Genomic DNA, 57,671 nt, shown 5'->3' with positions numbered 1-57,671 from the left:
GCCGCGACCGTGCGCTTCGGCGGGCGCGCCGTGCTCGACGCGGTGGACCTGGACGTCGCCGAGCACGAGGTGGTGTGCGTGCTCGGGCCCAGCGGCAGCGGCAAGTCCACGCTGCTCAGGACGGTGGCGGGCCTGCAGCCCCTGGACGCCGGGCGGGTGTCGCTCGACGGCCGCGACCAGCGGGGCGTGCCCGCGCACAAGCGGGGCGTCGGGCTGATGTTCCAGGACCACCAGCTGTTCCCGCAGCGGGACGTCGGCGCGAACGTGGCCTTCGGACTGCGCATGCACGGCGTCGCAGCGCGCGAACGGGACACCGAGGTCGGCCGGTTGCTGGAACTGGTCGGGCTGCCGGGGGCCGCCCGGCGGGCCGTGGCCTCCCTGTCCGGCGGCGAGCAGCAGCGCGTGGCCCTCGCCCGGGCACTCGCGCCGCGGCCCCGGCTGCTCATGCTGGACGAGCCGCTCGGCCAGCTCGACCGCTCGCTGCGGGAGCGGCTGGTGGTCGAACTGCGGGAGCTGTTCGGCCGGTTGGGTACGACCGTGCTCGCCGTCACCCACGACCAGGGCGAGGCGTTCGCGCTGGCCGACCGGGTGGTGGTGATGCGGGACGGGCGGATCGCGCAGTCCGGCACCCCGCTCGACGTGTGGCAGCGGCCCGCCGACGCGTTCGTGGCCCGCTTCCTCGGCTTCCAGAACGTGGTGCCGGCGACCGTCGCCGGGACGGCCGCCGACAGCCCGTGGGGCAAGCTGCCGGTGCCGGACGGTTCCGCGCAGGGCGACCGCACGCTCCTCGTCCGGCCCGCCGGGGTCCGGCTGGTGCCGGCCGACCGGGGCCTGCCCTGCACGGTGTCCGCCCGTACCTTCAAGGGCACCCACGTGGCGGTCCACCTCCAGCCGGCCGGCGGCCCACGGCTGGAGGCGGCCTGCGCGCTGCGGGACGCGCCGGAGGCCGGCGCCTCGGTCGGTGTGGAGTTCGACGTGGCCGAAACGGTCGTGCTCGACTGACCGCCGCGCCCTGGTCACCGTGCACCGGCCCGACGCCGGCGCCCTGGTCACCGTGCACCGGCCCGACGCCGGCGCCCTGATCACCGTGCACCGGCCCGACGCGCTCGCCACCGGGCCGACGCCGGCGCCCCGCGGTCAGTTCTTCCCGCTCGCACCCCGGCGGCGCATGCCGAAGTAGACGGCGCCGCCGCCGACGACGACCAGGGCCGCCGCGACGCCGGCGATCAGGCCGGTGTTCGAGTCGGCACCGGTGTCGGCGAGGTTGGAGTCGCCGACCGCCGGGGACGGCGCGTTCTCCGCGGTGCCCGCCGGGGCCGAGCTGGACGCGGAGGCCGACGGGACCGGGGCCGCCGAGCCGGCCGGGGCGGACGCGGATGTGGAGGCGGACGGGGACGGGGTGGCCGACGGCGTGGTGGAGGCCGTCGGCTTCGGGGTCTCGCTCTCGGTCGTGCAGGCGGTGGACGGCGTCACCAGGTCCGGCTGGATGTCCTGGTCGACCGCCTTGTCCGCCTTGATGTGAACCCGGTAGGTGGCGTTCGGCTTCCAGTCCTCGGGGAACGTGACCTCGGTGCCCTCCTTGGATCCCTTGACCGGCTGCTCGCCGACCTTGGTCTCCACACCGCCGACGCCCTTGAGGAAGACGCTGACGGTGGCGTCCTTCGCGGAGGCGTCCGTGTCGGTCACGACGATGACGCCCTTGCCGCCGTCGCACTTGGCTTCGGCGGAGAAGTCCTTGATGGTGCAGGCGAGGGCGGAGCCGGTCAGGCCCAGTACCAGAGCCGCCGACCCGGAGGCGACACCCAGGACGCTCACGGAACGGCGCACGCTACGGCGAGTGATGGACAACGTTTGTCCTTTACAGAGTGCAATTGCGGGGGGTGACGGGGATACGGGACGACGGAAGAGGTGAGGCCCCAGCACCCCCGGGAGGCTCACAGGTTTATAAGCGCTCCGCGAGCAGTGTCAACGCGTCGGCCGTCAACGGCCGTTGACTTTGCTCGCTTATTAACCGCCCGGACGTTTGCGCGCCGGGCCGGGCGGGTGCCGGCCTCACCCGCCCCTGGCGACACGGACGTCGGAGTCCCGCGGGGTCAGCCCTGGATCGCCGCCGGGTCCATCCACATGACCTCCCAGGTGTGCCCGTCGAGGTCGTCGAAGGAACGGCCGTACATGAAGCCGTGGTCCTGGGTCCGGCCGCTCTCGGTGCCACCGGCCGCGATCGCCTTGTCGACCAGCTCGTCCACCTTCTCGCGGCTTTCGGCGCTCAGACAGACCAGCACCTCGCTGGTCGTCGTGGCGTCGGCGATCTGCTTCTTGGTGAAGGTGGCGTAGAACGGCTTGGTCAGCAGCATCGCGACGATGGTGTCGCTGATCACGACGGAAGCCGCCTTCTCGTCGCTGAACTGCGGGTTGATCGTGTAGCCCAGCTCCGTGAAGAACTTCTTCGAGGCGTCGAGGTCGTTCACGGGCAGGTTCACGAAAATCATCTGCTGGTACATGCGGGCCTCTCCCGTCGGGGTCGTGCGCGGTTGATCGCGTCCGATGGGTAGACCGGTGGCCCGCCCCGGACTCATCGGTGACCGACGGGGGTTTTCCCGGACCGGCGGTCAGCGGTCCAGGGGCAGTGCCGACAGGGCGGCGACCAGCAGCGTGAGCGGGCCGAACAGGGCCAGCAGCGCGGCCGCGCGGAGGGCGGCCGCCCCACGCAGCATGCCGGCCGGCGCACCGAGGCGGAGCAGCGCGGCGGTGGTCTCGGCGCGGCTCTGGCGGGTCTCCACGGCCGCGGTGAACAGGGTGGCGACCGTGCAGCCGGCGACGACGAGCGCGCCGAGGGCGGTGAGCGGGCCGGAGGCGGGGGCCGGGCCGTCGCGGAGGACGGTCAGGGCGTACCCGGCGGACGCCGCCGCGCAGACCACGCCGAGGGGGCGGCCGATCCGGGTGGCCTCCGTCATCAGGACCCGCCCGGCGAGCAGCCGGAGCGCTCCCGGCCGGGCGGACTGGAGGAGCCGGCCGCACAGGTGGGCGAGGCCGGGGGCGGCCACGACCAGGCCGGCGCCGGTGAGCAGCCAGCCGAGGAGTACGGCGGCGGCGGCGGCGGGGACGGAGCGGCCGGCGTAGGCCTGCGCGGCGAGGCCGGCGGTGAGGAGGGCCACGCCCCAGGGGAGACCGGCGGGCGGTCCTTCGGGAGCGGCGGGGCCCGCGCCGGCCAGGCCGGCCAGGCCGGCCAGGTCGGTCATGTCTGCCGTACCGGCTCGGTCTGCCGCACGGGCTCGGTCTGCCGCACCGGTTCCGTCGGCCGGGCCGGTGTCCGGGTCCGCGGCCGCGTCACGGACCGCGCCGCCCGGCGCCACCGGGACGCCGTCCGCCGCCGGACCGGCAGCCGCCCCGGCGGCGGGACCGCCCGTGGCACCCCGGCCGGCCGCTGCCGTCACACCGGCGGGACCGCCCGTGAGGCGCTGATCGGCTGCTGCCGTCATATGGGCGGGACCGCCCGTGAGGCGCGGCTCGGCCGCTGCCGTCACACCGGCCGGGACCCGTCCGCCGAAGCGCGATCCGAACCTCCCGTAGGCCCCGAACGTCTCCTTCGCCGGAGCGGAGTGGTACGCCCCGAAGCGGCCGAACCCGCGCGGGCCGCGGGGTGCCGGGCGGGGGTCCCGGGGGCGCAGGGCGAGGGCCACCGTGGCCGAGGCGGCCGCGGGCGTCAGGGCGAGGAGGGTCAGGGCCGCCGGGACGGGCAGGGGCTGGTCCGCGGCCAGGAAGTCGGTCGCCGCGCCGTCGAACGGCAGGCCCGTCAGATCGCCGCGCAGGTGCAGGAAGAACAGCAGCGCCAGCAGGGAGCCCAGGGCGCAGGACAGGGCCGTCGTCAGGGCGGAGACGGCCATGAGGCGGGCCGGGCCCAGGCCCACGGCGGACAGGCCGGGGCGCGGCCGGGTGCCGGGGTCGGTGCGGGCGACCGCGAGCGCGAAGTGGACCGTGGCGGCGAGCGGCACCGCGCACCAGGCCAGGCGCAGCGCGGCGGCGCCCGGCTCATCGGGGTGGTCCAGGGCGTGGCCGAGGCTGGACAGGAGCAGGAAACCGGTGCCCGCCGAGGCCACGGCCACCAGCAGGCGGCGCAGCTGGACGGCGGGCCGGGCGGCGCGGGTCAGACGGACAGCGAGCACGCGGCCCGGCCTTCCGCGTCGGGGGCGTCCGGCAGGTGCACGGTGTGCACGCGCCGCCCGTCCAGCAGGGTCACCGTGCGGTCGGCGAGGGCGGCGATCTCCGCGTCGTGCGTGGCGAGCACGACCGTGATCGCGTGCGAGCGGGCGGCCGTGGTCAGGGTGCGCAGGACATGGGCGCGGTCGGCGCGGTGCAGGGTCGCCGTGGGCTCGTCCGCGAAGAGGACCGCGGGGCCGGGAGCCAGCGCGCGGGCGATGGCGACCCGCTGGCGTTCGGCCTGCCGCAGCTCCTGCGGGCGCTTGCGGGTCCGGTCGCCGACGTCCAGCCGCTCCAGCCACTCCAGCGCGGCGGCCCTGGCCCGGCGGCGGCCGGTGCCGCGCAGCATCAGGGGGAGGGCGACGTTCTCCCACACGTTGAGCTCGGGGACCAGGACCGGCTCGGGGTCGATCCAGCCGAAGCGGTCCCGGCGCAGGCGCTCGCGGGCCATCGGGCCGAGCGTGTGGACGGGGGCGCTGTTGAACCAGACCTCGCCGGTGCGCACCGGCACCAGGCCGGACAGACAGCGCAGCAGCGTGGTCTTGCCGCTGCCGCGCGGGCCGCTGACGGCCAGGATCTCGCCTTCCCGTACGCCGAGCGAGACCCCGCCGAGGCCGGGGGAGCCGTCGCGGTGCGTGAAGTGCAGGGAGCGTGCCCAGAGCACGTCGTTGTCCGGCGGGGCCTCCATGGGCGTACACCTCGGTTCTGATCCGTTGTCCCGTGCCTGATCCCTCGTGCGGGGGAACGAAGGCTCGGCCGATCGGTCACTGGAACGCTAGGCAGCCGTCACGGGGAGGCCGGTCAGCACACGGCCCCGGGCCGTCGTTCTCACTCGAACGAACGACACCGGGGCCGGTGTTGACCACCCGGTCGGATGGTCAGAGCTTCGTCCACGCCTCCGTGAGGGTGGCGCGCAGGATCTGCTCGATCTCGTCGAAGGTCTCCTGGTTGGAGATCAGCGGCGGGGCGAGCTGGACGACCGGGTCGCCGCGGTCGTCGGCACGGCAGTACAGGCCGTTGTCGAACAGCGCCTTGGAGAGGAAGCCGTACAGGACGCGCTCGGTCTCCTCGTCGTTGAACGACTCCTTGGTCGCCTTGTCCTTCACGAGCTCGATGCCGTAGAAGAAGCCGTTGCCGCGGACGTCGCCGACGATCGGCAGGTCGTGCAGCTTCTCCAGGGTGGAGCGGAAGGCGCCCTCGTTGTCGAGCACGTGCTGGTTGAGGCCCTCGCGCTCGAACAGGTCGAGGTTGGCGAGGCCGACCGCCGCGGAGACCGGGTGGCCGCCGAAGGTGTAGCCGTGCAGGAAGGTGTTGTCGCCCTTGTAGAACGGCTCGGCCAGGCGGTCGGAGATGATGCAGGCGCCGATCGGGGAGTAACCCGAGGTCATGCCCTTGGCGCAGGTGATCATGTCCGGGACGTAGCCGAACTTGTCGCAGGCGAAGGTCGTGCCCAGGCGGCCGAAGGCGCAGATGACCTCGTCCGAGACCAGCAGGACATCGTACTGGTCGCAGATCTCGCGGACCCGCTGGAAGTAGCCGGGCGGGGGCGGGAAGCAGCCGCCCGCGTTCTGCACGGGCTCCAGGAAGACCGCGGCGACCGTGTCCGGGCCCTCGAAGAGGATCTGCTGCTCGATCTGGTCGGCGGCCCAGCGGCCGAAGGCCTCCGGGTCGTCGCCGAAGAGCGGCGCGCGGTAGATGTTGGTGTTCGGCACCTTGTGCGCGCCCGGGACCAGCGGCTCGAAGGGGGCCTTCAGCCCCGGCAGGCCGGTGATGGACAGGGCGCCCTGCGGGGTGCCGTGGTAGGCGACCGCGCGGGAGATGACCTTGTACTTGGTGGGCTTGCCGGTCAGCTTGAAGTACTGCTTGGCGAGCTTCCAGGCGGTCTCGACCGCCTCGCCGCCACCGGTGGTGAAGAAGACCTTGTTGAGGTCGCCCGGGGCCTCGTTCGCGAGGCGCTCGGCCAGCTCCACGGCCTTGGGGTGCGCGTAGGACCACACGGGGAAGAAGGCGAGCTCGCTCGCCTGCTTGGCGGCGGTCTCGGCGAGTTCCGTGCGGCCGTGTCCGGCCTGGACCACGAACAGACCCGCGAGACCGTCGAGGTAGCGCCTGCCCTTGTCGTCGTAGATGTAGGTGCCCTCACCCCGGACGATGGTCGGCACGGGGGAGTTCTCGTACGAGGACATGCGGGTGAAGTGCATCCACAGGTGGTCGTACGCGGTGCGGCTGAGGTCCTTGCTGCTCACGGTTATCGGGTCCTCACGGGTTATCGGGTTCCCCACATGTAGGTCTGCTTCTTCAGCTTCAGGTAGACGAAGCTCTCGGTGGAGCGCACCCCGGGCAGCGCCCGGATGCGTTTGTTGATGACGTCCAGCAGGTGGTCGTCGTCCTCGCAGACGATCTCGGCGAGGATGTCGAACGAGCCCGCGGTCATCACCACGTACTCGACTTCCGACATGTCGGTCAGCGCGTCCGCGATCGACTCGACATCGCCTTCGACGTTGATCCCGACCATCGCCTGCCGGCGGAAGCCCACGGTGAGCGGGTCCGTCACGGCGACGATCTGCATCACGCCCTGGTCCAGCAGCTTCTGCACGCGCTGGCGCACGGCCGCCTCGGACAGGCCCACGGCCTTGCCGATCGCGGCGTACGGCCGGCGGCCGTCCTCCTGGAGCTGCTGGATGATGGCGAGGGAAACGGCGTCCAGCTGGGGACTGTTGCCGTTCCTGGACTCGCGGGACGAGTCCCTCTGGTCTGCGCTTCGACTGGCCACGACCCCACTGTGCACGACGTCTCGATAGTTTTGCAAGGCCCGATCGATGAAATCCGTTGTTTCGGAGACCACGGCTTGCGGATTTCGCAGATGTGACGGCGTCGGGGGTGTTGAAAACGTGGGTCCGGCGACTAGGGTGGGTGTCTCAGTGATCGGACAGCACGAACCAGACCAGGAGGCCGGCAGTGAGCACCGAGCTGCGTCGTCTGCGCAACTACATCGACGGTGAGTTCCGGGACGCCGCCGACGGACGGACCACCGAGGTGGTCAACCCCGCGACGGGTGAGGCGTACGCGACCGCGCCGCTGTCCGGACAGGCGGACGTGGACGCCGCCATGGAGGCCGCCGCCCGCGCCTTCCCCGCCTGGCGGGACACCACCCCGGCGGAGCGGCAGAAGGCCCTGCTGAAGATCGCGGACGCCTTCGAGGAGCGCGCCGAGGAGCTGATCGCGGCCGAGGTGGAGAACACCGGCAAGCCGGTCGGGCTGACCCGCTCCGAGGAGATCCCGCCGATGGTCGACCAGATCCGGTTCTTCGCGGGCGCCGCGCGCCTGCTCGAAGGCCGCTCGGCCGGCGAGTACATGGACGGCATGACCTCGATCATCCGCCGCGAGCCGGTCGGCGTCTGCGCGCAGGTCGCCCCGTGGAACTACCCGATGATGATGGCCGTGTGGAAGTTCGCCCCGGCGATCGCGGCCGGCAACACGGTCGTCCTGAAGCCCTCGGACACCACCCCGGCCTCCACCGTCCTGATCGCCGACATCATCGGCTCGATCCTCCCCAAGGGCGTCTTCAACGTCATCTGCGGCGACCGTGACACCGGCCGCCTGATGGTCGAGCACGAGACTCCGGCGATGGCCTCCATCACCGGCTCCGTGCGCGCCGGCATGTCCGTCGCCGAGTCCGCCTCCAAGGACCTCAAGCGCGTCCACCTGGAGCTGGGCGGCAAGGCCCCGGTCGTGGTCTTCGAGGACACCGACATCGCCAAGGCGGTCGAGGACATCTCCGTGGCGGGCTTCTTCAACGCCGGCCAGGACTGTACGGCCGCCACCCGCGTCCTCGTCCAGGAGTCCATCCACGACGAGTTCGTCGCCGCGCTGGCGAAGGCGGCGTCGGAGACGAAGACCGGCCTGCCGGACGACGAGGACGTGCTCTTCGGCCCGCTGAACAACCCGAACCAGCTCAAGCAGGTAGCCGGCTTCATCGAGCGCCTCCCCGCCCACGCCAAGGTCGAGGCGGGCGGCCAGCAGGTCGGCGACAAGGGCTACTTCTACGCCCCGACCGTCGTCTCCGGCCTGAAGCAGGACGACGAGATCGTCCAGAACGAGGTCTTCGGCCCGGTCATCACCGTCCAGTCCTTCACCGACGAGGACCAGGCCGTGGAGTGGGCCAACGGCGTCGAGTACGCCCTGGCGTCCTCCGTGTGGACCAAGGACCACGGGCGCGCCATGCGCATGTCCAAGAAGCTCGACTTCGGCTGCGTGTGGATCAACACCCACATCCCGCTGGTCGCCGAGATGCCGCACGGCGGCTTCAAGAAGTCCGGCTACGGCAAGGACCTGTCGGCGTACGGCTTCGAGGACTACACCCGCATCAAGCACGTGATGACCTCGCTGGACGGCTGAGGTTCCGCAGGGCCGGACGCGTTTCCGGCCGCGGGCGCGCGGGGGCCGGCTGTCCGGTTCCCCGCGCCCCGGGCCGTGATCGACAGGGTGTCGGGCGGGCATGGCCCCGCTCGACACGGCGTCGATTGTCTCCTCCCGCGGCGGGACGGCAAGCTTCCGGGGTGTCCCAGACTTCTTCCCGCAAGCCTCCGCCGTCCCGCCGTACCCTGCTCGCCGCCCTCGGCGGCATCGCCGCGCTCGGTGCGCCGGCCGGGTGCGGGGTGCCCGCCGCCTACGTCGAGCCCGGTGACCGGGCCGGCACCGACCTGTCCGCGGCCGAAAAGAAGCTGACCTGGGCCAACTGGCCGCTCTACATCGACACCGCCGACGACGACCCCGGCAGGCGGCCCACGCTGGAGGGGTTCCAGAGGCGCACCGGGATCTCCGTCGACTACGTCGAGGAGATCAACGACAACGACGAGTTCTTCGGCAAGATCAGCCCGGCGCTGATGAACCGCCGGCCCACCGGCCGCGACCTGGTCGTCATCAGCGACTGGATGTGCGCCCGGTACGTCCGGCTGGGCTGGGTCCAGGAGATGGACCGCGCCCGCCAGCCGAACGTGGCGAGGTACCTCGACCCGCTGCTGCGCTCGCCCGCCTTCGACGAGGGCCGCCGCTGCACGGTCCCGTGGCAGTCGGGCATCACCGGCATCGCCTACAACCGCCGCGCACTGGGCCGCGAGATACACCGTGTCTCCGACCTCTGGGCCAAGGACCTCAAGGGCCGCGTGACGCTGCTGTCCGGTCTCGACGAGGCGTTCGCCCTGCTCATGCAGGGCGACGGCGTGGACATCACGCGGTGGACCGCCGACGACTTCCACCGGATGTGCGACCGGGTGGAACGCGAGGTCCACCGCGGCCAGATCCGCCGCTTCACCGGCAACGACTACACCAAGGACCTGGTCAGCGGCGACGTCCTCGCCTGCCAGGCGTACTCCGGCGACGTCATCCAGCTCCAGGCCGACAACCCCGACATCCGCTTCGTCGTCCCCGAGGAGGGCGCCGAGCTGTGGTCGGACTCCCTCATGATTCCCGACCGGGCCCGCCACAAGGCCAACGCCGAGCGCCTGATCGACTACTACTACGCCCCCGAGGTCGCCGCGCGGCTCGCCGCCTGGGTCAACTACGTCTGCCCGGTGCCGGCGGCCAGGGAGGTGCTGGCGTCCTCGAAGGACAAGGACACCGCGGCCCTCGCCGGCAACCCCCTGATCTTCCCGGACTCGGGCATGCGGCGCCGCCTGGCCGTCGCCCGGGACATCTCCTCCACCGAGCGGCCCGAGTTCGCCCGGCGGTGGAACAGGATCGCGGGACTCTGACACGACCGGCGCCCGACCGCCGTTCCGCGCTCCGTCGTTCCGTGCTCCGTCGTTCCGTGCTCCGTTGTTCCGTGCTCCGTCGTTCCGCGACCGGCGCCCGGCCGTCGTTCCGTGCTCCGGCCGTTGCGCGCTCCGGCGTGCCGTACCTCGACGGGTCAGCCGCTCATCGCCCGGCTCACCGCCGCCGCCGCCTGTCGTACGGCCGGCGCCAGGCGGTCGGGCCGGACGGTCGTACGGGCCGTCAGGGACACGGCGGCCAGGGCGGTGCCGTCGCGGAGGACGGGGGCCGCGAGGGAGAGTTCGCCGAGGCGGTACTCCTGGTGCGCCTCGGCCAGCCCGGTCGCCCGGATCCGGGCCAGCTGGGCACCGAGCGCGCCCCGGGCCGTGACGGTGTAGGGCGTGTGCCGCCCGCCGACGAGCCGACCACCGCCGGCGCCGCCGGTATCGGCAGTGCCGGTGTCGGCGGTATCCGCGGTGCCGGTGTCGGCGGTATCCGCGGTGCCGGTGGTGGTGGCGACGGTGCCGGTGTCCGGCGTCCCGCGGCCGTCCGCCGGGGCGGTGCCGAGACCGTGGGCCAGCAGCACCTTGCCCGCGGCCGTGGCGTGCAGGGGGAGGCGTTCGCCGGTGACCAGGCACAGGGCCGTGCCGTCCGCCGGGATCACCACGTCCGCGTGCCCGCCGGTGCGCGCGGCGAGGGCGCGCAGGGCCGGCAGGGCGGCGTCCAGCAGGCCACGGGGACAGGGCGCGGCGGCACCGAGCGTACGGAGGCGCGTGCCGAGGCGGTACGAACCGTCGGCCGCCCGCTCCAGCCCGCCCCAGGCCACCAGTTCCCGCACCATGCGCAGCGCGGTCGGCACGGGCAGCCCCGCCCGGCGGGCGATCTCCGTCAGGCGCAGCGTGCCGGGTGCGTCCGCGAACGCGTCCAGCACGGACAGGACCCGCCCGGCGACGCTCTCGGCCATCCGCTCTCCAGGTGTCTCGCGGTGGTCTTCCACCCAGTGAAAGCCGGGCGTTGGCGCCGCACGGCACCGCCCGTCAGGGTCAACGCATGACTCTCGGCCTCTCTTCCGACCAGCTCCTGTCCACCACCCGTGCCGTCCGCCACCGCCTCGACCTCACCCGCCCGGTGCCGCGCCGACTGCTGGAGGAGTGCGTGGACCTGGCCGTGCAGGCGCCCAGCGGACGCAACCGGCAGCGCTGGCACTTCGTCGTCGTCACCGACCCGGACCGGCGGGCCGCCCTGGCGGAGGTGTGGCGCGCCGGAGTCGCCACGCCCGGCGCCAGTGAGCCGCTGCCGGAGCGGGACGTGCGACGGGCGAGCGTGGCGCGGATGGACCGCGTCTACTCCGGGACCGCGCACCTGTACGCGCACCTGCACGAGGTGCCGGCGCTCGTCGTCCCGTGCGTGGAGGGCCGTACCGACGGCGCGCCCGTGCTGCGCCAGGCCGGCACCTGGGGCTCCGTCCTGCCGGCCGTGTGGAGCTTCATGCTCGCCGCCCGCGCCCGGGGGCTCGGCACCTGCTGGACCACCGGCAACCTCGTCGACGAGCGGGAGTCGGCCCGGGTGCTCGGCATCCCGTACGAGGACGTGATGCAGGCGGCGCTCATTCCCGTCGCGTACACCCTCGGCACCGATTTCCGGCCGGCGCCCCGCATCCCCCGGGAGCAGGTGCTGCACTGGAACCAGTTTTGAACATGTTCAACTCCAGGCGTACGCTCGTCCCATGAGCGACAGAGCCGCCCTGCTGAAGGGCATCCGCGTCTGGCTGGCCGTCTTCGTCGTGTGCCTCGTGCTCAGCGGGGCCACGGCGTTCCCGCTGGTGCACGAACTGCGCTGGACCGAGAGCGCGCTGCGCGCGCTGTCCGTGCCGGAGCACCTGCCGGGACTGATGGACTGGATCACGCGGGTGCGGAACGGGCTGGACACCGTCGACGCCGAATACCCCTTCGTCCTGTACGGAACCGACTGGCTGGCCTTCGCCCACCTCGTCATCGCGGTCGCCTTCTACGGCCCCTACCGCGACCCCGTCCGCAACATCTGGGTCGTCGAGTTCGGGATGATCGCGTGTGCCGGGATCATCCCGCTCGCCCTCGTCTGCGGACCCGTCCGCGGTATCCCCTTCTGGTGGAGCCTGATCGACATGTCCTTCGGGGTCTTCGGGGCCGTGCCGCTGTACGTCGTACGGCAGAAGATCAAGCGGCTGGAGGCGCTCGGCGTACCGGCCGCGCCCCCGGCCCCCGTCACGGCGGGCTGAACCGGCGGACGTCAGCGGTTGAACGCGGGGAACGCGAAGCGCTGGGCGACGGCCAGGCCGTCGCTCTTGGCGTCGGTGGACTCGACCGAGTACACCAGGGTGCGGGACAGGTCCCGGGTCGCGCCGATCACCGTCGCGTAGCCCGGGCGGGAGCCGGTCTTGCCCCAGACCACCCTGCCGTTCACCTCCAGCCGCTCCAGCGCCGCGCCGTACCGCGCCCCCGGCACGTCGGGCAGCGTGAACATCTCCCGCAGCTGCGGCTCCGGCACCACCCGGCCGCGGAACACCCCCACGAGCAGCCGCTCCAGATCGGCGGTGGTCGAGATCAGGTCACCGACCGCCCAGCGGTCCGACATGTTCCACTCGGTCACGTCGACCAGCTCGCCGTCGATCCAGTCGTAGCCGCGGTTGTGCGCCCCGTGGATCCGCGGGTCCGCGCCGGCCGGGAAGGACGAGTGCCGCATGCCCAGCGGCCGGAAGATGCGCACCGCGGCCTGGTGCGCGTACGAGTCGCCGGTCACCTTCTCGATGAGCATGCCGAGCACGGTGTAGTGGATGTTGCCGTAGGTCTGCCGCGTGCCCGGCGCGTACGCAGGGCCCCGTGCGACCGAGTCCGCCACGACCTGGCGGGGCGTCAGCGTCTCGAAGCGGTGCCGGTAGCCCTCCTCGACCGTGTCGCCGAGGGAGGCGCCCGGACGCAGGCCGCTGGTGAAGTTGAGCAGCTGCCGTACGGTGATCGGCTCGAAGTCCTCGGTGAGCAGGCCCGGAAGATACCGCTGCACGGTCCCGTCCAGGTCGATCCGGCCCTCCGCGGCCAGCTGGAGCACGATCGACGCGGTCACCACCTTCGTCACCGACCCGGCCCGGAAGCGTCCGTTCTCCAGGGCCGGTGCCCCGGTTGCGACGTCCCGCACCCCGGCCGTCCCGCGCCAGGTCCCGTCGCCGCCGACGCGGAGCAGGGCGGCGGTGGCGTCGTGGTCGGGGAGTCCGGCGATCGCGGCGGCGAGGGCCTCGGCGTCCGGGCCGGCCGTCGGCACGGCCGCCGGGGAGGCCGGCGCTCCCGCCGCCGGCCGGTCGGACGCGGCGAACGCGGGTACGGCCAGCGGGCCGGCGGCCAGCGCGGCGACGAGACCGGCGGCCACGAGGGTGGAACGGGCGCTACGGCGCATGAGGAGCTCCTCGGGAGGATCGGGTGACGCTGTGTGATCATCCTCCGTCGCCGCACAGTCCCCCGGATCATCACCGAGGAGGGCTCGCGACCCCTGTCCGTCCCTGATCGATTCCCTTGCCGGGTCAGGGAGTTGCCCCGGGGGAACCCCTACGGGCGCCGGCCCTGCTCCGAGCGCAGGGCATGCAGGACGTCGATCCGGTTGGTGGTGATCGAGTCGACGCCCGCGTCCACCAGCCTGCGCATGGAACGGCGGGTGTCCGGGGTCCACACGGACAGCAGACAGCCGTCGCGGTGGATCCGCGCGGCCAGTTCCCGGCCGACCAGCGAGAAGCGGTAGTTGAGCCAGCGCGGGCGGACGGCGGCGAGCAGCGCCGGCCGGGGCGGGGCCAGGGTGGTCCAGGTCAGGGCGATCTCGGCGGCCGGGTCGGCGGCACGCACGGCGAGCATCGCCTCGGCGCCCGCGCTCCAGTACACACGGTCCCCGGCCCCGCTCTGCCGGACCACGTCGACGGTCCGCTCGACCGTCCGGCGGTCGACCCGCCCGCACAGGTCCACCATCACCCGGCTGTCACCGGTCGCGGCCAGCGCCTGCGCCAGCGTCGGCACACCGCCCGCCGTCAGCCCGCGCAACTCATCGGCGGACAGCGCGCGCAGCGGCCGGTCGACGTCCCACAGCCGCCGCAGCGTGTCGTCGTGGAGCAGCACGGGCACGCCGTCACGGGTGAGCCGTACGTCGATCTCGACGGCGTCCGCGCCCTGGTCGAGCGCGGAACGCAGCGAGTCGAGGGTGTTCTCGCGGAAACGGTAGGGGTCGCCGCGGTGGGCCACGGCGGTCAGGGTCTGCATGGCCCCCATTGTGTCCGGGTCAGGAGGCCGTCCAGGCGGTGGTGTACGCGTCGATCTCCCGCGCGATCCGCGTCTTGCCCGCGTCGTCCAGGAAGGACGCCTCCACGGCGTTCTTCGCGAGACCGGCCAGGCCCCGCTCGTCCAGGTCGAGCAGCCGGGCGGCCACCGCGTACTCGTTGTTCAGGTCGGTGCCGAACATCGGCGGGTCGTCGGAGTTGACCGTCACCAGCACCCCGGCCCGCGCGAACTCCCTGATCGGGTGCTCGTCCAGGGTGCGCACCGCGCGGGTGGCGATGTTGGAGGTCGGGCACACTTCCAGCGGGATGCGGTGGGCGGCGAGATGGGCGAGCAGTTCGGGGTCCCGCGCGGAGCTGGTGCCGTGGCCGATGCGCTCGGCGCGCAGTTCGTTCAGCGCGTCCCACACCGTCTCGGGACCCGTGGTCTCGCCGGCGTGCGGGACGGAGCGCAGACCGGCGGCGATGGCCCGGTCGAAGTAGGGCTTGAACTGGGGCCGGGGCACGCCGATCTCCGGGCCGCCGAGCCCGAACGACACCAGGCCCTCCGGACGGATCCGGTCGTCGGTGGCCAGCCGGGTCGTCTCCTCGGCGGCTTCCGTACCCGCCTCGCCGGGGATGTCGAAGCACCAGCGCAGTACGGTCCCGAACTCGGCCTCGGCGGCCTTCCGGGCGTCCTCGATCGCGTCCATGAACGCCTTCTCCTCGATCCCGCGCCGGGTGGAGGAGAAGGGGGTGATGGTCAGCTCGGCGTACCGCACCTGCTGCCGGGCCAGGTCCCGGGCCACCTCGTAGGTGAGCAGCCGGACGTCCTCCGGGGTGCGGATGAGGTCCACGACCGACAGGTACACCTCGATGAAGTGCGCGAAGTCGGTGAAGGTGAAGTAGTCGGCCAGGGCCTCGGGGTCGGCCGGGACCTTGGAGTCGGGGTGGCGGGCGGCCAGTTCCGAGACGATGCGGGGGGAGGCGGAGCCGACGTGGTGGACGTGCAGTTCGGCCTTGGGCAGCCCGGCGATGAAGGTGCGCAGATCGCGGTCGGCGGTGCCGGTGGCGGGTACGGAGCTGTCGGTCAAGGGGGCCTCCCCGGGACGGGCGCCCGGTGTCCGGGTTCCGGGTCCGGGCGCGGTGATCGGCTGATCGGTGGCGCGGGATCATCGTAGGCCCCGGGCCGTGGTGTCCCGCCCGGCCCGTAGCATGACGGGACGTCCAGCAGGAGGGTTCTTTCACCATGTCCGACGAGGCGCCGCAGGCCACACCGGGGGAGCAGGCCGCCGGACACCGGTCCGGGACGTCCCCGGTCTCCCTGGACAAGGCAGGCGCGCCGAAGGCGGCGGACGCAGGGGACACGGTGGGCTCCGCGAACTCGGGGGACGCGAGGGACACGGTGGGCTCCGCGGGCTCGGTGGACGCAGCGGACACGGTGGGCTCCGCGGACGCGGGCGAGCGGACGGCCGGGGCGGCGCCCGGACACGAGCGGACCCAGGCCGCGATTCCGGCCCCGGCGCGGGCCGAGATACCGGCGCGGGCCGAGATACCGGCGCGGGCCGAGATGCCGGCGCAGGCCGAGATACCGGCCCCTGCACCGGCCCCTGCACCGGCCGGGGTTCCGGCCCCCGCCCCGGCCGCGGACGCGGTTCCCGCCCCGGCCTCCGTCCGCGACGTCCACGATCAGCAGACGCTGACCTCGCTTCCGGCGTCCCCGGCCGGGCCCGCCGACGCCGTACCCGCCCCCTGGGCCAGCCCGGGCCCGGCGGCCGGACCCACGCCCCCCGCTCCCGCCCCGCAGCCGAACCCGTTCGCGCCTCCGGCCGCCTCCGCCCCGCAGCCGAACCCGTTCGCGCCTCCGGCCGCCTCCGCCCCGCAGCCGAACCCCTTCGCACCCCCGGTGTCCCCCGCCCCGCAGCCGAACCCGTTCGCACCCCCCGCGTCCTTCTCCGCGCCCCACGCGAACTCCGCGAACCCCTTCGCGCCGCCGGCGAACCCGTTCGCCCCGCCCGCGGCTCCCGCCGTCCCGCACGGGGCGACCGAGCCGGTGCCCCCGCCGCCCATCGCCCCCGACGGCCCCGGCCGGCTGCCGTACGGCTACCCGGGCACGGCCCCGGCCCACGGCTACCCGGGCGAGCCGCACGCCCCGTACGGCCTCGCCCCCTACCCCGGTGGCGGCTACGGCTGGCCCGGCATGCAGCCGCCTCCGAGCAACGGCATGGGTACGGCCTCGCTGGTGCTGGGCATCATCTCCGCGGTCGGCTTCCTGCTGTGGCCGATCGCCCTGGTCCTGGGCGTGCTGGCGGTGATCTTCGGCGCCGTGGGCAAGGCGAAGGCCCGCCGGGGCGAAGCGACCAACCCGGGCGTGGCCCTGGCCGGCATCATCTGCGGGGCCGCCGGAATCGTCCTGGTGGCCGTGCTGTTCGCCTTCGCCATCGCGATGTACGGCTAATTCGCGATGTACGGCTAATTCGCGATGTACGGCTGAATCGCGATGTACGGCTGAATCGCGATGTACGGCTGAGCGCCCGAGGCGGCGGCCGGAGCGCGGCCGCGGCGGGACGGTGACCGGAGCGCGGCCGGGTGCGGGCCCGGCGGCCGAAGCGGCGTGGCGCTCAGGCCCCCGCCCCCGCCAGCCGCTCGCGCGCCTCCATCAGTGCGAACCCCAGCAGGTTCAGCCCCCGCCAGCGCTCCGGATCCCAGGCCGCCTCGTCGTCCGCCGCCAGGCCGATGCCCCACACCCGGTCCAGCGGGCTGGCCTCCACCAGCACCCGGTCTCCGGTGCCCAGCAGGAACGACCCGAGGTCGGGGTGGGCGGCGAACTTGTGCACGCTGCCCTCCACGACGATCCGGAAGCGCTCCCGCTCCCACACCCCCTCGTCGAAGCCCCGCACCAGCCGCCCCGCCTTCTTGGCCTCGGCGGGATGCGCCGCCGCCAGCACCCGGCGCTCCGCCTCGGCGTCGCCGAACAGCCGGGCCTTGCCGGCCATCATCCAGTGCTCCGCCGTCGCGTACTCCACTCCGTCGACCGCGAACGGCGCGGGCCACCACTGGCTCAGACAGCTCGCGCCGATGCGCCCGTCCGGCCGCGGCCGGTGTCCCCAGAAGTGCAGGTACCTGACCCGCGACCCCGCCCGGACCTCACTGATCAGGGCTTCCACCCCGTCGATCTTCCCCATGCACGCGAGTCTGGCACGCACCACTGACACTCCGTCCGCCCTTTTCCGCCCCGACTCGACACCTGGTCGACAGATTCCGTCGCGTAACCAAAAGGCAACAACGGAATCACTTGTTGGAGTCCTGTCCCTCTGTCAGGATCGGCACTCAAATCGAGCTGGAGCTACGCCACCCACCCCCGGAACGGGGCGTACGGCGGAGGAGAGCGACATGCACAACCCGGGCACCGCCACCCCGGAACGATTCCCCGCGCAGGACCGCTTCGCCGACGGCGCGCAGTTCATCGCCGGCCGGCCGGCCAAGGGCACCTCGGGCCGCCGCCACGCCGTGGTCGACCCGGCCACCGGCGAGGAGGTGTACACCTACGAGCTGGCCGGTACCGACGACGTCGACGCGGCCGTCGCCGCCGCGCGCGAGGCGTTCCCGGGCTGGGCCGGTGCCACGCCGGGCGAGCGCTCGGACGCCCTGCACCGGTTCGCCGCCGTGCTCTCCGACCGGGCCGAGGAGTTCGCCCGCGCGGAGTCCCTGCAGTGCGGCAAGCCGCTCAAGCTCACCCGCGAGTTCGACGTCCCGGGGACCGTCGACAACACCGCCTTCTTCGCGGGGGCGGCCCGGCATCTGCAGGGCCAGTCCGCCGGTGAGTACTCCGGCGACCACACGTCGTACGTCCGGCGCGAGCCCATCGGCGTCGTCGGATCCATCGCGCCCTGGAACTACCCCCTCCAGATGGCCGCCTGGAAGATCCTCCCGGCGATCGCCGCGGGCAACACGATCGTCCTGAAGCCGGCCGAGGCGACCCCCCTGACCTCGCTGCTGTTCGCCCGCGCCGCGACGGACGCGGGCATCCCGGACGGCGTGGTCAACATCGTCACCGGGACCGGGCGGGAGGCCGGCGAACACCTCGTCGGGCACCCCGACGTCGCCATGACCTCCTTCACCGGCTCCACCGCGGTCGGCAGGCGGGTGGCCGAGATCGCCACCTCCACCGTCAAGCGGCTGCACCTGGAACTGGGCGGCAAGGCGCCCTTCGTCGTCTTCGACGACGCAGACCTGGAGGCCGCCGTGCACGGCGCGGTCGCCGGCGCGCTCATCAACACCGGGCAGGACTGCACGGCCGCCACGCGCGCGTACGTGCAGCGCCCGCTGTACGAGGCGTTCGTGGAGCGGACGGCCGCGCTGATGGAGACCGTCCGGCTCGGGGACCCGTTCGCCCCCGGCACCGACCTCGGGCCGCTGATCTCGCACGCCCACCGCGACCGGGTCGCCGCCTTCGTGGACCGGGCGCGGGGCTACGCGCGCGTGGTCACCGGCGGCGAGGCCCCCCAGGGGGACCTCGCGCGCGGCGCCTACTACCGGCCCACCCTGATCGCGGACGCGGCGCAGGACAGCGAGGTCGTCCAGTCGGAGATCTTCGGTCCCGTACTGGTCGTCCTGCCGTTCGACGGTGATGATGAGGGCATTCGGCTGGCGAACGACACGCCCTACGGCCTCGCCGCCTCCGCGTGGACCGGCGGTGTCTACCGTGCCAACCGCGCCACCCGCGAGATCAGGGCGGGATGCGTCTGGATCAACGACCACATTCCGATCATCAGCGAGATGCCGCACGGCGGCTACCGGGCCTCCGGCTTCGGCAAGGACATGTCGTCGTACTCCTTCGAGGAATACACGCAGGTCAAGCACGTAATGTTCGACAACACGGCGGTGGCGAGGAAGGACTGGCACCGCACGATCTTCGGGGACCGCTAGAGACCGACCAGGCCATTGACCAGGCCGATCCTTCCCGAAAGGGCACCACGCGCATGGAGCAGTACGAGCCCGACCGCCTGACCCCGCCGCAAGTGGCCGCCATCCGGCGCAGCCTGCGCAACGGCCGTGCGGCGCTCACCCGCCGGTCACTGCTGCGGGCCTCCGCGGGCGGCGCGCTCGCGGCCGGCGGCCTCGGGGCGCTGAGCGGCTGCGGGATCCCCGCCGCGGGCAAGAGCCAGGGCGGCACCTCCGCCCAGGACCACTCGGCGCGGGAGAAGGTGGTGAACTTCTCCAACTGGACCGAGTACGTCGACGTCGACGACAGCGGCAAGCACCACCCCACCCTGGAGACCTTCCGCAAGCGGACCGGGATCACGGTCAAGTACACCGAGGACATCAACGACAACAACGAGTTCTTCGGCAAGATCAAGCCGCAGCTCGCCGCGGGGCAGGACACCGGCCGCGACATCATCGTCCTCACCGACTGGCTGGCCGCCCGGCTGATCCGCCTCGGATGGGTCCAGAAACTGGACCCGTCCAACCTGCCGCACGCCTACACCAACCTGTCGTCCCAGTTCCGCAACCCCGACTGGGACCCCGGGCGGGCCTACTCCTACCCCTGGCAGGGCATCTCCACCGTCATCGCCTACAACCGGAAGGCGCTGGACGGCGTCGAGGTGAAGTCGGTCTCCGACCTGCTCGACAACCCCAGGCTCAAGGGGCGCGTCGGCTTCCTGTCGGAGATGCGGGACTCCGTCGGCATGACCCTGCTCGACATGGGCAAGGACCCGGCCAACTTCACCGACGACGACTACGACGCGGCGATCGCCCGCCTGCAGAAGGCCGTCGACAAGGGCCAGATCCGCCGCTTCACCGGCAACGACTACACCTCCGACCTCACCAAGGGCGACTTCGCGGCGTGCATCGCCTGGGCGGGTGACGTCGTCCAGCTCAAGGCGGACAGCCCGGACGTCGACTTCGTCATCCCCGACAGCGGCTACATGACGTCGACCGACAACATGTGCGTCCCGAACAGGGCCCGTCACAAGACGAACGCCGAGCGGCTCATGGACTTCTACTACGAGCCCGAGCAGGCCGCCGCGCTCGCCGCGTACATCAACTACGTGACGCCGGTCGACGGGGTGAAGCCGTACCTTGCGAAGATCGACGAAGACGCGGCGGACAACCCGCTGATCGTCCCCGACAAGGCCATGCAGGCGAAGTCCCACGCCTTCCGCTCCCTGAGCCAGAAGGAAGAGACGGCCTACGAAGGTAAGTTCGCGAAGCTCACAGGGGCGTGACGACGATGAAGACGACACCAGACAACAGCGGCGACGTCCGCCTCTCCGGTATCTCCAAGACCTACGGCTCCTTCACCGCCGTACATCCGCTGGACCTCACCGTGCCCCAGGGCTCCTTCTTCGCCCTGCTCGGCGCCTCGGGCTGCGGCAAGACGACCACCCTGCGCATGATCGCCGGCTTGGAGGAACCTTCCTCCGGAACCGTGCACCTCGGCGACCAGGACGTCACGCACCTGCCGCCGTACAAGCGCCCGGTGAACACCGTGTTCCAGTCCTACGCCCTCTTCCCGCACCTGGACATCTTCGAGAACGTCGCCTTCGGCCTGCGCCGGCGCGGCGTCAAGAGCGTGAAGAAGCAGGTCGAGGAGATGCTGGAGCTGGTCCAGCTGGGTGAGCAGGCGCGCAAGAAGCCGCACCAGCTCTCCGGTGGCCAGCAGCAGCGCGTCGCCGTGGCCCGCGCCCTGATCAACCACCCGAAGGTGCTCCTGCTGGACGAGCCGCTCGGCGCCCTCGACCTCAAGCTGCGCCGCCAGATGCAGCTGGAGCTCAAGCGCATCCAGACCGAGGTCGGCATCACCTTCATCCACGTCACCCACGACCAGGAGGAGGCCATGACCATGGCCGACACGGTCGCGGTGATGAACGGCGGCCGCGTCGAGCAGCTCGGCTCGCCCGCCGACCTGTACGAGAACCCGCGCACCACCTTCGTCGCGAACTTCCTCGGCACCTCCAACCTCATCGAGGCCGAGGTCGACACCCGGCGCGGCGACGACATCGTGCTCAGGGCGGGCGGCGGCAAGCTGGTGCTGCCCGAGGCGCGATGTTCCGCCCCGACGACGGCCGGCGGGAAGGTGCTGGTCGGCATCCGCCCGGAGAAGATCTCCCTCACCCACGCCGACGAGGCCGGCACCATCCCCGAGGGCCGCAACCGCGTCACCGGCAAGATCGCCGACGCCAGCTTCATCGGCGTGTCGACGCAGTACGTGATCGACAGCGCGGTGTGCCCCGAGCTCGCGGTGTACGTCCAGAACGTCGAGCGCGACGGCCGGCTGGTCCCCGGCGCGGACGTCGTCCTGCACTGGAGCCCCGCCCACACCTTCGGCCTCGACGCGGCCCAGGACATCGACGCGGGCACCGAGGAAGAGGCGGCCGCCTGATGTCGACGCTCACCGAGGCGCCCCCGCCGCTGGCCCCCGCGGGGCCGGAGAAAAAGCCCCCGCGCAGGCGCGGCCGGTTCACGCCGTACTGGCTGCTGCTGCCCGGCCTGCTCTGGCTGATCGTCTTCTTCGCGCTGCCGATGATCTACCAGGCCTCCACCTCCGTCCAGGAGGGCTCCCTGGAGGCGGGATACAAGGTCACCTGGCACTTCGCGACCTACTGGGACGCGCTGTCCGAGTACTGGCCGCAGTTCCTGCGCTCCGGCCTCTACGCCGGCGCCGCGACCGTGCTGTGCCTGCTGCTCGGCTACCCGCTGGCGTACCTCATCGCCTTCCGTGCGGGCCGCTGGCGCAACCTGATCATGGTGCTGGTGATCGCGCCGTTCTTCACCAGCTTCCTGATCCGCACCCTGGCCTGGAAGACGATCCTCGCCGACAACGGCCCGGTCGTGCACACCCTGCACTCGCTGCACATCCTGGATCTCACCAGCTGGATCGGCTGGACGGCCGGCGACCGCGTCCTCGCCACCCCGCTCGCGGTGGTGTGCGGACTGACGTACAACTTCCTGCCGTTCATGATCCTGCCGCTGTACACCTCGCTGGAGCGGATCGACGGACGGCTGCACGAGGCGGCCGGCGACCTGTACGCCAGGCCGTGGACCACCTTCCGCAAGGTGACCTTCCCGCTGTCCATGCCGGGCGTGGTCTCCGGCACGCTGCTGACGTTCATCCCGGCGGCCGGTGACTACGTGAACGCCGAACTCCTCGGCTCCACCGAGACCCGCATGATCGGAAACGTCATCCAGACGCAGTTCCTGCGCATCCTGGACTATCCGGCGGCGGCGGCCCTCTCGTTCATCCTCATGGCCGCCATCCTGGCCATGGTCACGCTCTACATCCGCCGGTCCGGGACGGAGGACCTGGTCTAAATGCCCGTCGTCACCTGGCTCAAGCGCAATCTCGTCGTCATCGCGGGACTGCTGACGCTGGCCTATCTGCTCCTGCCGAACGTCATCGTCACGGTGTTCTCCTTCAACAGGCCGAAGGGGCGCTTCAACTACGAGTGGCAGCACTTCTCCACGGACGCCTGGAAGGACCCCTGCGGGGTCGCCGACATGTGCGGCGCCCTGTCCCTCAGCCTCCAGATCGCCGTCTGGGCGACGGTCGGCGCCACCGTCCTCGGCACGATGATCTCCTTCGCGCTGGTCCGCTACCGCTTCCGCGCGCGCGGCACCGTCAACTCGCTGATCTTCCTGCCGATGGCGATGCCCGAGGTCGTCATGGCGGCCTCGCTGCTCACCCTGTTCCTCAACATGGGTGCCCAGCTCGGCTTCTGGACCATCCTGATCGCGCACATCATGTTCTGCCTCAGCTTCGTCGTCGTCGCGGTCAAGGCCCGCGTGATGTCGATGGACCCGCGTCTGGAGGAGGCCGCCCGGGACCTGTACGCCGGTCCCGTGCAGACCTTCCTGCGGGTCACCCTGCCCATCGCGGCACCCGGGATCGCCGCGGGCGCGCTGCTGTCCTTCGCGCTGTCCTTCGACGATTTCATCATCACCAATTTCAACGCCGGTTCGACCGTCACCTTCCCGATGTTCGTGTGGGGCTCGGCCCAGCGCGGAACGCCCGTCCAGATCAACGTGATCGGTACGGCCATGTTCCTCGTCGCCGTGCTCCTCGTACTGACCTCGATGGTCGTCGGCAACCGCCGGAACAGGCAGAAGGCATAGCCCTTCCCGCACGTCCTCTGTAGGGAGTTGAAATCATGGCCCCAAGCGCCATGAGCCGTGGCAAAGACAACTGGATCGCCTCTCTCTCCGAAGCCCAGCCGGTCCCGTACTGGCTGGAAGACCCCGGCAAGCCCCACCCCGAACCCGCCCTGACCACCGCCGAGACCTGCGACCTGCTGGTCGTCGGCGGCGGCTACAGCGGACTGTGGACCGCGCTCAACGCCAAGGAGCGCGACCCCGGGCGGGACGTGGTCCTGCTGGAAGGCCGCGAGGTGGGCTGGGCCGCCTCCGGCCGCAACGGCGGCTTCTGCGCCGCCTCCCTCACCCACGGCCTGCCCAACGGCCTGTCCCGCTGGCCGGAGGAGATCCACAGGCTGCAGGAGCTGGGCCGGCGCAACCTCGACGAGATCGAGGCCGCCGTCGCCCGGCACGGCATCGACTGCGACTTCGAACGCACCGGTGAGATAGACGTCGCCACCGAGACCTACCAGGCCTGGGAGCTGCGCGACTGGCACCGGGAGCTGCGGGAGAAGGGCCTCGCCGACGGCATCGAGTTCCTGGACGCCGACGCCGTCCGCGAGCAGGTGAACTCGCCCACCTTCGAGGCGGGCCTGTGGGACCGCCGCGGTGTGGCCATGCTGCACCCGGCGAAGCTGGCCTGGGGGCTGAAGCGGGCGTGCGTCGAGCTCGGCGTGCGGGTCTACGAGCACACACCGGCCCTGACCCTGAAGCAGTACGGCGCCGGCATGGCCGTACGGACCCCGTACGGCTCGGTCCGCGCCCGCCGGGTCGCGCTCGGCACGAACATCTTCCCGAGCCTGCTGCGGCGCGTGCGGTCGTACACCGTCCCGGTCTACGACTACGCGCTGATGACCGAGCCGCTGTCCGCCGACCGGCTCGCGGAGATCGGCTGGAAGAACAGGCAGGGCCTCGGGGACAGCGCCAACCAGTTCCACTACTTCCGGCTGTCCGCCGACAACCGCATCCTGTGGGGCGGCTACGACGCCATCTACCCCTACGGCGGCCGGGTGCGCGCCGAGTACGACGACCGCCCCGAGACGTACGCCAAGCTCGCGGGCCACTTCTTCACCTGTTTCCCGCAGCTGGAGGGCGTCCGCTTCACGCACGCCTGGGGCGGCGCGATCGACACCTGCTCGCGCTTCTCGGCGTTCTTCGGCACCGCGCACCAGGGCCGCGTGGCGTACGCGGCGGGCTACACGGGCCTCGGTGTGGGCGCGACCCGGTTCGGCGCGGACGTGATGCTGGACCTGCTGGACGGCGAGCGGACCGAGCGGACCGAACTGGAGATGGTCCGCAGGAAACCGCTGCCGTTCCCGCCGGAGCCCTTCGCCTGGACGGGCATCGCGCTCACCAAGTGGTCCCTGGCCCGCGCGGACGCGCACGGCGGACGCCGCAACCTGTGGCTGCGTGCGATGGACCGGCTGGGCCTGGGCTTCGACAGCTGACCCGTCATCCGTCCCGGCCACCGGAGGACCGCCCGTCCCGGCCACCGGGGGACCGCCCGCCCCGCCAGGCGGCGTACAGCGTGGAGAGACCGATCGCCACGGTGGACACCGCCTCGGGCGGGATGCCGGACAGGACGAGGACGGCTCCGGTCACCAGGACCGCGAGGAAAGCGACAAGATCGGTTCGCCCTTCGGGGCCGCGCATTGATATGCCTTTCTGGTCTCCTGCGGAAAGCGGGAGATCAGACTGGTGCGGTCGCCCGGTGTTGCGCCAGCCGGCACAGTTGCCACCTGCCGCAACACCGCGACACCGCAGCGCCGAGGGGGCGGGATGAGCGTTCTGGTGCCGTTGGGCGGGGATCTCCCGGAGGAGTCGCGGGCGTTGGCGGAGGCGTTACGGCGCCTGTTCGACGGGCTGGGCGTCAGCGTCCGCCGGTACGCCGCCCGCCGGCACCGGGACCCCGGTTCCCTGTCCCGGTTCCTCAACGGCACCCGCACACCGCCCTGGGAGTTCGTCCACGACCTGATCCGTGACGTCGCCGAGGCACAGGGCCGCGCCCCCACCCCGGAAGCCATCGAGCTGATGCGCCGGCTGCACCGCACGGCGCTGGCGAGCAGCGGGTCCGCGCTCAACCGGGTGCAGGCGCTGGAGGACGAACTCGCCGACGCCGACCGCCAGTCGGTGCGGTCCGCGGCCCTCGTGCGGGCCCTGGAGGGGGCGCTGGCGGACGCCCAGCAGCGCGCCGCCGACCTGGAGCTCCAGATCCGCCAGCTGCACGGCCACCAGGACCGCACGGCCGTCGAGAAGGACAAGGCCCTGCGGCTGTACGAGGACCAGGTGACCGCCCTGCTCAGGGAGCGCCAGGACCTGATGGAGCAGGTGGAGGCGCTCGGCGAGGAGCTGAAGGACGCCCACGCCCGGCGGGTGCGGGCGGAGCGGCGGTGCGAGGAACTCGAACGCCAGCTGGTCGCCGCCGAGGAGCAGGCGTCCGGGGAGGACGGACCGGTCGCGGACGGGCCGCGGGACGGTGGCGCGGACGAGGACACCGGCCCGCGCCCCGTCCCGCGGGCACCGGTGGCCCGGACCCCGGTCGACCACGGCCTCGACCCCCGGTTCCTCTTCGGCACCTTCGTCGTCGGCGACAGCAACCGGTTCGCCCACGGCGCGGCCAGGGCCGTCGCCGAGGCACCGGCCACCCTGTACAACCCGCTCTACGTCTACGGCACCTCGGCCATCGGCAAGACCCACCTGCTCTGCGCGATCGGCCACCACGCCCGGCGGGCGCGGCCGGGCGCGCGGGTGCGTTACGTGACGGCCGAGGCGCTCGCCCACGAGTACCTCGGGGCGGGCCGCGGGCGCGGCCTCGACGCGTTCCGCCGGCGCCACCTCGACCTGGACCTGCTCCTGGTGGACGACATCCAGTTCCTCCCCGGCCAGGGCGGGGAGGAGTTCCGGTACCTCTTCGACGAACTGCACGGTGCGAGGAAGCAGCTCGTCGTCTCCTCCGACCGCCCGCCCAAACAGCTCACCCACCTGGGCGACCGGCTGCGCGGCCGCCTGGAGTCCGGGCTGATCACCCACATCCAGCCGCCCGAGCAGGCGGTGCGGGTCACCCTGCTGCGCCGCAAGGCGGAGCAGGAGGGCATCGACGTGCCGCCCGAGACGCTCGACCACATCGCCTCGCACGTCCAGCGCAACGTCAGGGAGCTGGAGGGCGCGCTGGTCCGGGTCCGCGCCTTCGCGTCGCTGAACCGGCAGCCCATGGACGTGGGTCTCGCCGCCGTCGTGCTGCGCGACCTGGTCCCGGACCGCGGACCCTCCCGCGAGGAGGACGCGGCCCGGCGGATCATCGAGATGACCGCCGTCTACTTCGGTGTGACCGCCGAGGCGCTCTGCGGCAAGGAGCGCGGCCGGGCCCTGGTGACCGCCCGCCAGATGGCCATGTACCTGTGCCGCGAGCTCACCGACCTGTCCCCGTCGCGGATCGGCCAGCTGTTCGGCGGCCGTGACCACGCGACCGTGGACCACGCGGACCGCAAACTGCGCGCGCTGATGGCCGAACGGCGCTCCATCTACAACCAGATGACCGAGCTGACCACGCGGATCAAGGCGGTCGACGGGCCGTACACCGACAGGTGGGTGTGAGCCGGTTCACTCCGAAGAGGTGCGGCGACTCGCGTAATGCTCTCCGCACGGCTGCCTCTCTCCTCGTGACGCGACCGCGTCGAACGGAAGAGAGAGGGAGGCTTTCCGATGAGTGGGGAGAAGACGGCGGTCGAATGGCTGGCGTCCGTCGCACCGGATCCCGAAGCCTGCCGCTGGGAGTGGGAACGCAGCCCCCTCGGGGTCGCCCTGCTGCCCGCCGGCAAGGCATGGGACGTCCTGATCCTGCCGGGTGACCTCGGCTATCCGACCCTGGACGTGCTGACCCGGGTCCTGGACCGGCCCGGCCCGGTGCTCGTCGACTTCGGCGACAGCCGGGTCGGGTTCTTCGTGCCCCCGGGCACCGCGGCCCGCTGGCTCGGCACCGGTGTGCGCACCGCCGGGTCCGGCACCTGGATCGTCGTGCCGTACCCCGGGCGGGTCGGCCGCGGTGTGCGCTGGCTGGTGCCGCCGGACGGCTCCGGCACGCTGACCGACCCGGCGCTGCTGGAACTGGCGATGCACGAGGCGGCGGCGAGGCTGGCGATGCGGCGGGACGGCGGCGGGTAGCGCCGGGACATCTTGACAAGAGGATTGGTCTGGACCAAGTTGTGTGCGCTCCGCCCCTCCAACTCCCCCGATCACGGAGGCCCTTGTGGACCGCCCCAGACGCGCCCGACGTCCCGGATCTCTCCTCGCCGCGGTCACGGCCGCACTGCTGACCCTGCCCGGCGTCACCGCGCTCTCGTCGGCCGCCCGTGCGGCCGACGCGGACGTCGCGGTCAACGGCGGCTTCGAGTCCGGCCTGACCGGCTGGACCTGCACGGCCGGCACCACGGTCGACTCGCCCGTGCACAGCGGCGCCGCCGCGCTGCGGGCCACCCCGGCCGGCAGCGACAACGCCCGCTGCAGCCAGACGGTGACCGTCCAGCCCGACGCCCAGTACACCCTGTCCGGATACGTCCGCGGCTCCTACGCCTACCTCGGCGCGAGCGGCACCGGCACCACCGACGTCTCCACCTGGACGCAGTCCGCCCCCGACTGGCAGAAACTGAGCACCACCTTCCGCACCGGGGCCGCCACCACCAAGGTCACGGTCTACACGCACGGCTGGTACGGCACCGGCGCCTACCACGCCGACGACATCACCCTGATCGGCCCCGGCGGCAGTGGCACCGGACAGCCGCCCGCCGCGCCGGCCGGCCTGAAGACCACCTCCGTGACCTCCTCCTCCGTAGGGCTGTCCTGGTCGGCGGTGACCGGCGCCACCGCTTACGCGGTCTACCGCGACGGGGCCCGGGTGCAGACGGTGAGCGGCACGTCGGCGACCGTCTCCCAGCTGGCGCCCTCGACCGCCTACAGCTTCCAGGTCGCGGCCGTGAACGACGCCGGCGAGTCCGCGAAGTCCGCCGTCGTGACCGCCACGACCAGCGCCGGCAGCGGGGGCGGCGGCTCCTCCGGCCTGCCCGCCCACGCCCTCGTCGGCTACCTGCACGCCAGCTTCGCCAACGGCGCCGGCTACACCCGCCTCGCCGACGTGCCCGACAGCTGGGACGTCATCGACCTGTCCTTCGGCGAGCCGACCTCGGTCACCTCCGGAGACATCCGCTTCAACCGCTGCCCGGTCACCGAGTGCCCGAATGTGGAGAGCGACGCCGACTTCAAGGCGGCCGTCAAGGCCAAACAGGCGGCCGGCAAGAAGGTGCTGATCTCCATCGGCGGCCAGAACGGCCAGGTCCAGCTGACCACGACGGCCGCCCGCGACACCTTCGTCTCCTCCGTCTCGAAGATCATCGACACCTACGGCCTCGACGGCCTCGACATCGACTTCGAGGGCCACTCGCTGTACCTCAACGCCGACGACACCGACTTCAGGAACCCGAAGACCCCGGTGATCGTGAACCTGATCTCGGCGCTGAAGACCCTGAAGGCCAAGTACGGTTCGTCGTTCGTCCTGAGCATGGCACCGGAGACCTTCTTCGTGCAGAACGGCTACCAGTACTACGGCACCGGCAAGTGGGGCGGCCAGGACCCGCGCTGCGGGGCGTACCTGCCGGTGATCCACGCCCTCCGCGACGACCTGACCCTCCTGCACGTCCAGGACTACAACTCGGGACCGATCATGGGGCTGGACAACCAGTACCACTCCATGGGCGGCGCCGACTTCCACATCGCCATGACCGACATGCTGCTCACCGGCTTCCCGGTGGCCGGCGACCCCGCCAACGTCTTCCCGCCGCTGCGCCCCGACCAGGTCGCCATCGGCATGCCGGCGTCGACGAACGCGGGCAACGGCTACGTCACCCCGTCGGAGGTCACCAAGGCCCTGGACTGCCTCACGAAGAAGACGAACTGCGGCTCGTACGCGACCCACGGGACCTGGCCCGCCCTGCGCGGTCTGATGACCTGGTCGGTGAACTGGGACCGCTACGCGAACTGGGAGTTCCAGAAGAACTTCGACGCGTACTTCGGCTGATCACGCGGGACAGGGTGGCCAGCAGCACGGTGCACAGGCACCAGCTGGCCACCACGTCCAGCGGCCAGTGCCAGCCCCGGCGGACCAGGCCGTACGACACCCCGAGGACCAGGGCCGCGCAGCAGGCCACCACCGAGCGGCGGGCGGCGGACGAGCGGAGCCAGGGCAGCAGGAGCAGGGCCGCGGAGCCGTACGCGGCCGCCGCCGTCGCCGTGTGGCCGGAGGGGAAGTAGCCGGTCGCCGGCGGCACCACGGGCGTCCCCGGCCGGTCCGTCCACTCCTTCAGCGGTACGACGACCGCCGGGACCAGCGCCATGAGCACGGCCGCGGCGAGCGGCGGCAGCCACCACCGCTCGGCGCCGGCGGCCCGGCCCCGCCACAGGACGCATGCGACGACGACGGTCTGCACCGGCACCGCCACCCCGATGTTGCCGAGGTCGGCCAGCAGCTCCCCGAACCGGTCCGGGTGGACGAGCGCCCGGGAGGCGTCCGCGTCCAGCCGCAGCAGCGGGCCGTCGACGACGACCTGCCAGGTGATGAGGGCGAGGACGAGCGCCGGCAGGACCAGGAGAAGCATGGCCCCAGCCTGTCAGGCGACCGGGCACCGACGGCGCTCAGGGGGCCCGGCGCGGCGCGGGCACGCTTCCCGGGAAGTGCCCCACACGGCGTGACCGGGGGAGAGGGAGAAGGAGGTCGGCCGCCCCGGAACGGGGGGGATGGTTCCGAGGCGGCCGTCCGGACCGGAACGTCGCTCGCCCCGGGGGGTTTGGGGCGGCGACCGTCCGATCGGTGAGGAGATCCCGGAGCCGTCAGGCCCCGGTGGTGTGCGCGAGGGCACGACCAGGTCGAAGCTGGGGAGGCCCCGGCCTGGAGTCGCCCACAGTCCCCTGTGGGCGGGGTGTATCTCTCATCGGGGTAGAACCTACGGCAGCCGACGGCGCTTGGGCAGACGGAATCGGCTCCCGTCATCCACCCCGCACACCTTCTTCACACGGCCTGCCGCAGGCGCCCGTCAGAGGTACGGACCTGTCGCTCAGATGCGCGCGAAGGCCTGCTCGATGATGTCGAGGCCCTCGTTCAGCAGGTCCTCGCCGATGACCAGCGGCGGCAGGAAACGGAGCACGTTGCCGTAGGTGCCACAGGTCAGGACCAGCAGGCCCTCGGCGTGGCAGGCCTTGGCCAGCGCGGCGGTGGCCTCCGGGTTCGGCTGCTTGGTGGCGCGGTCCTTCACCAGCTCGATGGCGATCATCGCGCCGCGGCCACGCACGTCGCCGATGATGTCGAACTTCTCGGCCATGGCGGTGAGACGCGCCTTCATGACCGCCTCGATGTTCTTCGCCTTGGCGTTGAGGTCGAGCTCCTTCATCGTCTCGATCGCACCGAGCGCACCGGCGCAGGCCACCGGGTTGCCGCCGTAGGTGCCGCCCAGGCCGCCGGCGTGCGCGGAGTCCATGATCTCGGCGCGCCCGGTGACGGCGGCCAGCGGCAGACCGCCGGCGATGCCCTTGGCGGTCGTGATCAGGTCGGGGACGATGCCCTCGTCCTCACAGGCGAACCACTGGCCGGTCCGGCAGAAGCCGCTCTGGATCTCGTCGGCGACGAAGACGATGCCGTTGTCGTTGGCGAACTTCACGATCGCCGGCAGGAAGCCCTTGGCCGGCTCGATGAAGCCGCCCTCGCCGAGCACCGGCTCGATGATGATCGCGGCGACGTTCTCGGCGCCGACCTGCTTGGTGATCTGGTCGATGGCCTGCGCGGCGGCCTCGGGGCCGGCGTTCTCGGCACCGGTCGGCCAGCGGTAGCCGTAGGCGACCGGCACGCGGTAGACCTCGGGCGCGAACGGACCGAAGCCGTGCTTGTAGGGCATGTTCTTGGCGGTCAGCGCCATGGTGAGGTTGGTCCGGCCGTGGTAACCGTGGTCGAACACCACGACGGCCTGCCGCTTGGTGTACGCGCGCGCGATCTTGACGGCGTTCTCGACGGCCTCGGCGCCGGAGTTGAACAGCGCGGACTTCTTGGCGTGGTCACCCGGGGTCAGCTCGGCCAGGGCCTCCGCGACCTCCACGTAGCCCTCGTACGGGGTGACCATGAAACAGGTGTGCGTGAAGTCGGCCAGCTGGGCGCTCGCCCGCCGCACGACGGCCTCGGCGGAGGCGCCGACGCTGGTCACGGCGATACCGGAACCGAAGTCGATGAGCCGGTTGCCGTCGACGTCCTCGATGATGCCGCCGCCCGCGCGCGTGGTGAAGACGGGCAGCACGGAGCCCACGCCCTGTGCGACCGCGGCGGTGCGGCGGGCCTGAAGCTCCTGCGACTTCGGGCCGGGGATGGCGGTGACGACGCGGCGCTCCTGCGGAAGTGCGGTCATGGGGGGCTCCCTGATGATCTTGCGTACCGGCTGTCCCGGGCGGTTCCGGGCGGTGCGTTTTCGGACGCATACCTTCTTTTCTCGCAGGCTAAGACCGGTTCCGAGGGGTGGGCATGCTCCATGTGGGCGTTGTCGGTGAGTCCGGTTGTCCGCCGTGGACATAGCCCGCCCGGGCGGGACGGCCGCCTCTCGGCCGCGTAAGCGGTGAACTCCCGTTCCGGTGGCGTTAGATTGGCTCGCTGATGGTGGACGGAACGGCGGACGGAACGGCTGGTCAGGGGGCAGGGTCGATGGACACCGACGGCACACGGGACGCACGCGGCACGCATGCGAACCCGGTACCGCGCCCTACGGCGCCCTGGGACGGGGCGGGGGTACCGCCCATGCCGGCGACGGCGCCGCCGGCACCTTCCGTCCCGCCCGGTATGCCTCCCAGGCCGGACGGCTCGCCCTTCCTCACCTGGCTGCGGACCTCCCGCCCGGAGGCCCCGCCTGGCGTGTGGCGCTTCGGGCACCGCCCCCGGCCCGAGCGGGAACCCGAGCTGATCCCCGGCCGGCAGCTGCTCAGCGGCGCACTGATCGCCTTCCTCGTGGGCTGGCTGGTGTGGTCCCTGTTGTGGAACGGCTACCTCGGCGCCTGGTGGGTGCTGCCACTGGAGCTGTTCACGCCCGACTCCTGGCGCCAGGGCAACGACCGCGTCGGCAACGCGATCCTCTGGTACTCGTACTACACCGTCATCGCCCTCGCCATCCTGCTGGTCGTCGGACGCCTCGGCCGCTGGGGCGAGGTCTGGCGCCGGTACGGGCCGTCCGCGTGGCGTCCGGCCGCACCGGCGGACGAGCGCCCGGCCGCCCCCGACCACGACCCCGCCGAATGGCCCCAGCTGCGTCAGGCCGGGGCCCACGAGGCCGCCGAGCGGCTGGCCGTCGAGGCCAGGGCCGGGCTCATGCGGGACGTGGATCACGCGCGGATCAGCCGGGCCTGGCAGGGCGTGCGCAGCGGCCGGCAGAGTCTCGGCGCCTTCACCGGCGCCGTGCTGAAGGACGGCTCCGCCGCCTGCCCGCACCCGTCCGGCGAGCGCGACCTGCCCGCCCGGCACGCCCCGCACGACCTGCTCACCGGGCAGGTCCGCCTCGGCACCACCGCCGACGACCCCCGCAACCCCTACCACTACCGCGGCGCCGGCCTCGCCCTCGGCCCCGAACTGCTCGGCACCTCGCTGCTCGCCGTCGGCCCGGCCGGCTCCGGGAAGACCGGGGCCGTGGTGCGCCCGCTCGCCGAGTCGCTGTGCCTGCACGCCCTGGCCGGCCGGGCGTCGGTCGTGGTGGTCGGCGCGGCGGGCGCCGGCCTCGGCCCCGCCGAGGCGTACGACGTCGTCGTCCGTGTCGGCCATCCCGAGTCCGTGTACGACCTCGACCTCTACGGCGGCACCACCGACCCCGACGAAGCCGCCGCCATACTCGCCGAGGCCCTCGTCGGCGACCTCGCCGACCCGCACCCGGGCAGCGACAGCCGTCGTTCGACCACCGTCCTCGCCCAGCTGCTCGGCCCCTTCCGCGCCGTCCACGGCCGCTTCCCCTCCGTACCGGAACTGCGGCAGCTGCTCGACGGCGCCCCGGGCCCGCTGGCCGCGCTGCGCAAGGGGCTGACCGACGCCGGGCACGCGTCCCTGCTCAGGGAACTCGACGCCCGGGAGCGGCAGATGGCCCATCCCGGTGACGTCGGCACGGTGCTCGCCGACCGGATCGCCCTGCTCGACCGGCCGGCCTTCGCCTCCTTCTTCGACACCTCCGGACAGAGCCGGCCGTTCTCGCTCAGGGCCCTCGACCATCCGGTCCGGGTCCGCATCGACCTTCCCCAGCGAGGCCACGCCGACGCCTCCCGGATCCTCGCCCGGCTGGTGCTCGCCCAGTTCACGGCCTCCGTGGCGGTGCGGGAGGACAGGTCGCTCTTCGCCTGCCTGCTGCTCGACGACGCCACCGGAGTCGTCACCCCGGAGGCCGTACGCGGTATCCAGCGGCTGCGCAGCGCCAACGCCGGCGCGGTGCTCACGCTGCGCACCCTGGACGACGTGCCCCGGCCGCTGCGCGGTCCGCTGCTCGGCGCCACGGGGTGCCGGATGGCGCTGTCCGGGCTCACCCCCTGGGACGGGCAGGACTTCGCCGAGGTGTGGGGCAAGGAGTGGACCGAGACCCGGGACGTCACCGACCGGCAGATCATCGCCGAGACTCCGGCCGGGAAGGCGGTGCACATGCTGCGCCGGGTGATCACCGGCCAGGCGCCCACCGCCCGTGCCGTCACCGTTCGGCAGGTGGAGCGGGAGCGCTGGTCCGCGTCCGAGTTGGCTCACGGGGTGCCGGCGGGGCACGCGGTGCTGTCGTTGACCAGCGTGCAGGGCGAGCACGCGCCGCCGTTGCTGGTGGACCTGCGGGGGTGAGCGGTCCCGGCGGTGGTCCGCCGGGACCGGCCGGGTGTGCGGGTCCGGGCCGGGCGGGGTGAGCGGGCCAGCGGGTGATCGTACGGTGAGGCAGAATCGGCGTAGGCCGTTCATACACGGCGGCCAAAAGATCACTCATCCTCCACGGTGAAGGCCTCATGCCCCCGACTCTCGCCTCGCTCGTCCACCACTCCGCGCTGAAACTGACCGTGCGCGCGGGCGAGGACCGTCTCGACGTGCCCGTCCGCTGGGCGCACGTCAGCGAGCTCGCCGACCCCGTGCCCTACATGGAGGGCGGCGAACTGCTCCTGATCACCGCGCTGAAGCTGGACGCGGAGGATCCGGAGGCCATGCGGCGGTACGTGCGGCGGCTGGCCGGCGCGGGCGTGGTCGGGCTCGGCTTCGCCGTCGGGGTCAACTACGACGAGATCCCGAAGGCCCTCGTCGACGCCTGTGCGCAGGAGGGGCTGCCCCTGCTGGAGGTGCCCCGCCGCACCCCCTTCCTCGCCATCAGCAAGGCCGTCTCCGCGGCCATCGCCGCCGACCAGTACCGGGCCGTCACCGCCGGCTTCGCGGCCCAGCGCGAGCTGACCAGGCAGGCCCTGAACTCCGGCCCCGAGGGCGTGCTCGGCGCGCTCGCGGCGCAGGTCGACGGCTGGGCCGCGCTGTACGACGCCTCGGGCGCCGTCGTCGCCGCCGCCCCGGAGTGGGCCGGCCGCCGGGCCGCCCGGCTCACCGCCGAGGTCGAACGGCTGCGCGAGCGCCCCGCCCCGGCGTCCTCCGTGGTCGGCGGGCCCGAGCACGAGGACCGGGTGGAGCTGCACTCCCTGGGGACCGGCCGCCGCCCCCGGGCGGCGCTCGCCGTGGGCACGGCCGCGGCGCCCGGCACGGCCGAGCGGTACGCCGTCCACTCCGCCATCGCCCTGCTCACCCTCACCACCGAACGCTCCCGCTCCCTGCACGCCGCCGAACAGCGGGTCGGCACCGCGGTGCTGCGCATGCTCCTCGCCGGGGAGCCGGACCACGCCCGGGCCGTCGCCGGGGATCTGTACGGCGGGCTGCTGGACGCGCCGTTCCGGATGATCGTCGCCGAGTCGCAGTCCGGGACGGCGGGCGAACCGCTGGGCGAACTGGCGGAGGCGGTCGAGGCGGCCGCGGCGCGCTCCGGCGAGGCGGTGCTGGTCGTGCCGGAGGGGGAGCGGCTGGTGGCGCTGGCCGCCGACGGGGGCGCGGCGGTGGCCGCCTGCGCCGCGTACGCGGCGGCCCGGGAGGCCGAGCGGGGCACGCCCGAGCAGGGGCGTGCGGACGAGGATGACCTGGTGGTCGGTCTGTCGGCGCCGTCCGGGCCGATCGCGGCGGCGGCGGCGTACAAGCAGGCCGAGCAGGCGCTGTCGGTGGCGCGGCGGCGGGGGCGGGTGTTCGTCGAGCACGAGCAGCTGGCCGCCGGGTCGGTGCTGCCGTTGCTGGCCGACGACGCGGTGAAGGCGTTCGCGGACGGGCTGCTGCGCGCCCTGCGCGAACACGACGCCACCGGACGCGGGGACCTGGTCGCCTCGCTGCGGGCCTGGCTGTCCCGGCACGGGCAGTGGGACGCGGCCGCGGCGGACCTGGGCGTGCACCGGCACACGCTGCGCTACCGGATGCGCAGGGTCGAGGAGATCCTGGGGCGGAGCCTGGACGACCCGGATGTGCGGATGGAGCTGTGGCTCGCGCTGAAGGCGACCTCCGCCGAGTAGCGCGGGGCCGAGGGGCGCCGAGTCGAGGGGCGCGGGGCCGAGGGGCGCCGAGTCGAGGGGCGCGGGGCCAAGGGGCGCCGAGTCGAGGGGCGCGGGGCCGAGGCGCGCCGAGCCGGGCAGCGCGGGGCCGAGGCGCGCCGAGCCGGGCAGCGCGGGGCCGAGGCGCGCCGAGCCGGGCAGCGCGGGGCCGAGCCGGGCAGCGCGGGGCCGAGCCGGGCAGCGCGGGGCCGAGGGGCGCGGGGCCGGGCAGCGCGGGGCCGTGTGGCGCCGAGCCGGGCAGCGCCGGGGGGCGGAGCCGGGCGGCGCGGAGGCCGAGCCGGGCGGCGCCGAGCGGCGGGCCGTCCGGACGGCGGTGCCCGGTCCGTCCACTGCCGCGGTGCGGAGGGCCGAGTAGTCCAAACAGTAGTACCCGGTCCGTGCACTGCTACGACTCGGACAAACGACCCCGAGTCGCCGCCGCCCTACCGTGGACCACGCACACCAAGCACACCCCCCAACGCGGAAGGGCCGGGACTCGTACATGACTTCCACCCATGCCTTCTGGCTCGCCGGCCGCCAGGTCACCGGCGAGGACAGCTTCGACGTCACCTCCCCGTGGGACGGCCGGCTCGTCGGCACGGTGAGCGTGCCGACCGACGCCCAGGTCGAGGAGGCCGTGGCCGCCGCGTACGCCGTGCGGGACGAGTTCGCCGCCACCCCGGCGCACGTGCGCGCCGCCGCCCTGGACCACGTCAGCAAGCGGCTGGCCGAGCGCACGGAGGAGATCGCCCAGCTGATCTCCGCCGAGAACGGCAAGCCGATCAAGTGGGCCCGGGGCGAGGTCGGCCGCGCGGTCTCCGTGTTCCGGTTCGCCGCCGAGGAGGCCCGCCGGTTCAACGGCGGCGAGGCCCAGCGGCTCGACACGGACGCCGGCGGCCAGGGCCGGCTGGCCCTCACCCGGCGCTTCCCCAAGGGTGTCGTGCTCGGTATCGCGCCGTTCAACTTCCCGCTGAACCTGTGCGCGCACAAGGTCGCCCCGGCGATCGCCGCCGGCGCCCCGATCATCCTGAAGCCGGCCCCCGCCACCCCGCTGTCCGGTCTGATCCTCGGTGACCTGCTCGCCGAGACCGACCTGCCGGCCGGTTCCTGGTCGATCCTCACGGTCGGCAACGACCGCATGCCCGCCCTGGTCCAGGACGAGCGCCTGCCGGTCATCTCCTTCACCGGTTCCGAGCAGGTCGGCTACGCGATCATGGACTCGGTGCCGCGCAAGCACTGCACCCTGGAGCTGGGCGGCAACGGAGCCGCGGTCGTCCTCGGCGACTACGCCTCCGACGCCGACCTGGACTGGGCCGCGACCCGTATCGCGACCTTCTCCAACTACCAGGGCGGCCAGTCCTGCATCTCGGTGCAGCGCGTGATCGCCGACGCGTCGGTGTACGACCGGCTGCTGCCGCGCATCGTCGCCGCCGTCGAGGCCCAGGTCACCGGTGACCCCTCCGACGCCAAGACGGACGTCGGCCCGCTGGTCAGCGAGGACGCGGCCAAGCGTGTCGAATCCTGGGTGAAGGAGGCCGTCGAGGCGGGCGCCACGCTGCTCACCGGCGGCGACCGCGACGGCGCCTCGTTCGCGCCGACCGTCCTCGCCGACGTGCCGGCCGACGTGACGATCGCCTGCGAGGAGGTCTTCGGTCCCGTCCTCACCGTGCAGAAGGTGGACGGCGAGGCCGAGGCGTTCGCCGCGGTCAACGACTCCAAGTACGGCCTCCAGGCGGGCGTGTTCACCCACGACCTCCAGGTCGCCTTCCGCGCCCACCGTGCCCTGGAGGTCGGTGGCGTGGTGATCGGCGACGTCCCGTCCTACCGCGCCGACCAGATGCCGTACGGCGGCGCCAAGCAGTCCGGCGTGGGCCGCGAAGGCGTGCGGTTCGCGATGGAGGACTACACCTACGAGCGCGTGCTGGTTCTCACCGGTCTCGCGCTCTGACCTGCCACGGACAGGTCGGAAAACGGAACGGCCGCAGCCCACTGTGCGGGGGCTGCGGCCGTTTCGCGCACCCGGGGGCCGTGGCCGTTCCGCCCACCCCCGGGTCTCCTGTGGCTAATGGGAACCATTTTCATGTAACCTGGTGCCGTGCCGCCCGACCGAAGGGGCCCGGCGCCGCTGCCTTCCGGCGCCGGGCCCCTTCGTGCCGCCGGTCTCCTCCGGACCCTCAACCGGAGAAGCCGACGTGCGCGAGCCGCAGCGGGCCGCGCAGCCTGAGGCGGACATCGTGGACACCCGCGGCGGAGCACGCGGCGGCGAGCGTGGTGTACGCGTAGGGGCCGGCCGTGGGGGTGTCCAGGGCGAGCGAGGCCAGCACCGGACCGCCGTCCAGCGCCACCTCCACGACGCCCTCGCCCGCCACCAGCACCGTCACCTCGCGCACGGCCGCGCCGAAGTCGCAGGCCCGGTAGACGAGTTCGGCCGTCCCGGCGTGCGCCGCGGTCACCGCGTCGCCCGCGGTCCTCGCACGGTCCACGATCACGGCGCCGGACTGCTCGTCGAAGTCGGCTGCGGCGAGGCCCCGCCCGAGCACCGGACGGGGCGCCGGATCGGTGCCGTCCACCTGCACGGTCGTCCGCAGGCGGATGTCCTCGCTGGACGCGCCGAGCAGCAGTTCGTACGGGCCCCGCTCCAGGCGCCGGCCGCCCTGCCGCACGTCCCAGAACTCCAGCGCCGACAGCGGGACCTCGAAGGAGACGGCGGCCGTCTCGCCGGGGGCGAGCGCGAGCCGGCGGTGCGCCAGCAGCTCGCGGCGCGGGCGGGTCACCGACGGGGCCACCGCCCGGCCGTAGAGCTGGACCACCTCGTCCGCGGGCCGGTCCCCGGTGTGGGTGACCGTGCAGCTCACGACCACCGAGTCGGCCTCCACCCGGGCCGCCGCCCCGGCATAGGCGAAGGACGCGTACGACAGGCCGTGGCCGAAGGGGAAGAGCGGGGTGCCCTCGAAGTAGAGATAGGTCTGGCGGCCGCCGATCACGTCGTAGTCGAGCAGGTCCGGCAGGTCCGCGTCGGAGGCGTACCAGGTCTGCGGGAGGCGGCCCGCCGGGGAGACGTCGCCGGCCAGCACCCGGGCCAGCGCCGTGCCCGCCGCCTGGCCGCCGTGCGCCGTCCACAGCGCGGCCGGCAGCCGCGTCACGTCCACCGCGTACGGGTAAGCCGACACCAGCACCAGCACGGTGCGCGGGTTGGCGGCGCGGGCCGCGTGCAGCAGCCGCCGCTGGTGCTCCGGCAGCAGCAGGGTCGTACGGTCCTCGGTCTCCCGGCCGTTGATGTGCGGGTCGTTGCCCGCGACCACCACCACGACGTCCGCCCCGGCCGCCACCCGGGCCACGGCCTGCTCGCCCCGCTCGACCGTCACCACCTCGAAGACGTCGCCGCTGTCGGCAACCTCCACGCCGTCGGCGGCGACCCGGACATGACGACCCGTGCCCAGGTGCCTGAGGAGGTGACCACCCCGGTGCGGTTCGAAGCGGAACGTCTCCTGGACCACCCAGCCGCCGGGCTGTTCGGCGGAGGCGCGCAGGCGGCCGTCCTCGGCGACCGAGAGGTAGCGGCCGTCCGGGGCGCGCAGCGTCAGCACCCCCTCGCCCCAGTCGGCCAGCGCGAACTCGGTGCCGGTCCGGCCGGTGGTCAGCGGGGGCAGATCGGTGCGGCCGGACAGCAGCGCCGGGTCCCATGCGCCCTCGGCCCCCCGCGGCCGGCCGGGGCCGGCCGCCGGCGGCACGGTCAGGTACGCGCCCGCCGCGGTCCGCAGCCGGACCCGGTCCACGCCCTCCGCGAACTCCACGCGCTCCGCGCCGAACCGCTCGTACAGGCCCTCCAGCGGAGTGGAGCGGCGCAGGAGGCTGCCGCTGTACCAGTCGAGTTTGCACTCGTCGGCGAGCAGCCCGACGACCGCGATCCGGGTGTCCGGGGCGAGCGGCAGCAGGGCGTCGTCGTTCTTCAGCAGCACCACGGCCTGCTCGGCGGCCTCCCGCGCGAGCGCCCGGTGCGCCGGGGTGTCGAACGCGCCGGTGCCCGCGTGCGGGTCGTGGTGCGGGTCGAACTCGCCGAGCCGGAAGCGGACCGAGAGCTGGCGGCGGACGGCGGTGTCGACGTCCGCCTCCGTCAGCAGACCGCGCTCCAGCGCCCGCTCGACCCGGGCGGTGATCAGCGAGGGGTCCGTGCCGTGGTCGGTGAAGCTGTCCACGCCGGCCAGCAGGGCCGCCGCGGTGGCCTCCTCGTGGGTGTCGAAGTAGTGCTCGGCGTCGACCAGGTTGGAGGGCGCGCCCGCGTCCGAGCAGACCAGCAGCTCCTCGTCCGTCCAGGTGCGCAGCTGTTCGCGCAGCAGCGGGGAGAGGTGGTTGGGGCGGCCGTTGACCAGGTTGTAGGCGGGCATCACCCCGGCCACCGCGCCGGCCTCCACCGTCTCCCGGAAGGCACGCAGGTCGTACTCGTGCAGCACGCGCGGGCGCACGGAGGCCGAGGACGTCGCGCGGTCGGTCTCGTTGTTGTGGGCGAGCCAGTGCTTCAGCACGGGCGCGGTACGCCAGTAGCGGGGGTGGTCGCCGCGCAGCCCGCGGGTGTACGCCGTGGCGATGGCCGAGGTCAGCTTCGGGCACTCGGCGTAGCCCTCCTCGTTGCGGCCCCACAGCGGGTGGCGCAGCAGGTTGACCGTCGGGGACCAGACGTTGAGGCCGACCCGCCCGTCGCGGGCGCGCATCGCCCGGGCCTCCTTGGACACCGCCTCGCCGACGCGCCGCACCAGGTCCGGGTTCCAGGTCGCGCCCAGGCCGATGGCCTGCGGGAACACCGTCGCCGGGCCCATCCAGGCCACGCCGTGCAGTGCCTCCTGGCCGGTGCGCCAGGCGGCGATGCCGAGCCGCTCCACCGCGGGCGTGCACTGGTGCAGGAAGGAGATCTTCTCCTGCGGTGTGAGCCGCGCCAGCAGGTCGTCGACGCGCTTCGCGAACGGCAGGGCCGGATCGCGGAAAGGCGGCGTGGGCGGCGGGTCAACGGTCACGAGGGGTTCCCCTTGCACGAGGAGCGGAACGGCTCTTTCGAAGCGCTTCGATGCTCCGCGGACGGAGCCGGGGTGTCAAGGCGTCAGGCGCGAAGACGGCGGAAATCTCCGCGGCGGTGCAAGCGGCTCCTGGTTCGTGGGGGGCGCGTCGGCGGTTCGGGGAATCTTGGAAGCGACCCTTGTGCGCCCCCAGGCGTTCACTTAATCTCGCTGCAACATCGAAGCGCTTCGACTGTGCTTCGATCACCCGCGATGCAGAACGCCACCGCTCAGCCGGATCCACTGAAGACACCGCAGCCGACGGCCACCGCCGGGTGTCCTGGTGCGCCATGAAGGGTTGACGCAATGACGCCGAACGCCGCTTCCTCCGCCCCCAGCCGGAGGAGCTCCCCGAGCCGGAGAAGCTTCCTCGCCTCCACCGCGGTCGCCACCGCGGCGGTCGGCGGCGGGCTGCCGCTGCTCACCGCCTGCGGCGGCGGGCAGGCGGGCCGCAAGGAAGGCACCACCTCCGGCAAGGCGGCCCGCAAGATCCTCCCGGCGTACGTGGCGTCCAGCGTCGTCGCCCCCGACATCCCCGCGAAGGACGGCTCCGCCGCCGGCTTCACCAAGGCCATCGCCCTGGACCGGCTGAAGACGTCCGTGCCCGAGAAGCTCGGCAGCGGTGGGAAGCTCTCCGTCATGGCACCCCTGTGGGGCACCCCGCCGGACGGCTCCAACGCCTACTACCGGGCCATGAACGCGGCCATCGGCGTCGAGACCAGCTGGCAGAACCAGGACGGCAACACCTACGACGAGAAGCTGGGCGCGGTCCTCGCCTCCAGCGACATCCCGGACGTCGTGGTCGTCCCCGGCTGGAACCTGATGGGCAAGATCCCCAGCGCCGTCAACGCCAAGTTCGCCGACCTCGGCCCCTACCTGTCCGGCGACAAGGTCAAGGACTACCCCAACCTCGCCGCCGTCCCCACCGACGCCTGGCAGCGCTCCATCTTCGGCGGACAGCTGCGCGCGATCCCGCTGCCCGGCTCCTACGTCACCAACATCGCGCCGTTCTACCGCAAGGACGTCTTCGCGCAGCGGGGCTGGCAACCCCCGAAGTCCACCGACGAGTTCCTCGCCTGGGCGAAGGAGGCCACCGACGCCAGGCGCGGGGTGTGGGCCTGCGCCGACATGAAGTGGACCGCCTTCAACGCGTTCGGCGTCCTGAACGGAAGCGACAAGGCGCTGTGGTGGAACCTCACGGACGGGAAGCTGATCAACCGGGTCGAGACCGAGGCGTACCTGGAAGCCCTGGAATGGGCCCGCAAGCTGTTCGCCGCCGGTGTCGTCCACCCCGACGACAAGGCCGGCAAGACCGCCAACCCGGCGAACACCCGGTTCACCGCGGGCAAGCTCCTCGTCTACAACCAGGACCTGTCCGACTGGTTCGGCAAGACCTCCGAACAGCGCACCCAGAACCCGGACTTCGAGATGGCCGCCATGGACATCTTCACCCACGACGGCGGCGACCCGCTGCTGTGGGCCGCCCAGCCCGCGAACATCTTCACCTTCGTCAGCAGGAAGGCGTCCGAGCGGCAGATCAAGGACTTCCTCGCGATCGCCAACTTCTGCGCCGCCCCGTTCGGCACCAGGGAACGCCTGCTCGCCGAGTACGGCGTCGAGGGCACCGACTTCACCCTGGACAAGGGCGTGCCCACCAAGACCACCAAGGGCGTCAACGAGGTCCTGGGCGCCTTCGACTACACCGGCAAGCCCGCCGCGTACGTCGCCCACCCCGACTTCCCCGAGGTCACCCGGGGCATGGTCGAGTGGCAGCAGCGCATGGGCGCCTTCACCAAGAAGTCCTCCTTCTACGGCCTCACGATCACCGAACCCAGCCGCTGGTCCAACCTCGCCGACGACTTCGAGCAGCTGGAGGACGACGTCGTACGCGGCCGGAAGAAGATCGGTGACGTCCAGCAGGCGGTCTCGGAGTGGAAGAAGCAGGGCGGCGACGACCTGCGCGACTGGTACCGCGAGCTGCTCGACTCGACCGGCTCGGCGCAGTGACCAGCACCGTGCCCCGCAGCAGGGCCGGAGGGAAGACGCGGCAGGGGACTCCGCGGCGGTCCGGCGGCGGCACGGGCGGCCGGGTACGGGACGGCGGGCCGGGCCTGCGGACCAGGTTCCGGCGCGACCGCACCCTCATCCTGATGACCCTGCCCGTGGTCCTGCTCCTCCTGGTCTTCCACTACGTCCCGGTCCTCGGCAACATCGTCGCCTTCCAGGACTACGACCCCTACCTCGGCGACAACGGCTTCGTCGCCGTCTTCCAGAGCCCCTGGGTCGGCCTGGATCAGTTCCAGCGGGTCTTCGAGGACTCGGAGTTCCGGCACGCCGTGCAGAACACGTTCGTCCTCTTCGCCCTCCAGCTGGTGCTGTACTTCCCGATCCCGATCGCGCTCGCGCTCCTCGTCAACAGCGTGATCCGGCCCCGGGTGCGCGCGGTCGCCCAGGCGATCATGTACCTGCCGCACTTCTTCTCCTGGGTGCTGGTCGTCACCGTCTTCCAGCAGATCTTCGGAGGCGCCGGCGTCCTCGCGCAGACCCTGCGCGAACACGGGCACTCCGGCTTCGACGTCATGACCGACCCGTCGGCCTTCAAGTACCTGGTCACCGCTCAGATGGTCTGGAAGGACGCCGGCTGGGGCATCATCGTCTTCCTCGCCGCGCTCGCGGCCGTCTCCCCGGACCTGTACGAGGCCGCCGCCATGGACGGCGCCGGGCGCCGGCGCCGCATGTGGCACATCACGCTGCCCGCGCTGCGGCCGGTGATCGCCCTGCTGCTCGTGCTGCGCGTCGGCGACGCCCTCACCGTCGGCTTCGAGCAGTTCCTGCTCCAGCGGCAGGCGGTCGGCCCGGACGCGTCCGAGGTGCTCGACACCTACGTGTGGTGGAACGGCATCCGCAACCAGGACTTCAGTTACGCGGCGGCCGCCGGCCTGATCAAGGGGGTCGTCGGACTGACCCTCGTCCTCGTGGCGAACAAGGTGGCCCACCTCACGGGCGAACAGGGGGTGTACGAGAAATGAGCGCCGTGGCCGACCGGCCTCTCGTGGAACGTGAACGGCGCGGCCGGTGGGCGGCTCCGCCCCGGCCGTCCTGGGAGGAGAGGCCGACGCGGGCCGGGCTCGCCGCGAAGGGGCTGGTCCTCGGGATCGCCTGCTTCGCCGTGCTCTTCCCGCTGTGGATCGTCGTCGTCACCAGCCTGTCCCCGAAGCAGGTCATCGACGAGACGGGCGGCCTCGTGGTGATCCCCGAGGGCGTCACCTTCGTCGCCTACCAGGAACTGCTCGGCGGCGGCCAGGTGCAGCGGGCCGCGCTGGTCAGCGTCGGGGTGACACTCGTGGGCACCGTGTTCAGCATGACGGTGTCCGTGCTGTGCGCCTACGGCCTGTCGCGCCGGGGCTCACTGGGGCACCGCTGGATCCTGCTGACGCTGCTCGCGACGATGTTCTTCGGCGCGGGCCTGATCCCGACGTACCTGCTGGTCCAGGCACTCGGCCTGACCGACACCTACCTCGCGCTGATCCTGCCGAGCGCGGTGAGCGTCTTCAACATCCTGGTGCTGCGCGGCTTCTTCATGGGCATCTCGCCCGAACTCCTCGACAGCGCGCGGATCGACGGGGCGGGGGACTGGCGCATCCTGTGGCGGATCGTGCTGCCGCTGTCCCGGGCCGTGCTGGCGGTGATCACCCTCTTCTACGCGGTCGGCTACTGGAGCGCCTGGTTCAACGCCTCGATCTACCTGACCGACCAGAAGATGATGCCGCTGCAGAACGTCATGATCCAGCTGGTCCAGAAGCAGGAGCGGCCGGTGGGGCTGTCGGCCCAGATCAACACCGGACAGCTGTCGCCGCTCGCCATCCAGATGGCCGTGATGGTCCTGGCCCTGCTGCCGGTGGCCGTGCTCTCGCCGTTCGTCCAGAAGCATTTCCGCAAGGGGATGCTGACGGGGGCGGTGAAGGGCTAGGGGGTGTCTCACCGGTCGTCCCGGGCGCCCGGCGTCGCTGATCCGGCCTGATCGACGAGACACCCCCCAGCCGACGGCACCCGTTCGAAGGGGCGGTGCGGTGCCGCCGTCGACTGCGGGTGCGCGGGGGCCGACCGCGTGGTTCCCCGCGTCCCTTCGAGGCGCTCCGCAGCACCGGCACCGGACCACCACACCAAGACACCAGAGGTACCCACCATGCCCACCCGCAGGACCGTCCTCGCCGGCACGGCGGCCGCGGCCGCCGCACTCGCCTGCCTCCCCACCCCCGCACACGCGGCCCCGGCCGGGCCGCGCCCGTACCGCCGGCGCACCGCGGTGATCGGCGGCACCGGCTTCGTCACCGGCATCCTCTTCCACCCCGCCACCGCGCACCCGGCCTACGCCCGCACGGACACCGGCGGCTGCCGCCGGGACCAGGACACCGCCCGCTGGACCGCCCTCACCGGCCACCTCGGCCGGGACGACTGGAACCTCCTCGGCGTGGAGGCCGTCACCGGTGACCCGCGCGTCCACGGCCGGGTCCACCTCGCCGCCAACGGGCGGGGCATCCGGTACGGGGAGGCCGCGTGAGGCCGGCCCTCGCCGACGCCACCCGGGGCCGCGTCCTCTTCGGCGGCGACTACAACCCCGAGCAGTGGCCGGAGGAGACCTGGCGGGAGGACGTCCGGCTGATGAAGCGGGCCCGCGTCAACTCCGTCACCCTCGGTGTCTTCGCCTGGTCGGAACTCGAACCCGTCCCCGGTGCGCGGGAGTTCGGCCGCCTGGACCGGCTGATGGACCTCCTGCACGACCACGGCATCGGCGTCGTCCTCGCCACGCCCACCTCGTCCCCGCCGCCCTGGATGGGCCGGCTGCACCCGGACACCCTGCCCCGGGACGCCGACGGCCACGTCGAATGGTGGGGCGGCCGGCAGCACTTCTCGCACTCCAGCACCACCTACCGCCGGCACGCCGCCGCCATCACCGAGGACCTGGCCGCCCGCTACGGCAGCCACCCGGCCCTCACCATGTGGCACATCAACAACGAGTACTGCACCTTCGACTACGGCGACGAGGCCGCCGCCGCCTTCCGCCGCTGGCTGCGCGCCAGGTACGGCAGCCTCGACGCCCTCAACTCCGCCTGGGGCACCGCCTTCTGGAGCCAGGGGTACGACACCTGGGACGGCGTCCTGCCGCCCCGCCGCGCCCACTACCTGAACAACCCCACGCAGGTGCTGGACTTCCGGCGGTTCACCTCCGACATGCTCCTGGAGTGCTTCACCGCCGAGCGGGACATCGTCCGCCGGCACAGCCCGCACGTCCCCGTCACCACCAACTTCATGCCGCTGTGGACCGGGCAGGACGGCTGGCGCTGGGCCCTGGAGGAGGACGTCGTCTCCGTCGACCTCTACCCCGACCCGAGCGACCCGCTGGGCGCGCAGCGCGGCGCGCTCGTGCAGGACCTGACCCGCTCGCAGGCGCGCGGACCGTGGATGCTGATGGAACAGGCGGCCGGTCCGGTCAACTGGCGCGGGGTGAACCGCCCCAAGCCGCGCGGCCTCAACCGCCTGTGGTCCTTCCAGGCCGTCGCCCGTGGCGCCGACGCCGTCTGCTACTTCCAGTGGCGCCAGTCCCGGCAGGGCGCCGAGAAGTTCCACTCCGGGATGGTCTCGCACGCGGGGGAGCAGGGGCGCACCTTCCGGGAGATCGAGGTGATCGGCGCCGAACTCGCCCGGCTGGGAGACCAGGTGGCGGGCGGGAGGACCACCGCCGACATCGCGGTGCTGCACGACTGGCACTCCTGGTGGGCCGGCGACCACGCAGGCCGGCCGTCGACCCTCGTGGACCTGCCGGAGCTCCTCACCGCCTGGCACCGGGCGCTGTGGGAGGCCCATCTCACCACCGACTTCGCCCACCCGGAACACGACCTGTCCCGCTACCGGCTCGTCGTCGCGCCGCAGCTGTACCTGCTCACCGACACCGCCGTCGACAACCTCCTCGGGTACGTCCGCGGCGGCGGCACCCTGGTCTGCGGCTTCCTCACCGGCGTCGCCGACGGCGACGACCGGATCCGGGCCGGCGGCATGGACGCCCGGCTGCGCGAGCTGTTCGGCATCCGCACCCTGCACGAGTGGTGGCCGCTGCCGGCCGGGGAGACCGTGGCGTGCGCGGGCTTTCGCGGCACGCTGTGGTCGGAGGAGATCGAGCCGGTGCCCGGGGCCGCCGAGACGGTGCCGTACCAGGGCGGTGAGCTGGACGGGCTGCCCGCCGTGCTGCGCCGGGGCCGCGCCTGGTACGTCTCCACGCTCCCCGAACCGGAGGCGCTGCGCGCCCTGCTGGCCGGCATCGCCGCCGACGCCGGGGTGCGGCCGGTGCTGGACGGGCTACCGGCGGGCGTGGAGGCGGTGCGCCGCGGGGAGCTGCTGTTCCTGCTGAACCACGGCCGCGAGCCGGTCACCGTCCGGGTCCCGGGCACCCACCGCGAACTGCTCGGCGCGAGCACGGTCACGGACACGGTCACCCTCGGCCGGTACGGCGTGGCGGTGCTGCGGTCATGAGCCGGACCCCGGTCCACGGCACCTGGGAGCCGGCGCCGGCCGCGCGCTGGGAGGACGCCTTCCTGAGCGGGAACGGCCACCACGGCGTCCTGGTGTCCGGCGACCCGGACGACGAACGGGTCGTCGTCACCCATCACACCCTGGTCCGCCCCAACGGCGGCGAGCACGCCCGCCCGCCCCGGCTGGCCGCCCGGCTCCCGGCGGTCCAGGACCGGCTGCTCGCCGGCGACCTCACCGCCGCCGAGCGCTTCACCGACGGCCGCCCGCTCCAGTGGGTGCAGCCCTTCCACCCGGCCTTCCGGGTACGCGTCCGCCGCGCCGCGGGCGGCGGGCCGCACCCGCGCCGTGCCGTCGACTTCACCACCGGCGAGGCCACGGCGGCCCGCGCCGGCGCGGTCAGCCGCGTCTTCGTCTCCCGCGCGGACGACGTGATCGTGCACGAGGTCACCGGGGGCGACCTGGACATCGGCCTGGACCACCGGCTGCCGGGCGCCCCGGCCCGGCTGCGGGTCGGCCACGGCGGGCTGCTGGTCCCCGAGGGCGCGGTGCTGAGCCTGCGCGCCCGCTACCCGGACGGCGACCGCGCGTACACCGGCGTCACCCTCGTCGCCGTCACCGGCGGCCGCAGGGAACTCGTCCCGCCCGGCGTCCGGATCACCGGCGCCCGTTCGGTGCTGCTGCTCACCCGGGTGCGCCGGCACACCGGCGAGGCGGACGTGCTGGCCGAGACCCGGCTGCTCCAGGGCCTCCTCGACGGCACCCAGCGGCCCTACGACGCCCTCCTGGCCCGCCATCTGGACCGGCACCGCACCGCCTACCTGCGGGTCGTGCTCGACCTCGGCGCCGACCCGGCCGAGCGGGCCCTGCCCGGCTCGGAGCTGCTCCGGCGCCCGCCCGGCCCGGCCCTGCTGGAGCGGCTCTTCGCCGCCGGCCGCTACCACCTGCTGTCCAGCAGCGGCCTCAACCCGCCGCGGCTGACCGGACTGTGGACCGGCGACTGGGACACCGCCTGGTCGGGCGCGTTCACCACGAACGCCAACCTCAACCTGCAGACCGCCGCCGCGCCCGCCGCCGCGCTGCCCGAGGTCACCGAGGCGCTGGCCGCGCTGGTCGAGCGGCAGCTGCCCGACTGGCGGGCCAACGCCCGCGCGATCTTCGGCACCCGGGGCGCCGTCGCGCCCTCGCACACCGACGGCGAGTCCGGGCTGACGTACCACTTCAGCCGCGAGTACCCGCTGCACCTGTGGACCGCCGGCGCCGACTGGCTGCTCAAGCCGCTGGTCGACCACGACGAGATCCACGGCGGGCGCGACCCGCGCACCGCCGCCGCCCTCGCCGAGGCGGCCCTCTTCTACGAGGACTTCCTCACCCGCACCGACGCGGACGGCCACCTGGTCGTCGTGCCCTCCTACTCGCCCGAGAACCGCCCGGCGAACGGCGGCTGGGGAGCGGTCAACGCGGCCATGGACCTCTCCGCGGCCCGCCACACCCTGCGCACCGCCGCCCGCTACCACCCCCGCCACGCCGACCGGTGGCGGGCGCTCGCGGACCGGCTGCCCCCGCACCGGACCAACGCCGACGGCGCCCTGGCCGAATGGGCCTGGCCCGGGCTCGACGACACCTACGACCACCGCCACCTCAGCCATCTGTACGGCGTCTGGCCGCTGGACGAGATCACCCCCTACGACACCCCGCGGCTCGCCGCCGCCGCGCACCGGGCGCTCGCCCTGCGCGGCAGCGGGAACGACTCCGCCCACGGACACCTGCACCAGGCCCTGGTCGCCGCCCGACTCGGGGACGCGGGGCGCACCGCCCGGGCCCTGCGCCGGGTGCTCGCCGGCGACTTCTTCCACGCCTCCCTGATGAGCGCGCACTACCCGCGGCGCAGCGTCTACAACGCGGACGCGGCGCACACCCTGCCCGGCGTGCTCATCGAGGCGCTCGTCCAGTCCACCCCGGACCGCCTGGTGCTGCTGCCCGCCGTCCCGGACCTGTGCCCGCGCGGCGAGCTGCGCGGGGTGCGCACCCGGTTCGGCGCGGAGATCGACCTCGCCTGGGACCCGGACGGCGCCCGCGCGGTCGTACGGCCGCGCCGCACCCACCGGGTCGAACTGCGGACTTCCGCCGGCGCCGAGCCGCTCGACCTCGTCGCCGGAGAAGACCGCGTCCTCGTCCTGGGGGCGCGGTGACCGGAGGAACTCCCCCCACCCATGGAAGGGACACCATGGCAACGAACACCCTGGGCAGGGTCGCCAAGGCCCTGATCGCCCCCACCCTCGCGCTCGGCGCCACCGTCGGTCTCGCCTCCGCGCCCGCCTCCGCCGCCGTCTGGAGCTCCTGCGACCAGTGGGGCAACACCACCCTGAACGGCTACACCCTCTACAACAACATCTGGGGATCCGGCGCCGGCAGCCAGTGCGTCTGGGCCGACTCCGGCACCAGGTGGGGCGTCCGGGCGGACCACCCGAACACCGGCGGCATCAAGTCCTACCCCAACGCCAAGAAGGTGATCAACAAGCCGATCACCTCGCTGTCCAAGCTGACCAGCAGCTACAGCGTCACCGTCCCGTCGTCCGGCGCGTACAACACCTCGTACGACATCTGGGACACCGACTACGACTACGAGATCATGCTCTGGGTCAACAGGACCGGAGCCGTCGGGCCCCTCGGCACCTCGCAGGGCAACGTGACGCTGGGCGGCCACACCTGGACCGTGTACAAGGGAAACAACGGCGCGAACGAGGTGTTCTCCTTCGTCCGCACCTCCAACTCCCGCTCCGGCACGGTCGACATCCTGCCGATCCTGAAGTGGATCAAGGACACCAAGCGCTGGTTCGGCAACGAGACCGTCGGGGACGTCCAGTTCGGCTACGAGATCACCTCGTCCTCCGGCGGCCTGGACTTTACCACCGACAACCTGACCGTCAGCGGCGGCTGAGCGCCGGCCGGGCCGGCCCCCGCACGGGGGCCGGCCCCTCCGGCCCGCCTACTCGGCGATCGGCAGCCGGGCCCCGTCCCGCAGGAACAGCGGGATGCGCTCCAGCGGAGCCTCCACCGTCACCGCCGTACCGCCCTGGTACGTCACCCCCGTCCAGGCGTCCGTCCAGCGCGCGCCCGCCGGCAGGTACGTCGTCCGGGCCGTGGCGCCCGCCGTGAGCACCGGGGCGACCAGCAGATCCCGGCCGAAGAGGTAGGCGTCGTCCACCGACCAGGCGGCCTGGTCGTCCGGGAACTCCAGGAACAGCGGGCGCAGCACCGGCAGCCCCTCCTCGTGGGCCTCCCGCATGACCGTGAGGACGTACGGCCGCAGCCGCTCGCGCAGGCGCAGGTACCGCTCCAGGATCGCGCCGGCCTCCTCGCCGTAGGACCACACCTCGTTCGGGCCGCCGGTCATGTCCGGGCCCAGCGGCATGCCCGGGTCGCGGAAGCCGTGCAGCCGCATCAGCGGGGACAGCGCGCCGAACTGGAACCAGCGGACCATCACCTCCCGGTAGGCCGGGTCGTCCGGGTCGCCGCCGTGGAAACCGCCGATGTCGGTGTTCCACCAGGGGATGCCGGACAGCGCGGTGTTGAGGCCGGCCGCGATCTGCCGGCGCAGCGTCGCGAAGTCGGTGCCGATGTCACCCGACCACAGCGCGGCACCGTAGCGCTGGCTGCCCGCCCACGCCGACCGGTTGAGGGTGATGACCTCCTCGCCCCGCGCCCGCAGGCCCTCGTGGAAGGCGCGGGCGTTCTCGGCCGGGTAGAGGTTGCCGACCTCCTGGCCGGGGCCCGCCCAGTAGCGCAGGTTCTCCTGGAAGCCGGGCTTCAGCTCGGGCTCGCAGGCGTCCAGCCAGAAGGCCGTGATGCCGTACGGGACCACGTAGTTGTCGCGGACCCGGGACCACACGAACTCCCGGGCGTCCGGGTTCGTCGCGTCGTAGAACGCCACCTGGACGGTCGAGGCGACCTCCTTGTCCGGCCAGTCGGCGTGCGCCAGCGGACCGTACTGGGTGCCGATGAAGTACCCGCGCTGCTCCATCACCGCGTGGTTCTCCGAGAGCGGGGACACCGAGGGCCACACCGAGACGACCAGCTTGACGCCCAGTTCCGCCAGCTCCCCGACCATCGCCGCCGGGTCCGGCCACTCCTTGGGGTCGAACTTCCATTCCCCGAGGTGGGTCCAGTGGAAGAAGTCGCAGACGATCGCCGACAGGGGCAGCCCCCGGCGCTTGTACTCCCGTGCCACGGCGAGGAGTTCGTTTTGGGTGCGGTAGCGCAGCTTGCACTGCCAGAAGCCCGCCGCCCACTCGGGCAGCATCGGCGAACGCCCGGTCACCGCCGTGTAGGCGCGCTGGCCGTCGGCCGGGGTGCCCGCCGTGATCCAGTAGTCGATCTGCCGGGCGGAGTCCGCCACCCACCGGGTGCCGTTGCCGGCCAGCTCCACCCGGCCGATCGCCGGGTTGTTCCACAGCAGCGTGTAGCCCCGGCTGGACACCAGTACCGGGATGCTCACCTCGGCGTTGCGCTGCACCAGGTCGAGCACCAGGCCCTTCTGGTCCAGCCGGCCGTGCTGGTGCTGGCCCAGGCCGTACAGCTGCTCGCCCTCGTAGGCGGCGAACCGCTGCTCCAGCCGGTGGTGGCCGCCGCCGACCGCCGTGTACAGGCGCGGGCCCGGCCACCAGAAGTGGGCCCGGTCCTCGGCGAGCAGCTCGCTCCCGTCGGCCGTGCGCACGAAGCGGACCAGCCCCTCGGCGGACACCTCGACGGTCAGCGCGCCGACGGTCAGCCGGCCTTCCCCGGCGCCGATCGCGATGGTGGCCCCGGCGGGCGGGGGAGAGGGGAGCAGCGCGCCCGGCAGCCCGTCCAGCACCGGGCCGCCCAGCCGGGCCCGCACCCGGACCGCGTCCGGACCCCACGGCTCGATCCGCACCGTCTCCTGACGGCCGCTCCACTCCAGCGCCCCGTCCCGCTCCCGGAACGTGCCGACGGTGGGGGAGGACTGCGCGAGACTGACCTTGGGCTGTACGGCGGCAGGCTGATTCACGGCGGCTCCTGAGGAAGGAGTGCGGGCAGGGACACGGCGGGCGAGTGCGGGCGGGGACACGGCAGGAGGAGGCCCGCCCCGGCGGTGCGGGGCACGCGGGAGAACCGGGTGCGGTGGGGGAGCGGGGTGAGCGGGGCGCGGGGAGTCGTCGGTGCGGCGGGGAGAGCGGGGCGCGTGTCAGGAGGCGGCCGGTGCCGGTCCCGAACTCGCCCGGACCGTCAGTTCGGGCGCGAGCAGCACGACCTCGTCGCCGCCCCGCCCGTCCAGCTTGGCCACCAGGTGTTCCACGGCGCGCCGGCCCATCTCCTGGGCCGGGATGGCGACCGAGGTCAGCCGCACCGACGCCTGGACGGCGACCTGGTCGGGGCAGACCGCGACCACGGACACGTCCTCGGGCACGGCGCGGCCCTGCTGGCGCAGCAGCGCGAGCAGCGGCTCCACCGCCGACTCGTTCTGCACCACGAAGCCGGTCGTCGCCGGGCGCTCGTCGAAGATCCGGGCCAGGGTGCGGGCCATCGCGTCGTACCCGCCCTCGCACGGCCGGTGCAGCAGCCGGACACCCGTCTCCCGGGCCCGGGAGCGCAGCCCGTCGAGCGTGCGCTCGGCGAAGCCGGTGTGCCGCTCGTAGACCGCCGGGGCCTCGCCGATGACGGCGACATCGCGGTGGCCGAGCCCCGCGAGGTGCTCCACACACAGTGCGCCGGTCGCCGTCCAGTCCAGGTCCACGCAGGTCAGGCCCGTCGTGTCGGCCGGCAGACCGATCAGGACGGAGGGCTGGTCCGCGCCCGCTCCCGGCTGCGCCGGAGCGGAGGCATCCCCGCCGCGCAGCAGCGGCAGCCGCTCGTCCTCCAGCTCCACGTCCATGAGGATCATCGCGTCGGCCAGGCCGCTGCCGGTGACCCGGCGCACCGCCTCGGGGCCCTCCTCGCCGGTGAGCAGCAGGACGTCGTACCCGTGGGTGCGGGCCGTGGTGGCCACCGCGATGGCGATCTCCATCATCACCGGCACGTACATGTCGGTGCGCAGCGGGATCATCAGCGCGATGATGTTCGACCGCTTGCCGGCCAGGGCCCGGGCGCCCGCGTTCGGGTGGTAGCCCAGTTCCCGGATGCTCTGCTCGACCCGCTGCCGGGTGGTCGCGGAGATGGACCGCTTGCCGCTGAGGACATAGCTCACCGTGCTCGCCGAGACTCCGGCGTGCTGGGCGACCTCGGCGAGGGTGACCATCCAGCTCTCCAAGCTTTGTGAAGCGCTTCGACAGTGCGCGTGGCGGACAACGGCGAGTGAGGGTGTGATTGACACTAGCTTCAGCGCGGGTGGGTGTCCATAGGCTGTCGAAGCGCTTCGATACACCTTCCGCGCTCCGGCGGCCGGGCCCCCGGGCACCGTATCGGCCGTTCGGACGCGCGAGGGGTGGTGGGGGCGGCCCGTTTCGGGTACCAACGATCCAGTAGCACTGGTCGGTAACGAACGGTCCCCAGTCGTCCCCTTTCGCGACGAGGTGAGCCTCCATGTCCGCCACCACCACCCCACGCACCACCGTGACCGAGCGCGAGGCCCGCCAGGTGGCGGAGGCCGCCCGGCAGCAGGACTGGCACAAGCCGAGCTTCGCCAAGGAGCTCTTCCTCGGGCGCTTCCGGCTCGACCTCATCCACCCCCACCCGCTCCCCGACGAGGAGTCGGTGAGGCGCGGCGAGGAGTTCCTGGCGAAGCTGCGCGCCTTCTGCGAGACGGTCGTCGACCCGGCCCGCATCGAGCGCGAGGCCCGCATCCCCGACGAGGTCGTGGCCGGCCTGAAGGAACTCGGCGCCCTCGGCATGAAGATCGACCCCAAGTACGGCGGCCTCGGCCTCAGCCAGCTGTACTACAACAAGGCTCTCGCCCTGGTCGGCTCCGTCAGCCCCGCCGTCGGCGCGCTGCTCTCCGCCCACCAGTCGATCGGCGTCCCGCAGCCGCTGAAACTCTTCGGCACCCAGGAGCAGAAGGACGCCTTCCTGCCCCGCTGCGCGCGCACCGACATCTCCGCCTTCCTGCTCACCGAGCCGGACGTCGGCTCCGACCCGGCCCGCCTGGCCACCACCGCCGTACCCGACGGCGACACCTACGTCCTCGACGGGGTGAAACTGTGGACCACCAACGGGGTGGTCGCCGACCTGCTCGTCGTCATGGCCCGGGTGCCGAAGTCCGAGGGGCACAAGGGCGGCATCACCGCGTTCGTGGTGGAGGCGACCAGCGAGGGCGTCACCGTGGAGAACCGCAACGCCTTCATGGGGCTGCGCGGCATCGAGAACGGCGTCACCCGCTTCCACCGGGTGCGGGTCCCGGCCGCCCACCGGATCGGCCCCGAGGGCGCCGGCCTGAAGATCGCCCTCACCACCCTCAACACCGGCCGGCTCTCGCTGCCCGCGATGTGCGCCGGCGCCGGCAAGTGGTGTCTGAAGATCGCCCGCGAGTGGGCGGCCGAACGCGAGCAGTGGGGCAAGCCGGTCGCGCTGCACGAGGCCGTCGGATCGAAGATCAGCTTCATCGCGGCCACCACCTTCGCCCTGGAGGCCGTCCTCGACCTCTCCTCGCAGATGGCCGACGAGGACCGCAACGACATCCGCATCGAGGCCGCCCTCGCCAAGCTCTACGGCTCGGAGATGGCCTGGCTGATGGCCGACGAACTGGTCCAGATCCGCGGCGGGCGCGGGTACGAGACGGCCGAGTCGCTGCGGGCGCGCGGCGAGCGCGCGGTGCCGGCCGAGCAGATCCTGCGCGACCTGCGCATCAACCGCATCTTCGAGGGCTCGACGGAGATCATGCACCTGCTGATCGCGCGGGAGGCCGTGGACGCCCACCTGTCGGTCGCCGGCGACCTCATCGACCCGGACAAGTCCCTCTCCGACAAGGCGAGGGCGGGCGTGGGCGCGGGCGTCTTCTACGCCAAGTGGCTGCCGAAACTGGTCGCCGGTCCGGGCCAGCTGCCCACGTCCTACGGGGAGTTCCGGCACGGCGTCGACCTCTCCGGCCATCTGCGCTACGTCGAGCGCACCGCCCGCAAGCTGGCCCGGTCCACCTTCTACGCCATGTCCCGCTGGCAGGGCCGGATGGAGACCAAGCAGGGCTTCCTCGGCCGGATCGTGGACATCGGCGCCGAACTGTTCGCGATGAGCGCGGCCTGCGTCCGCGCCGAGCGGCTGCGCGCCGAGGGCGGCCACGGCCGGGAGGCGTACCAGCTCGCCGACGCCTTCTGCCGCCAGGCCCGCATCCGGGTGGAGGAACTCTTCACCCGGCTGTGGAACAACACCGACGACCTGGACCGCAAGGTGGTCCAGGGCGTCCTCGGCGGGGCCTACACCTGGCTGGAGGAGGGCGTCCTCGACCCCTCGGGCGAGGGGCCGTGGATCGCCGACGCGAACCCCGGCGCCACGACCCGCGAAAACGCCCGCCGTCCCTTCGGGGGTCAGCAGTAGGTGTCGCTCGGGTCCCGCGTCGTCCAGGAGCAGGTGTCGACCTTGGTGCCGCTCGCCTTGGTCAGCGTGGCCGTGTCCTTGTCGTTGTTCCAGACGTAGGCACGGCGGTCCTGGTACTTGTCCGACGCGGTGTCCGAGCCGCTGCCGGTGCGCACCTTCAGGTACTTCCCGGCGCCGAGCTTGACGCCCGGGAAGACGTACTTGTGGCCGGCGGCGTCCTTCAGCACCCAGCCCTTGAGCGAGACGGCCGAACCGCTGGTGTTCTTCAGCTGCACCCACTCGGCGTTCAGGCTCTTGTTGGAGCGGTTGTCCGTGCCGGGGCTGTCGAACCACACGTGGTGGATCCGTACGCCCCCGGCGGCCTCGGCCGGTGTGCTGAGCAGGGTGCCGGTGAGCAGGGCCGCGCCGGCGAGGGCGGGCAGGGCGGCGCGAAGGCGCGCAATACGCATGGAGAGATCCCCCCAAGGATGTCGTCCGCGAAGTCGTGCGGAATGCATTGCTATCACATGATCTTCACGGTGACTTCACAACGGGAAAACCGCTCCATCGAACGACGAAAGCCGTCGTTCCACCCGGCCGAGGGACGCACTGTCCCAGGCGTTGCCGCGTGCGGCGACAATGGGGGGATGACCGACAGTCCCGCCCGTCCGGCACCCCTCGCCGACCCGCACCTCGTCTACGACCCCGCCCCCGGGGACGGCCCCAAGGACGTGGTGATCCTCGGCTCCACCGGATCCATCGGCACCCAGGCCATCGACCTCGTGCTGCGCAACCCCGACCGCTTCCGGGTCACCGCCCTGTCCGCGAACGGCGGCCGGGTGGCCCTCCTCGCCGAGCAGGCGCACCGGCTGCGGGTACGGACCGTGGCGGTCGCCCGCGAGGACGTCGTGCCCGCGCTGCGCGAGGCGCTCCGTGCCGAGTACGGCGGCGCCGAGCCGCTGCCCGAGATCCTCGCCGGGCCCGGCGCGGCCACCCAGGTCGCCGCCTCCGACTGCCACACCGTGCTCAACGGCATCACCGGCTCCATCGGCCTCGCTCCGACCCTCGCCGCCCTGGAAGCCGGCCGCACCCTCGCGCTCGCCAACAAGGAGTCGCTGATCGTCGGCGGCCCGCTGGTCACCGCGCTCGCCGAGCCGGGCCAGATCATCCCGGTCGACTCCGAGCACGCGGCCCTCTTCCAGGCGCTCGCCGCCGGCACCCGCGCCGACGTGCGCAAGCTCGTCGTCACCGCCTCCGGCGGCCCCTTCCGCGGCCGGACCAGGGACGAGCTCGCGCACGTCACCGTCGGGGACGCCCTCGCCCACCCCACCTGGGCGATGGGCCCGGTGATCACGGTCAACTCGGCGACGCTCGTCAACAAGGGACTGGAGGTCATCGAGGCGCACCTCCTCTACGACATCCCCTTCGACCGCATCGAGGTGGTCGTGCATCCCCAGTCGTATGTCCACTCGATGATCGAGTTCACCGACGGATCCACCATCGCCCAGGCGACGCCCCCCGACATGCGCGGGCCGATCGCCATCGGTCTGGGCTGGCCCGAACGCGTCCCGGACGCGGCCCCCGCCTTCGACTGGAGCACCGCCTCCACCTGGGAGTTCTTCCCGCTGGACAACGAGGCGTTCCCCTCGGTGGACCTCGCC

At 72.8% G+C, this 57,671-nt stretch carries 42 protein-coding genes and 3 pseudogenes (2 of these 45 cut by a window edge); 27 read left to right on the top strand and 18 right to left on the bottom strand.

The features are described from left to right. A protein-coding gene (locus tag ABZ576_RS14050) for an ABC transporter ATP-binding protein (protein WP_360739715.1) crosses the window boundary here: on the top strand, positions 1-1,002 show its 3' portion. 18 nt of this gene lie to the left of the window's left edge; only the last 1,002 of its 1,020 coding nucleotides appear in the window; its start codon lies beyond the left edge, outside the window; it ends in the stop codon at positions 1,000-1,002. Between the two features lie 135 nt (positions 1,003-1,137). Here the strand turns inward: ABZ576_RS14050 and ABZ576_RS14045 are convergent, their stop codons facing one another. The 6 genes from ABZ576_RS14045 to ABZ576_RS14020 form a co-directional block, all read right to left on the bottom strand. Then, positions 1,138-1,848 carry an LAETG motif-containing sortase-dependent surface protein gene (locus ABZ576_RS14045; protein WP_360739714.1) on the bottom strand — a complete coding sequence of 237 codons (711 nt, stop codon included), beginning with the start codon at positions 1,846-1,848 and terminating at the stop codon, positions 1,138-1,140. Positions 1,849-2,093: 245 nt separating this feature from the next. Further along, entirely contained in the window at positions 2,094-2,501 is a 408-nt protein-coding gene (locus tag ABZ576_RS14040) for a VOC family protein (protein WP_360739712.1), read from the bottom strand. 108 nt (positions 2,502-2,609) lie between these two features. Beyond that, entirely contained in the window at positions 2,610-4,163 is a 1,554-nt protein-coding gene (locus ABZ576_RS14035) for a hypothetical protein (protein ID WP_360739711.1), read from the bottom strand. Next, positions 4,145-4,885, bottom strand: coding sequence for an ATP-binding cassette domain-containing protein (locus ABZ576_RS14030; RefSeq protein WP_360739709.1), 741 nt, complete (start codon positions 4,883-4,885; stop codon positions 4,145-4,147). Before ABZ576_RS14030 ends, ABZ576_RS14035 begins: the two co-directional genes overlap by 19 nt. Positions 4,886-5,075: 190 nt before the next feature. Further along, a complete protein-coding gene (locus ABZ576_RS14025; protein WP_360739708.1) occupies positions 5,076-6,440 on the bottom strand; it encodes an aspartate aminotransferase family protein in 1,365 nt (454 codons plus the stop codon). Positions 6,441-6,460: 20 nt separating this feature from the next. Further along, positions 6,461-6,982: an Lrp/AsnC family transcriptional regulator gene (locus ABZ576_RS14020; RefSeq protein ID WP_360739706.1), complete on the bottom strand. Its 522-nt coding sequence runs from the start codon at positions 6,980-6,982 to the stop codon at positions 6,461-6,463. Positions 6,983-7,152: 170 nt separating this feature from the next. Between ABZ576_RS14020 and ABZ576_RS14015 the strand changes: the two genes are divergently transcribed. Beyond that, entirely contained in the window at positions 7,153-8,592 is a 1,440-nt protein-coding gene (locus tag ABZ576_RS14015) for a gamma-aminobutyraldehyde dehydrogenase (RefSeq protein WP_360739705.1), read from the top strand. A 161-nt stretch (positions 8,593-8,753) separates the two neighbouring features. Then, on the top strand, positions 8,754-9,947 hold the full coding sequence (locus ABZ576_RS14010; protein ID WP_360739704.1) for a spermidine/putrescine ABC transporter substrate-binding protein: 1,194 nt from the start codon (positions 8,754-8,756) through the stop codon (positions 9,945-9,947). A gap of 155 nt (positions 9,948-10,102) precedes the next feature. Here the strand turns inward: ABZ576_RS14010 and ABZ576_RS14005 are convergent, their stop codons facing one another. Continuing rightward, the gene (locus ABZ576_RS14005) at positions 10,103-10,909 is read right to left on the bottom strand and encodes an IclR family transcriptional regulator C-terminal domain-containing protein (RefSeq protein ID WP_360739703.1); all 807 of its coding nucleotides are present in this window, start codon (positions 10,907-10,909) and stop codon (positions 10,103-10,105) included. 86 nt (positions 10,910-10,995) lie between these two features. Here ABZ576_RS14005 and ABZ576_RS14000 point away from each other — a divergent pair, with 86 nt between their 5' ends. Together ABZ576_RS14000 and ABZ576_RS13995 are read left to right on the top strand one after the other, a co-directional pair. Next, complete coding sequence (locus ABZ576_RS14000; RefSeq protein WP_360739702.1) at positions 10,996-11,640, top strand: nitroreductase family protein; 645 nt, start codon at positions 10,996-10,998, stop codon at positions 11,638-11,640. Between the two features lie 31 nt (positions 11,641-11,671). After that, a complete protein-coding gene (locus ABZ576_RS13995) occupies positions 11,672-12,202 on the top strand; it encodes a hypothetical protein (RefSeq protein ID WP_360739700.1) in 531 nt (176 codons plus the stop codon). Positions 12,203-12,213: 11 nt separating this feature from the next. Here the strand turns inward: ABZ576_RS13995 and ABZ576_RS13990 are convergent, their stop codons facing one another. The 3 genes and pseudogenes from ABZ576_RS13990 to ABZ576_RS13980 form a co-directional block, all read right to left on the bottom strand. Beyond that, entirely contained in the window at positions 12,214-13,371 is a 1,158-nt protein-coding gene (locus ABZ576_RS13990) for a serine hydrolase domain-containing protein (RefSeq protein ID WP_360739699.1), read from the bottom strand. A gap of 149 nt (positions 13,372-13,520) precedes the next feature. Continuing rightward, complete coding sequence (locus ABZ576_RS13985) at positions 13,521-14,219, bottom strand: glycerophosphodiester phosphodiesterase (protein ID WP_360739698.1); 699 nt, start codon at positions 14,217-14,219, stop codon at positions 13,521-13,523. 19 nt (positions 14,220-14,238) lie between these two features. Next, positions 14,239-15,443: pseudogene (locus ABZ576_RS13980) on the bottom strand (adenosine deaminase). Positions 15,444-15,461: 18 nt separating this feature from the next. Between ABZ576_RS13980 and ABZ576_RS13975 the strand changes: the two are divergent. After that, positions 15,462-16,670 carry a DUF4190 domain-containing protein gene (locus ABZ576_RS13975; protein WP_360739696.1) on the top strand — a complete coding sequence of 403 codons (1,209 nt, stop codon included), beginning with the start codon at positions 15,462-15,464 and terminating at the stop codon, positions 16,668-16,670. Between the two features lie 163 nt (positions 16,671-16,833). Here ABZ576_RS13975 and ABZ576_RS13970 read toward each other — a convergent pair whose 3' ends face one another. Continuing rightward, positions 16,834-17,397, bottom strand: a complete 564-nt coding sequence (locus tag ABZ576_RS13970) for an NADAR family protein (RefSeq protein ID WP_360739695.1) — start codon at positions 17,395-17,397, stop codon at positions 16,834-16,836. A gap of 208 nt (positions 17,398-17,605) precedes the next feature. Here ABZ576_RS13970 and ABZ576_RS13965 point away from each other — a divergent pair, with 208 nt between their 5' ends. The 6 genes from ABZ576_RS13965 to ABZ576_RS13940 are packed head-to-tail and all read left to right on the top strand — an operon-like array spanning position 17,606 to position 24,795. Continuing rightward, entirely contained in the window at positions 17,606-19,141 is a 1,536-nt protein-coding gene (locus ABZ576_RS13965; RefSeq protein WP_360739694.1) for a gamma-aminobutyraldehyde dehydrogenase, read from the top strand. A gap of 53 nt (positions 19,142-19,194) precedes the next feature. Beyond that, positions 19,195-20,442: a spermidine/putrescine ABC transporter substrate-binding protein gene (locus tag ABZ576_RS13960; RefSeq protein ID WP_360739693.1), complete on the top strand. Its 1,248-nt coding sequence runs from the start codon at positions 19,195-19,197 to the stop codon at positions 20,440-20,442. Next, positions 20,439-21,599, top strand: a complete 1,161-nt coding sequence (locus ABZ576_RS13955; protein WP_360739691.1) for an ABC transporter ATP-binding protein — start codon at positions 20,439-20,441, stop codon at positions 21,597-21,599. Before ABZ576_RS13960 ends, ABZ576_RS13955 begins: the two co-directional genes overlap by 4 nt. Continuing rightward, positions 21,599-22,528, top strand: a complete 930-nt coding sequence (locus ABZ576_RS13950; RefSeq protein ID WP_360739689.1) for an ABC transporter permease — start codon at positions 21,599-21,601, stop codon at positions 22,526-22,528. The genes ABZ576_RS13955 and ABZ576_RS13950 overlap by 1 nt, the downstream gene beginning before the upstream one ends. Further along, entirely contained in the window at positions 22,529-23,329 is an 801-nt protein-coding gene (locus ABZ576_RS13945; protein WP_360739688.1) for an ABC transporter permease, read from the top strand. Between the two features lie 35 nt (positions 23,330-23,364). After that, positions 23,365-24,795 carry an FAD-dependent oxidoreductase gene (locus tag ABZ576_RS13940; protein ID WP_360739686.1) on the top strand — a complete coding sequence of 477 codons (1,431 nt, stop codon included), beginning with the start codon at positions 23,365-23,367 and terminating at the stop codon, positions 24,793-24,795. 4 nt (positions 24,796-24,799) lie between these two features. Here ABZ576_RS13940 and ABZ576_RS13935 read toward each other — a convergent pair whose 3' ends face one another. Then, positions 24,800-24,949 carry a hypothetical protein gene (locus ABZ576_RS13935; protein WP_360739684.1) on the bottom strand — a complete coding sequence of 50 codons (150 nt, stop codon included), beginning with the start codon at positions 24,947-24,949 and terminating at the stop codon, positions 24,800-24,802. A gap of 177 nt (positions 24,950-25,126) precedes the next feature. Here ABZ576_RS13935 and dnaA point away from each other — a divergent pair, with 177 nt between their 5' ends. From dnaA to ABZ576_RS13920, 3 genes are all read left to right on the top strand, one after another. Next, entirely contained in the window at positions 25,127-26,941 is a 1,815-nt protein-coding gene (gene dnaA, locus ABZ576_RS13930; protein WP_360739682.1) for a chromosomal replication initiator protein DnaA, read from the top strand. Between the two features lie 108 nt (positions 26,942-27,049). Then, complete coding sequence (locus tag ABZ576_RS13925) at positions 27,050-27,508, top strand: hypothetical protein (RefSeq protein WP_360739681.1); 459 nt, start codon at positions 27,050-27,052, stop codon at positions 27,506-27,508. 85 nt (positions 27,509-27,593) lie between these two features. Next, on the top strand, positions 27,594-29,414 hold the full coding sequence (locus ABZ576_RS13920) for a glycoside hydrolase family 18 protein (RefSeq protein ID WP_360739679.1): 1,821 nt from the start codon (positions 27,594-27,596) through the stop codon (positions 29,412-29,414). On the opposite strand, the pseudogene ABZ576_RS13915 reads toward ABZ576_RS13920, so the two are convergent. Both ABZ576_RS13915 and gabT read right to left on the bottom strand, forming a co-directional pair. Further along, positions 29,356-29,991: pseudogene (locus tag ABZ576_RS13915) on the bottom strand (phosphatase PAP2 family protein); the annotation flags it as partial. The gene ABZ576_RS13920 and the pseudogene ABZ576_RS13915 sit on opposite strands and share 59 nt — an antisense overlap. A 456-nt stretch (positions 29,992-30,447) precedes the next feature. Then, a complete protein-coding gene (gabT, locus tag ABZ576_RS13910) occupies positions 30,448-31,782 on the bottom strand; it encodes a 4-aminobutyrate--2-oxoglutarate transaminase (RefSeq protein WP_360739678.1) in 1,335 nt (444 codons plus the stop codon). 290 nt (positions 31,783-32,072) lie between these two features. Between gabT and ABZ576_RS13905 the strand changes: the two genes are divergently transcribed. The 3 genes from ABZ576_RS13905 to ABZ576_RS13895 all read left to right on the top strand — a co-directional run bounded on the left by ABZ576_RS13905 (position 32,073) and on the right by ABZ576_RS13895 (position 37,922). Next, on the top strand, positions 32,073-34,220 hold the full coding sequence (locus tag ABZ576_RS13905) for an ATP-binding protein (protein ID WP_360739676.1): 2,148 nt from the start codon (positions 32,073-32,075) through the stop codon (positions 34,218-34,220). Between the two features lie 158 nt (positions 34,221-34,378). Continuing rightward, positions 34,379-35,956 carry a PucR family transcriptional regulator gene (locus ABZ576_RS13900; RefSeq protein WP_360739674.1) on the top strand — a complete coding sequence of 526 codons (1,578 nt, stop codon included), beginning with the start codon at positions 34,379-34,381 and terminating at the stop codon, positions 35,954-35,956. Between the two features lie 520 nt (positions 35,957-36,476). Beyond that, the gene (locus ABZ576_RS13895; RefSeq protein ID WP_360739673.1) at positions 36,477-37,922 is read left to right on the top strand and encodes an aldehyde dehydrogenase family protein; all 1,446 of its coding nucleotides are present in this window, start codon (positions 36,477-36,479) and stop codon (positions 37,920-37,922) included. Between the two features lie 226 nt (positions 37,923-38,148). Here ABZ576_RS13895 and ABZ576_RS13890 read toward each other — a convergent pair whose 3' ends face one another. After that, positions 38,149-40,983, bottom strand: a complete 2,835-nt coding sequence (locus ABZ576_RS13890; protein ID WP_360739672.1) for a glycoside hydrolase family 3 C-terminal domain-containing protein — start codon at positions 40,981-40,983, stop codon at positions 38,149-38,151. A gap of 345 nt (positions 40,984-41,328) precedes the next feature. Between ABZ576_RS13890 and ABZ576_RS13885 the strand changes: the two genes are divergently transcribed. The 7 genes and pseudogenes from ABZ576_RS13885 to ABZ576_RS13855 all read left to right on the top strand — a co-directional run bounded on the left by ABZ576_RS13885 (position 41,329) and on the right by ABZ576_RS13855 (position 50,488). Next, positions 41,329-43,029: an extracellular solute-binding protein gene (locus tag ABZ576_RS13885; RefSeq protein WP_360739671.1), complete on the top strand. Its 1,701-nt coding sequence runs from the start codon at positions 41,329-41,331 to the stop codon at positions 43,027-43,029. After that, on the top strand, positions 43,026-44,051 hold the full coding sequence (locus ABZ576_RS13880) for an ABC transporter permease subunit (RefSeq protein WP_360739669.1): 1,026 nt from the start codon (positions 43,026-43,028) through the stop codon (positions 44,049-44,051). Before ABZ576_RS13885 ends, ABZ576_RS13880 begins: the two co-directional genes overlap by 4 nt. Continuing rightward, entirely contained in the window at positions 44,048-44,992 is a 945-nt protein-coding gene (locus tag ABZ576_RS13875; protein WP_360739668.1) for a carbohydrate ABC transporter permease, read from the top strand. Before ABZ576_RS13880 ends, ABZ576_RS13875 begins: the two co-directional genes overlap by 4 nt. Positions 44,993-45,208: 216 nt before the next feature. Continuing rightward, positions 45,209-45,544 (top strand): annotated as a pseudogene (locus ABZ576_RS13870) (twin-arginine translocation signal domain-containing protein); the annotation flags it as partial. Between the two features lie 35 nt (positions 45,545-45,579). Beyond that, positions 45,580-47,550, top strand: a complete 1,971-nt coding sequence (locus ABZ576_RS13865; RefSeq protein ID WP_360739666.1) for a beta-galactosidase — start codon at positions 45,580-45,582, stop codon at positions 47,548-47,550. Further along, entirely contained in the window at positions 47,547-49,739 is a 2,193-nt protein-coding gene (locus ABZ576_RS13860) for a glycoside hydrolase N-terminal domain-containing protein (protein ID WP_360739665.1), read from the top strand. Before ABZ576_RS13865 ends, ABZ576_RS13860 begins: the two co-directional genes overlap by 4 nt. A gap of 35 nt (positions 49,740-49,774) precedes the next feature. Beyond that, the gene (locus tag ABZ576_RS13855; RefSeq protein ID WP_360739664.1) at positions 49,775-50,488 is read left to right on the top strand and encodes a hypothetical protein; all 714 of its coding nucleotides are present in this window, start codon (positions 49,775-49,777) and stop codon (positions 50,486-50,488) included. A gap of 48 nt (positions 50,489-50,536) precedes the next feature. Here ABZ576_RS13855 and ABZ576_RS13850 read toward each other — a convergent pair whose 3' ends face one another. Together ABZ576_RS13850 and ABZ576_RS13845 are read right to left on the bottom strand one after the other, a co-directional pair. Beyond that, positions 50,537-52,576 carry a TIM-barrel domain-containing protein gene (locus tag ABZ576_RS13850; RefSeq protein WP_360739662.1) on the bottom strand — a complete coding sequence of 680 codons (2,040 nt, stop codon included), beginning with the start codon at positions 52,574-52,576 and terminating at the stop codon, positions 50,537-50,539. A gap of 177 nt (positions 52,577-52,753) precedes the next feature. Further along, complete coding sequence (locus tag ABZ576_RS13845; RefSeq protein ID WP_360739660.1) at positions 52,754-53,803, bottom strand: LacI family DNA-binding transcriptional regulator; 1,050 nt, start codon at positions 53,801-53,803, stop codon at positions 52,754-52,756. Positions 53,804-54,087: 284 nt separating this feature from the next. Between ABZ576_RS13845 and ABZ576_RS13840 the strand changes: the two genes are divergently transcribed. After that, the gene (locus ABZ576_RS13840) at positions 54,088-56,031 is read left to right on the top strand and encodes an acyl-CoA dehydrogenase family protein (protein WP_360739659.1); all 1,944 of its coding nucleotides are present in this window, start codon (positions 54,088-54,090) and stop codon (positions 56,029-56,031) included. On the opposite strand, the gene ABZ576_RS13835 is transcribed toward ABZ576_RS13840, so the two are convergent. Beyond that, positions 56,022-56,480 carry a lamin tail domain-containing protein gene (locus ABZ576_RS13835; RefSeq protein ID WP_360739658.1) on the bottom strand — a complete coding sequence of 153 codons (459 nt, stop codon included), beginning with the start codon at positions 56,478-56,480 and terminating at the stop codon, positions 56,022-56,024. The genes ABZ576_RS13840 and ABZ576_RS13835 overlap by 10 nt on opposite strands. Before the next feature lie 177 nt (positions 56,481-56,657). On the opposite strand from ABZ576_RS13835, the gene dxr reads away from it, so the two are divergent. Then, on the top strand, positions 56,658-57,671 hold the 5' portion of the coding sequence (gene dxr / locus ABZ576_RS13830) for a 1-deoxy-D-xylulose-5-phosphate reductoisomerase (RefSeq protein ID WP_360739657.1). The gene runs 258 nt beyond the window's last position; 1,014 of the gene's 1,272 nt are visible here — the first part of the coding sequence; its start codon is at positions 56,658-56,660; its stop codon lies off the right edge, out of view.

It is taken from the genome of Streptomyces sp. NPDC013455 (assembly GCF_040632975.1).
Lineage (GTDB): Bacteria > Actinomycetota > Actinomycetes > Streptomycetales > Streptomycetaceae > Streptomyces.
Note: the sequence above shows the minus strand (reverse complement) of the source record. Positions and strands in the feature narration are given on the sequence as shown.

Coding starts and splice junctions, on each gene's coding strand:
- ABZ576_RS14005 (WP_360739703.1), bottom strand. CDS start 10,909: ATGGCCGAGAGCGTCGCCGGGCGGGTCCTGTCCGTGCTGGACGCGTTC.
- ABZ576_RS13945 (WP_360739688.1), top strand. CDS start 22,529: ATGCCCGTCGTCACCTGGCTCAAGCGCAATCTCGTCGTCATCGCGGGA.
- ABZ576_RS14000 (WP_360739702.1), top strand. CDS start 10,996: ATGACTCTCGGCCTCTCTTCCGACCAGCTCCTGTCCACCACCCGTGCC.
- ABZ576_RS13875 (WP_360739668.1), top strand. CDS start 44,048: ATGAGCGCCGTGGCCGACCGGCCTCTCGTGGAACGTGAACGGCGCGGC.
- ABZ576_RS13990 (WP_360739699.1), bottom strand. CDS start 13,371: ATGCGCCGTAGCGCCCGTTCCACCCTCGTGGCCGCCGGTCTCGTCGCC.
- ABZ576_RS13845 (WP_360739660.1), bottom strand. CDS start 53,803: ATGGTCACCCTCGCCGAGGTCGCCCAGCACGCCGGAGTCTCGGCGAGC.
- ABZ576_RS13975 (WP_360739696.1), top strand. CDS start 15,462: ATGTCCGACGAGGCGCCGCAGGCCACACCGGGGGAGCAGGCCGCCGGA.
- gabT (WP_360739678.1), bottom strand. CDS start 31,782: ATGACCGCACTTCCGCAGGAGCGCCGCGTCGTCACCGCCATCCCCGGC.
- ABZ576_RS13855 (WP_360739664.1), top strand. CDS start 49,775: ATGGCAACGAACACCCTGGGCAGGGTCGCCAAGGCCCTGATCGCCCCC.
- ABZ576_RS13860 (WP_360739665.1), top strand. CDS start 47,547: ATGAGCCGGACCCCGGTCCACGGCACCTGGGAGCCGGCGCCGGCCGCG.
- ABZ576_RS13895 (WP_360739673.1), top strand. CDS start 36,477: ATGACTTCCACCCATGCCTTCTGGCTCGCCGGCCGCCAGGTCACCGGC.
- ABZ576_RS13840 (WP_360739659.1), top strand. CDS start 54,088: ATGTCCGCCACCACCACCCCACGCACCACCGTGACCGAGCGCGAGGCC.
- ABZ576_RS13965 (WP_360739694.1), top strand. CDS start 17,606: ATGCACAACCCGGGCACCGCCACCCCGGAACGATTCCCCGCGCAGGAC.
- ABZ576_RS13925 (WP_360739681.1), top strand. CDS start 27,050: ATGAGTGGGGAGAAGACGGCGGTCGAATGGCTGGCGTCCGTCGCACCG.
- ABZ576_RS14030 (WP_360739709.1), bottom strand. CDS start 4,885: ATGGAGGCCCCGCCGGACAACGACGTGCTCTGGGCACGCTCCCTGCAC.
- ABZ576_RS13940 (WP_360739686.1), top strand. CDS start 23,365: ATGGCCCCAAGCGCCATGAGCCGTGGCAAAGACAACTGGATCGCCTCT.
- ABZ576_RS13985 (WP_360739698.1), bottom strand. CDS start 14,219: ATGCAGACCCTGACCGCCGTGGCCCACCGCGGCGACCCCTACCGTTTC.
- ABZ576_RS13835 (WP_360739658.1), bottom strand. CDS start 56,480: ATGCGTATTGCGCGCCTTCGCGCCGCCCTGCCCGCCCTCGCCGGCGCG.
- dnaA (WP_360739682.1), top strand. CDS start 25,127: ATGAGCGTTCTGGTGCCGTTGGGCGGGGATCTCCCGGAGGAGTCGCGG.
- ABZ576_RS13905 (WP_360739676.1), top strand. CDS start 32,073: ATGGACACCGACGGCACACGGGACGCACGCGGCACGCATGCGAACCCG.
- ABZ576_RS13900 (WP_360739674.1), top strand. CDS start 34,379: ATGCCCCCGACTCTCGCCTCGCTCGTCCACCACTCCGCGCTGAAACTG.
- ABZ576_RS13970 (WP_360739695.1), bottom strand. CDS start 17,397: ATGGGGAAGATCGACGGGGTGGAAGCCCTGATCAGTGAGGTCCGGGCG.
- ABZ576_RS13950 (WP_360739689.1), top strand. CDS start 21,599: ATGTCGACGCTCACCGAGGCGCCCCCGCCGCTGGCCCCCGCGGGGCCG.
- ABZ576_RS13995 (WP_360739700.1), top strand. CDS start 11,672: ATGAGCGACAGAGCCGCCCTGCTGAAGGGCATCCGCGTCTGGCTGGCC.
- ABZ576_RS13960 (WP_360739693.1), top strand. CDS start 19,195: ATGGAGCAGTACGAGCCCGACCGCCTGACCCCGCCGCAAGTGGCCGCC.
- ABZ576_RS14040 (WP_360739712.1), bottom strand. CDS start 2,501: ATGTACCAGCAGATGATTTTCGTGAACCTGCCCGTGAACGACCTCGAC.
- ABZ576_RS13885 (WP_360739671.1), top strand. CDS start 41,329: ATGACGCCGAACGCCGCTTCCTCCGCCCCCAGCCGGAGGAGCTCCCCG.